Origin of the sequence: Pedobacter deserti, assembly GCF_024436415.1 — a bacterium.
Lineage (GTDB): Bacteria > Bacteroidota > Bacteroidia > Sphingobacteriales > Sphingobacteriaceae > Pedobacter > Pedobacter faecalis.
On record NZ_JAFMZQ010000002.1, the window covers coordinates 345,330 to 403,000 of the forward strand.

At 48.3% G+C, this 57,671-nt stretch carries 52 protein-coding genes and 1 tRNA gene (2 of these 53 cut by a window edge); 29 read left to right on the top strand and 24 right to left on the bottom strand.

Going from position 1 to position 57,671, the window contains the following annotated elements; translation table 11 throughout:
* The 4 genes from J3P40_RS16605 to J3P40_RS16620 form a co-directional block, all read right to left on the bottom strand.
* On the bottom strand, positions 1-359 hold the 5' portion of the coding sequence (locus J3P40_RS16605; protein WP_256007388.1) for a nucleotide exchange factor GrpE. 259 nt of this gene lie to the left of the window's left edge; 359 of the gene's 618 nt are visible here — the first part of the coding sequence; the start codon lies at positions 357-359; its stop codon lies beyond the left edge, outside the window.
* A gap of 65 nt (positions 360-424) precedes the next feature.
* Positions 425-1,105 carry a cell division ATP-binding protein FtsE gene (locus J3P40_RS16610; RefSeq protein ID WP_256007389.1) on the bottom strand — a complete coding sequence of 227 codons (681 nt, stop codon included), beginning with the start codon at positions 1,103-1,105 and terminating at the stop codon, positions 425-427.
* 1 nt (position 1,106) lies between these two features.
* Complete coding sequence (locus J3P40_RS16615) at positions 1,107-1,310, bottom strand: fructose-6-phosphate aldolase (RefSeq protein ID WP_256007390.1); 204 nt, start codon at positions 1,308-1,310, stop codon at positions 1,107-1,109.
* 16 nt (positions 1,311-1,326) lie between these two features.
* A complete protein-coding gene (locus tag J3P40_RS16620) occupies positions 1,327-2,295 on the bottom strand; it encodes an acyl-CoA reductase (protein ID WP_256007391.1) in 969 nt (322 codons plus the stop codon).
* A 132-nt stretch (positions 2,296-2,427) separates the two neighbouring features.
* Here J3P40_RS16620 and J3P40_RS16625 point away from each other — a divergent pair, with 132 nt between their 5' ends.
* Complete coding sequence (locus J3P40_RS16625) at positions 2,428-2,778, top strand: 4Fe-4S dicluster domain-containing protein (RefSeq protein WP_256007392.1); 351 nt, start codon at positions 2,428-2,430, stop codon at positions 2,776-2,778.
* Here the strand turns inward: J3P40_RS16625 and J3P40_RS16630 are convergent, their stop codons facing one another.
* Positions 2,779-3,237, bottom strand: a complete 459-nt coding sequence (locus J3P40_RS16630) for a universal stress protein (RefSeq protein WP_256007393.1) — start codon at positions 3,235-3,237, stop codon at positions 2,779-2,781.
* A 79-nt stretch (positions 3,238-3,316) separates the two neighbouring features.
* Between J3P40_RS16630 and J3P40_RS16635 the strand changes: the two genes are divergently transcribed.
* Positions 3,317-4,108 carry a C40 family peptidase gene (locus J3P40_RS16635; RefSeq protein ID WP_256007394.1) on the top strand — a complete coding sequence of 264 codons (792 nt, stop codon included), beginning with the start codon at positions 3,317-3,319 and terminating at the stop codon, positions 4,106-4,108.
* A 37-nt stretch (positions 4,109-4,145) separates the two neighbouring features.
* The gene (locus tag J3P40_RS16640; RefSeq protein WP_256007395.1) at positions 4,146-5,543 is read left to right on the top strand and encodes a hypothetical protein; all 1,398 of its coding nucleotides are present in this window, start codon (positions 4,146-4,148) and stop codon (positions 5,541-5,543) included.
* On the opposite strand, the gene J3P40_RS16645 is transcribed toward J3P40_RS16640, so the two are convergent.
* Genes J3P40_RS16645 through hisG form a run of 9 tightly spaced genes read right to left on the bottom strand, consistent with a single transcriptional unit; the run spans position 5,527 to position 13,584 of the window.
* Positions 5,527-6,432: a WD40 repeat domain-containing protein gene (locus J3P40_RS16645; RefSeq protein WP_256007396.1), complete on the bottom strand. Its 906-nt coding sequence runs from the start codon at positions 6,430-6,432 to the stop codon at positions 5,527-5,529. The genes J3P40_RS16640 and J3P40_RS16645 overlap by 17 nt on opposite strands.
* 2 nt (positions 6,433-6,434) lie before the next feature.
* The gene (gene hisIE, locus J3P40_RS16650) at positions 6,435-7,022 is read right to left on the bottom strand and encodes a bifunctional phosphoribosyl-AMP cyclohydrolase/phosphoribosyl-ATP diphosphatase HisIE (RefSeq protein WP_256007397.1); all 588 of its coding nucleotides are present in this window, start codon (positions 7,020-7,022) and stop codon (positions 6,435-6,437) included.
* Positions 7,022-7,777 (bottom strand): imidazole glycerol phosphate synthase subunit HisF, encoded by a 756-nt coding sequence (gene hisF / locus J3P40_RS16655; RefSeq protein ID WP_256007398.1) that lies wholly within the window; start codon positions 7,775-7,777, stop codon positions 7,022-7,024. Before hisF ends, hisIE begins: the two co-directional genes overlap by 1 nt.
* A 21-nt stretch (positions 7,778-7,798) precedes the next feature.
* Positions 7,799-8,548 carry a 1-(5-phosphoribosyl)-5-[(5-phosphoribosylamino)methylideneamino]imidazole-4-carboxamide isomerase gene (gene hisA / locus J3P40_RS16660; protein ID WP_256007399.1) on the bottom strand — a complete coding sequence of 250 codons (750 nt, stop codon included), beginning with the start codon at positions 8,546-8,548 and terminating at the stop codon, positions 7,799-7,801.
* Positions 8,549-8,588: 40 nt separating this feature from the next.
* Positions 8,589-9,176 carry an imidazole glycerol phosphate synthase subunit HisH gene (hisH, locus tag J3P40_RS16665; RefSeq protein ID WP_256007400.1) on the bottom strand — a complete coding sequence of 196 codons (588 nt, stop codon included), beginning with the start codon at positions 9,174-9,176 and terminating at the stop codon, positions 8,589-8,591.
* A 29-nt stretch (positions 9,177-9,205) separates the two neighbouring features.
* Positions 9,206-10,339 carry a bifunctional histidinol-phosphatase/imidazoleglycerol-phosphate dehydratase HisB gene (gene hisB / locus J3P40_RS16670; RefSeq protein ID WP_256007401.1) on the bottom strand — a complete coding sequence of 378 codons (1,134 nt, stop codon included), beginning with the start codon at positions 10,337-10,339 and terminating at the stop codon, positions 9,206-9,208.
* 1 nt (position 10,340) lies between these two features.
* Entirely contained in the window at positions 10,341-11,405 is a 1,065-nt protein-coding gene (gene hisC / locus J3P40_RS16675) for a histidinol-phosphate transaminase (protein WP_256007402.1), read from the bottom strand.
* Positions 11,406-11,407: 2 nt separating this feature from the next.
* Positions 11,408-12,697 (bottom strand): histidinol dehydrogenase, encoded by a 1,290-nt coding sequence (hisD, locus tag J3P40_RS16680; protein WP_256007403.1) that lies wholly within the window; start codon positions 12,695-12,697, stop codon positions 11,408-11,410.
* A 35-nt stretch (positions 12,698-12,732) separates the two neighbouring features.
* The gene (hisG, locus tag J3P40_RS16685) at positions 12,733-13,584 is read right to left on the bottom strand and encodes an ATP phosphoribosyltransferase (RefSeq protein WP_256007404.1); all 852 of its coding nucleotides are present in this window, start codon (positions 13,582-13,584) and stop codon (positions 12,733-12,735) included.
* A 317-nt stretch (positions 13,585-13,901) separates the two neighbouring features.
* On the opposite strand from hisG, the gene J3P40_RS16690 reads away from it, so the two are divergent.
* The 6 genes from J3P40_RS16690 to J3P40_RS16715 all read left to right on the top strand — a co-directional run bounded on the left by J3P40_RS16690 (position 13,902) and on the right by J3P40_RS16715 (position 20,873).
* The gene (locus J3P40_RS16690) at positions 13,902-14,684 is read left to right on the top strand and encodes a helix-turn-helix transcriptional regulator (protein WP_256007405.1); all 783 of its coding nucleotides are present in this window, start codon (positions 13,902-13,904) and stop codon (positions 14,682-14,684) included.
* A gap of 61 nt (positions 14,685-14,745) precedes the next feature.
* On the top strand, positions 14,746-16,248 hold the full coding sequence (locus tag J3P40_RS16695) for a serine hydrolase domain-containing protein (RefSeq protein WP_256007406.1): 1,503 nt from the start codon (positions 14,746-14,748) through the stop codon (positions 16,246-16,248).
* Between the two features lie 41 nt (positions 16,249-16,289).
* The gene (locus J3P40_RS16700) at positions 16,290-18,350 is read left to right on the top strand and encodes a BatA domain-containing protein (protein ID WP_256007407.1); all 2,061 of its coding nucleotides are present in this window, start codon (positions 16,290-16,292) and stop codon (positions 18,348-18,350) included.
* A gap of 4 nt (positions 18,351-18,354) precedes the next feature.
* Positions 18,355-19,626, top strand: a complete 1,272-nt coding sequence (locus tag J3P40_RS16705; protein WP_256007519.1) for a dihydroorotase — start codon at positions 18,355-18,357, stop codon at positions 19,624-19,626.
* Positions 19,619-20,287: a hypothetical protein gene (locus J3P40_RS16710; RefSeq protein WP_256007408.1), complete on the top strand. Its 669-nt coding sequence runs from the start codon at positions 19,619-19,621 to the stop codon at positions 20,285-20,287. The genes J3P40_RS16705 and J3P40_RS16710 overlap by 8 nt, the downstream gene beginning before the upstream one ends.
* Positions 20,288-20,300: 13 nt before the next feature.
* Entirely contained in the window at positions 20,301-20,873 is a 573-nt protein-coding gene (locus J3P40_RS16715; RefSeq protein WP_256007409.1) for a DUF4199 domain-containing protein, read from the top strand.
* 38 nt (positions 20,874-20,911) lie between these two features.
* On the opposite strand, the gene J3P40_RS16720 is transcribed toward J3P40_RS16715, so the two are convergent.
* Positions 20,912-21,802 (bottom strand): aldo/keto reductase, encoded by an 891-nt coding sequence (locus J3P40_RS16720; RefSeq protein WP_256007410.1) that lies wholly within the window; start codon positions 21,800-21,802, stop codon positions 20,912-20,914.
* A gap of 100 nt (positions 21,803-21,902) precedes the next feature.
* Here J3P40_RS16720 and J3P40_RS16725 point away from each other — a divergent pair, with 100 nt between their 5' ends.
* From J3P40_RS16725 to J3P40_RS16785, 13 genes are all read left to right on the top strand, one after another.
* The gene (locus J3P40_RS16725) at positions 21,903-23,345 is read left to right on the top strand and encodes a phytoene desaturase family protein (protein WP_256007411.1); all 1,443 of its coding nucleotides are present in this window, start codon (positions 21,903-21,905) and stop codon (positions 23,343-23,345) included.
* A 122-nt stretch (positions 23,346-23,467) separates the two neighbouring features.
* The gene (locus J3P40_RS16730) at positions 23,468-24,955 is read left to right on the top strand and encodes a PhoX family protein (protein WP_256007412.1); all 1,488 of its coding nucleotides are present in this window, start codon (positions 23,468-23,470) and stop codon (positions 24,953-24,955) included.
* A gap of 7 nt (positions 24,956-24,962) precedes the next feature.
* Positions 24,963-26,756, top strand: a complete 1,794-nt coding sequence (locus tag J3P40_RS16735; RefSeq protein ID WP_256007413.1) for a cytochrome c peroxidase — start codon at positions 24,963-24,965, stop codon at positions 26,754-26,756.
* Positions 26,740-27,921 (top strand): glycosyltransferase family 4 protein, encoded by a 1,182-nt coding sequence (locus tag J3P40_RS16740; protein ID WP_256007414.1) that lies wholly within the window; start codon positions 26,740-26,742, stop codon positions 27,919-27,921. Before J3P40_RS16735 ends, J3P40_RS16740 begins: the two co-directional genes overlap by 17 nt.
* Positions 27,918-28,865: a lysylphosphatidylglycerol synthase domain-containing protein gene (locus J3P40_RS16745; RefSeq protein WP_256007415.1), complete on the top strand. Its 948-nt coding sequence runs from the start codon at positions 27,918-27,920 to the stop codon at positions 28,863-28,865. The genes J3P40_RS16740 and J3P40_RS16745 overlap by 4 nt, the downstream gene beginning before the upstream one ends.
* A complete protein-coding gene (locus tag J3P40_RS16750) occupies positions 28,847-30,007 on the top strand; it encodes a glycosyltransferase family 4 protein (RefSeq protein ID WP_256007416.1) in 1,161 nt (386 codons plus the stop codon). The genes J3P40_RS16745 and J3P40_RS16750 overlap by 19 nt, the downstream gene beginning before the upstream one ends.
* A gap of 17 nt (positions 30,008-30,024) precedes the next feature.
* A complete protein-coding gene (locus J3P40_RS16755; protein ID WP_256007417.1) occupies positions 30,025-30,978 on the top strand; it encodes a glycosyltransferase family 2 protein in 954 nt (317 codons plus the stop codon).
* Between the two features lie 3 nt (positions 30,979-30,981).
* Entirely contained in the window at positions 30,982-31,947 is a 966-nt protein-coding gene (locus J3P40_RS16760) for a glycosyltransferase family 2 protein (RefSeq protein WP_256007418.1), read from the top strand.
* Positions 31,944-32,732 (top strand): hypothetical protein, encoded by a 789-nt coding sequence (locus J3P40_RS16765; RefSeq protein WP_256007419.1) that lies wholly within the window; start codon positions 31,944-31,946, stop codon positions 32,730-32,732. The genes J3P40_RS16760 and J3P40_RS16765 overlap by 4 nt, the downstream gene beginning before the upstream one ends.
* A gap of 10 nt (positions 32,733-32,742) precedes the next feature.
* Entirely contained in the window at positions 32,743-34,242 is a 1,500-nt protein-coding gene (locus J3P40_RS16770) for a GH3 auxin-responsive promoter family protein (protein ID WP_256007420.1), read from the top strand.
* Complete coding sequence (locus J3P40_RS16775; RefSeq protein WP_256007421.1) at positions 34,239-35,414, top strand: 1-deoxy-D-xylulose-5-phosphate reductoisomerase; 1,176 nt, start codon at positions 34,239-34,241, stop codon at positions 35,412-35,414. The genes J3P40_RS16770 and J3P40_RS16775 overlap by 4 nt, the downstream gene beginning before the upstream one ends.
* Before the next feature lie 8 nt (positions 35,415-35,422).
* Entirely contained in the window at positions 35,423-36,754 is a 1,332-nt protein-coding gene (gene rseP / locus J3P40_RS16780) for an RIP metalloprotease RseP (RefSeq protein ID WP_256007423.1), read from the top strand.
* A 2-nt stretch (positions 36,755-36,756) separates the two neighbouring features.
* The gene (locus tag J3P40_RS16785; RefSeq protein WP_256007424.1) at positions 36,757-37,287 is read left to right on the top strand and encodes an iron-sulfur cluster co-chaperone HscB C-terminal domain-containing protein; all 531 of its coding nucleotides are present in this window, start codon (positions 36,757-36,759) and stop codon (positions 37,285-37,287) included.
* Between the two features lie 63 nt (positions 37,288-37,350).
* Here the strand turns inward: J3P40_RS16785 and J3P40_RS16790 are convergent, their stop codons facing one another.
* The 5 genes from J3P40_RS16790 to J3P40_RS16810 form a co-directional block, all read right to left on the bottom strand.
* On the bottom strand, positions 37,351-39,846 hold the full coding sequence (locus J3P40_RS16790) for a glutaminase family protein (RefSeq protein ID WP_256007425.1): 2,496 nt from the start codon (positions 39,844-39,846) through the stop codon (positions 37,351-37,353).
* A gap of 176 nt (positions 39,847-40,022) precedes the next feature.
* Positions 40,023-40,901 (bottom strand): manganese catalase family protein, encoded by an 879-nt coding sequence (locus J3P40_RS16795; protein ID WP_256007426.1) that lies wholly within the window; start codon positions 40,899-40,901, stop codon positions 40,023-40,025.
* Between the two features lie 103 nt (positions 40,902-41,004).
* Positions 41,005-41,409, bottom strand: a complete 405-nt coding sequence (locus J3P40_RS16800) for a DUF983 domain-containing protein (RefSeq protein ID WP_256007427.1) — start codon at positions 41,407-41,409, stop codon at positions 41,005-41,007.
* A 4-nt stretch (positions 41,410-41,413) separates the two neighbouring features.
* Positions 41,414-42,289: a helix-turn-helix domain-containing protein gene (locus tag J3P40_RS16805; protein ID WP_256007428.1), complete on the bottom strand. Its 876-nt coding sequence runs from the start codon at positions 42,287-42,289 to the stop codon at positions 41,414-41,416.
* Positions 42,290-42,352: 63 nt separating this feature from the next.
* Positions 42,353-43,468, bottom strand: a complete 1,116-nt coding sequence (locus tag J3P40_RS16810) for an aldose epimerase family protein (protein ID WP_256007429.1) — start codon at positions 43,466-43,468, stop codon at positions 42,353-42,355.
* Between the two features lie 71 nt (positions 43,469-43,539).
* On the opposite strand from J3P40_RS16810, the gene J3P40_RS16815 reads away from it, so the two are divergent.
* The 4 genes from J3P40_RS16815 to glgB all read left to right on the top strand — a co-directional run bounded on the left by J3P40_RS16815 (position 43,540) and on the right by glgB (position 53,073).
* A complete protein-coding gene (locus J3P40_RS16815; protein WP_256007430.1) occupies positions 43,540-45,771 on the top strand; it encodes a GH92 family glycosyl hydrolase in 2,232 nt (743 codons plus the stop codon).
* Between the two features lie 76 nt (positions 45,772-45,847).
* Positions 45,848-47,797: an alpha-1,4-glucan--maltose-1-phosphate maltosyltransferase gene (locus tag J3P40_RS16820; RefSeq protein WP_256007431.1), complete on the top strand. Its 1,950-nt coding sequence runs from the start codon at positions 45,848-45,850 to the stop codon at positions 47,795-47,797.
* 12 nt (positions 47,798-47,809) lie between these two features.
* Positions 47,810-51,145 carry a maltose alpha-D-glucosyltransferase gene (treS, locus tag J3P40_RS16825; RefSeq protein ID WP_256007432.1) on the top strand — a complete coding sequence of 1,112 codons (3,336 nt, stop codon included), beginning with the start codon at positions 47,810-47,812 and terminating at the stop codon, positions 51,143-51,145.
* A complete protein-coding gene (gene glgB / locus J3P40_RS16830) occupies positions 51,145-53,073 on the top strand; it encodes a 1,4-alpha-glucan branching protein GlgB (protein WP_256007433.1) in 1,929 nt (642 codons plus the stop codon). The genes treS and glgB overlap by 1 nt, the downstream gene beginning before the upstream one ends.
* A gap of 320 nt (positions 53,074-53,393) precedes the next feature.
* On the opposite strand, the gene J3P40_RS16835 is transcribed toward glgB, so the two are convergent.
* The 3 genes from J3P40_RS16835 to J3P40_RS16845 all read right to left on the bottom strand — a co-directional run bounded on the left by J3P40_RS16835 (position 53,394) and on the right by J3P40_RS16845 (position 54,050).
* Positions 53,394-53,473: transfer RNA gene (locus J3P40_RS16835), tRNA-Leu, on the bottom strand.
* A 58-nt stretch (positions 53,474-53,531) separates the two neighbouring features.
* Positions 53,532-53,816: a DUF3817 domain-containing protein gene (locus J3P40_RS16840; protein ID WP_256007434.1), complete on the bottom strand. Its 285-nt coding sequence runs from the start codon at positions 53,814-53,816 to the stop codon at positions 53,532-53,534.
* An 81-nt stretch (positions 53,817-53,897) separates the two neighbouring features.
* Positions 53,898-54,050 carry a hypothetical protein gene (locus J3P40_RS16845; RefSeq protein WP_256007435.1) on the bottom strand — a complete coding sequence of 51 codons (153 nt, stop codon included), beginning with the start codon at positions 54,048-54,050 and terminating at the stop codon, positions 53,898-53,900.
* Positions 54,051-54,282: 232 nt separating this feature from the next.
* Here J3P40_RS16845 and J3P40_RS16850 point away from each other — a divergent pair, with 232 nt between their 5' ends.
* Both J3P40_RS16850 and J3P40_RS16855 read left to right on the top strand, forming a co-directional pair.
* On the top strand, positions 54,283-54,924 hold the full coding sequence (locus J3P40_RS16850) for a response regulator (protein WP_256007436.1): 642 nt from the start codon (positions 54,283-54,285) through the stop codon (positions 54,922-54,924).
* A 46-nt stretch (positions 54,925-54,970) separates the two neighbouring features.
* Entirely contained in the window at positions 54,971-56,503 is a 1,533-nt protein-coding gene (locus tag J3P40_RS16855; RefSeq protein WP_256007437.1) for an FAD-dependent oxidoreductase, read from the top strand.
* Here the strand turns inward: J3P40_RS16855 and J3P40_RS16860 are convergent, their stop codons facing one another.
* Positions 56,504-57,175, bottom strand: coding sequence for a DUF6766 family protein (locus J3P40_RS16860; protein ID WP_256007438.1), 672 nt, complete (start codon positions 57,173-57,175; stop codon positions 56,504-56,506). It abuts the gene before it with no gap.
* Between the two features lie 145 nt (positions 57,176-57,320).
* Between J3P40_RS16860 and J3P40_RS16865 the strand changes: the two genes are divergently transcribed.
* Positions 57,321-57,671 carry the 5' portion of a zinc-dependent alcohol dehydrogenase gene (locus J3P40_RS16865; RefSeq protein WP_256007439.1) on the top strand. Its footprint extends 792 nt past the window's final position, so only the first 351 of its 1,143 coding nucleotides appear in the window; the start codon lies at positions 57,321-57,323; its stop codon lies off the right edge, out of view.

The window sequence follows — 57,671 nt, forward strand, 5'->3', positions numbered from 1 at the left end:
ATGGCCTTATTTGCCCGGTCAAAATCGTCCAGCACCGGAAGCAAAGAAATAATCACATCCTTACCTGCTGTTTGAAGAAGTTCAATACGCTCCTTTTGAGTACGACGTTTAAAATTATCGAACTCAGCGAACAAGCGTAAATATTTATCATTAAGCGCAGCGTTTTCCTGTTTCAGTTTTTCCTCTGCAGAAAGGGCATCCCCGTCAGTCTGCTGCTCTGTCTGTCCTTCAGATTGCTCTGTCTGAATGTCAGACGTTATAGTTTCTTCACCCAACTGCTCCGTACCCACTTGCTGTTCCTCTTTATTGCTTTCCGTCATCGAATCGTCGTTATTATTTTTATTCTTCTTACCAAACATATTATCGTCGCATTTTCCCAGTGAAGTTCAAAAGTTTTGCCAATGGAAACATGTCAGTCATTTTGTCACGCAAGTTCAGCGTCCTCATGCACCAGGCCGCCCTCACACTTAATGATACGCGAAGGCATGGTACGTATAATGTGATAATCATGGGTGGCCATGATCACCGCAGTACCACTCTGACTGATCTGCTTTAACAAAAGAACAATCTCCTCAGAAGTATCTGGATCAAGGTTTCCCGTAGGCTCGTCCGCCAGAATAATTTCCGGATTGTTAAGCAAAGCCCTGGCAATAACCACACGCTGCTGTTCCCCTCCGGAAATCTCATGCGGCATTTTCCGAATTTTTGACCGTAGGCCTACCTTTTCCAAGACGTCTTTAATACGCTCGTCTATGAGCGCCTTATCCTTCCAGCCCGTCGCTTTCAGTACAAATTCCAGATTCTTTTCTATGGTGCGGTCGGTCAGCAACTGAAAATCCTGAAATACAATGCCCAGCTTCCGGCGCAGATACGGCACATCCTTAATGGCAAGATTCTTCAAGTCGAATCCTGCTACCAAACCATCGCCATTTCCTATGTGAAGGTCGCCGTAAATAATTTTAAGCAAACTACTTTTTCCCGAACCCGTTTGTCCGATCAGAAATACAAACTCGCCCTTGTCAATACTTAAGTTTACATTAGATAGAACCAGGTGCTTTTGCTGGAATACATCTACTTTCCTCAGATTTATAACTGTGTTCCCCATTTTAGATATCTATTTTAACAATCTGCCCGAACGGGAGATCATGTACTACACGCATTATATACTGCAACTTATCGCCCAAGCCAAGTTTGTCTAAAGACTTGTCAGGCCTGTCGACCCTGAAATATGCCAGCAAGGTAAACTTGTCATCTCTTAATTGCACATAATCAGGAATCTTCGCTATACCTTTTACTTTAATCACATACATCCGTTCAAAAATAGCATTATTTATCCAGCGTGCTTAAAAATTCAACGGTATTTATATTATCTGCATAGTCCCAAAGCTTTGGGCGCTGGCTCTGTCCAAACCCAGCCACGCCCGCTTCGAGCTCCATCGGCGCATGGGTCACCACGCATTGCAGGTTATCAGCCTGTTCATTCAATTTATTTCTTAGAACATCAAGATCGTTGTAGCGCTCAAAATACAGCACGCTTAGCGGTGAGGAGAAAGCCTCGTCTTCTTTCAGCAGCAAAAATCCATTATCCAGATGCTGAACTTGGTTCACCAGATATACCGACTTATTATAATCGTAATTGTTTTTGTATTTGTTGTGATCGGCAATGCTGGCAAAGCCCTCCAATGGTATAAAGAAATGGCTCACATCATAGTCCGACGGAATGTATATTTTCGAAACATTGCGGCAGCCCAAACCAAAATAGTCAAATATGTCGTGTCCCAAAGCGGCGATTTGCTCTTCCGTCTCATCTCCGGTAAGCACCGCTACGCTATTGCGGTTCTTTCTGATGATATGCGGCACGCGGCTGAAGTAATATTCAAAATATCTCGCACTGTTATTACTTCCCGTGGCAATTACGGCATCAAAGTCCTTAAGCCGCTCCGTAAATAAGATGCGTTCCGCAAGCAAAGGCTCAATGCGGGTTAGTTCAGAGAGCAGGGCCGGCAGCAATTTGCCGTCCGAAGAAGACAACTTGATGAGTGCAGTATTTCCGGTAGCCAGTACACATAACACATCATGAAAGCCTACAAGGGGAATGTTGCCTGCTAAAATCAGCCCCACCCGCTTTGGTGTTTCGCCGATGCTGATGCTCTCAAGCCAGTGGTGCAGGTCGGTCTCGTTCAGCATGTCAGAAAGCGATTGTAGGGAGCGCCTGACCTCGTCCTCAGTAAACCAATTGTTCACGTGCTTCACAGAGGCGATTAACGTCTCAAAACCCGCATCCGGCTGTAGCATAAACGCCCCAAGTTTTTTAAATGCAATAATTAACCTTTCAGCGTTCAGGATTGGCATAGTCTCAACAAAATTAAAGTTTAAGTGTTATATTTGCACTGCAAAGGTAAGCTTAGCAATAGATATAGAAGAACAATGGCTATTAAAATAACAGACGAGTGTATTAACTGCGGGGCTTGTGAGCCGGAATGCCCCAACAATGCGATTTATGATGCAGGTACAGCCTGGAGGTTTTCTGATGGTACCAATCTGAGCGGCATAATCGACTTTGGTGATACACAGGTAGATGCAGAAGCGCCACAGGAAGCCGGATCTGATGAAGTATATTATATCGTATCAGACAAGTGTACAGAATGCAAAGGTTTCCACGATGAGCCTCAATGTGCAGCCGTATGTCCGGTAGACTGCTGTGTTGATGACGAAGATATCCGTGAAACCGAAGAAGAACTTCTTGCCAAAAAAGCCTGGTTACACCAGGAAGGGTAACTAATCCTCTTTATCCTCGTATTTGTTCGGAACGATCAGGACAGGGCACGCAGATTTACGTGCAACGTGCTCTGCAACGCTGCCCATGAGGAAATGGTATAATCCGGTACGTCCGTAAGTTCCAATAACGATCAGGTCAGAACCATATTCATCCGACTGCTGAATAATACCGTGCGCAGCAGTATCAATCACACTTAAATAGGTTGTAGGTACGCCCTGGCCATACTTGTTTTCTATTTCCTTAAGCAGCAGATGGCTATTCTCTTCACTGTTGTCATAGGTCTCCAGAAATACCGGCGCAAGTGTCAGGTCAGGATTTACATTAGCCGGCACGGGTTCAATGATATTTACAAGAGCTACTTCCGCACCAAAAGTCCTGGCAGTTTCATAGCCCACCCTTGCAGCTTTTTCCGAACAAGTGCTGTTATCCACAGCAATCAGTATTTTTTTAATATTCATCGCGCTTCTAGATTAATTTTCAGTATAAATATAACATTTCTAAGCTTCAAAAGTTTAATTTTAACCACTTGTTAATCATATGGAACAGCACTTTGCAATATGTCGCGTTGCGGTAGCGCCGCTTCGCACCGAGCCGTCCGATAAGGCTGAGATCAGCACACAGCTATTGTTTGGCGACCATGTCGAAATCCTGCAGCAAACCGAAAAATGGTGGCAGGTACGTAATGCAGCCGACGAATACATCGGATGGTCAGACTTCAAACAATTCAGCAAGATTACCCTGGAACAATACCTGGCCAATCACAACAGCCGCTACCTGGCGCCTGCCTCCCTTCAAAACACCATTCAGGCAGAAGATGGAAGCCTCTATCACCTATCGCCCGGCAGCAGTCTCCCCTTGTACGATAGCGGTTGCTGTTACCTGGGTGATCAGAAGTTTCAGGTAATGTTTCAACCAAGAATACTTCAGGAAGACGGCACACCTGCCAAAGCTTCAGATATTATCAAAGATGCACAGTTCTTCCTCAACGCCTCTTATCTCTGGGGCGGTAAAAATCTTTTTGGCATAGACTGTTCCGGTCTGGTACAGATCGCATATAGACTTAACGGCATTCAATTGAAAAGAGATGCCTGGCAGCAGGCGGAACAAGGAACCGCGGTGGCGTCTCTCAGCGAAGCCCAGACGAGTGACGTCGCTTTCTTTACCAATGACGAAGGTAGGGTTATACACGTCGGTATCTTATTAGACCAGGATCGTATCATTCATGCCTCGGGCAAGGTTCGCACAGACCAGATTGATCAGGAGGGTATCTATAATCAGGAGTTAGGACGATACACACACAAACTCAGCGACATTAAAAGATACTTATAAATTCTTATATTCGGTATTTGACGCTAAGCCGAATATCATGAAACAACGACTCTTCCTCACCATTTTTCTCGCCGGCGTAATGTTGGGGGCCCTGGCTCAGCGTAAACTCTCGCAGAGCCCCAACCACAGTAAATACGCTTATATCTATCAGCTCAGCGCCGATGAAGCTACGCAACTAACCTTGCGGTCAAACCTGCTGGATCTCTCAAATGGCCATGGATCATATACTTACGACCTTGACGACGATGAGGAAGAGGACGATAGAGACCTGATCAATCCCGGTTTTCTGCATACAAAGATCGATTCGATCCGTTATGAAGATATTGAAAGTTACGAACCAAATCTTCCGCCTGGCTACTACCTGCTTGTAAGCGCTGCTAAGAACGGCCTCGACTTTGTTTATTGGCCTGTTCACAATCTACGACTTAACTTTATCAACCACGGCAATCTTTTAAAATTCGGCGTCACCGACCTTGTGGGACGGCTGATTGATCCTTTAAAACTTCAGTTCAAGGAAGGGCGGTCCGTTAAATACGATGCCCGGGCAAAAACTTTTACTGCCGGAAAGCCACGGGAAAAAAACCTTATCAAACTTCAGTATGAGGGTTTTACGAATATCTTCCTTGGCCAAACATCTGTACCGAAAAAGCCAGTTAAGACTCGACCACAAGCAAAAACCAAAGTTAAAAAGACGACACCTGTTGGGGAGACCAATATCTATAAGGGATATATGGTTTTTAACAAACCGAAATACAAGCCACTAGATACCGTAAAATTCAAAGCCTATTTGCTCAGTGGCAAAGGCAAAGACCTTAAAGGCAAACCGCTACGGGCTGAGCTTACCCAGGAATACTATGGCAAAGCCCCAGCCGGTAAGGTAATCGGCATGATTACGCCGTACCGCAATGGCGCTTATGAATATAGTTTTGTGCTGGCCGACAGCCTGCAGCCTCGTCTCGACAACCGCTACCATATCGTACTCCGGGAAGAAGTGAAAGGCAAATGGGTTAAAGCATATTCCGGAGCTTTCTATTATGAAGACTATGAACTTAAGTCAGTAAATTTCTCCGTATGCACAAACAAATCCGTTTATAGTCCCGGTAGCCCTGTAGTGGCTTACCTGAAGGCCGTCGACGAAAATGAACTAGCTGTGCCCGATGGACGGGTTAAAATTCAGGTCTTAAGCAGTTACGCCGAAAAGTATGGAGCCAGCCATGTATTTATTAAGGATACTTTGTGGACTACCGAGCTTGCGATGGATCCCGTTGGGGAAACCAAACTGGTGATTCCAGACAGCATATTTCCGAAGGCTAACCTGAGCGTTTTACACGCTCAACCCAGCAAAGGCCGAGATGATGTACTTTCCTGTCTTTTACGGAAGGGAAGGCATGAAGAAAGTGAGTATTCAATAAAGAAGTTTAGCGGCGACCGGTAAACGCCCAGGTCATCACCTGCCGGTCGTCGCCCGTTGAGATCAGAAATTTGCCATCCGGAGTCCACAGGAGCTTGTTCACAGAGTGCTTGTGGCCTTGTGTGTTCTTTTCCAGACTTAAGATCTTGTAAAGCCTGAAATCCTGGCCGCTCCACAATTTAATGCTCTTGTCCTGGCTGCAGGTCGCAAATACCGGAAGGTCCGGATGAAACACAATACTGTATACGGCGAACATATGTGCGGCGACCGTCTGTACCTCACGATACTCAGGAAGGCTCCAGATCTTTAAGCGGGCATCCCTGCTTCCCGAAATCAGGTAAGTTCCATCTGGGGCATATGAGAGGGCCGTGATGGCATATTCATGCGCCTTTATCTCCTGTTGAAGTCCGTAGTCGAAAGAATTGTATACCCTGATCACACCGTCTTTACAGCCCAGCGCCAGTTCCTTTTCATCTCTGCTCAGCGCAATCACGCGCACGGTATTGTCAAGCACCTTAAACTCGTAGACCAGGCTAAAGTCATTAATCGACCAAACCGCCACCGTGCCGTCTTCACCGGTGCTCAGCAATTCTTTTTTAGACCGGATTACCCGAAGATCAAAGACTGCTTTCTGATGATGCGCCAGACGCGCAATGATCTTTTCTTGCTCTAGATCCAACACCAGGATCAACCCATTTTTTTGAGCGATGAAGAGCGTATCCTCATGCCTGCACATGGCATATACCGAACTTTGCAGCGGAACCAGTACTTTAATGAAAGCCAGCTCGATGAGCGACCACTTTACGACACCTTTGTCGTTACCGGCGCTGTAAAACGTACCAGCTTCCACACCATCGGCCAGCGTGTATACCGGGTTCTGGTGGCCGCCGAAGGTATGATGGTGGGTTAGCATATTTATTTATGACGTCCTTCCAGGTTAAGCCCCAGGTCGGCCAAAGTTTTTCCTTTTTCCCGGAGCAGTACCAGCAGGTGAAAGATCAGGTCAGAACTCTCATTGATAAAGTCCGAGTCTGTTTCCGCAAGTGCAGCAATCACCGTTTCCACACCTTCTTCGCCCACTTTCTGGGCAATCTTATTTAAGCCTTTGTTGCGCAGCTTATTTACATAAGACTCAGCAGAAGGCTTTTCGTACCTGTCGGCAATGATTTGTTCCAGCTTAAAGATGAAGTTATGGTTATAGTCCGTTTTAAAACAGCTGCGTGAGCCCGTATGGCAGGTCGGGCCTACAGGGCTAACCTTAATCAGCAGGGTATCGTTATCGCAGTCTATATGCGTTTCTTTCACAAACAGGAAATTGCCGCTTTCCTCGCCTTTGGTCCACAACCGCTTCTTGCTGCGGGAAAAGAAAGTGACTTTACCCTCCGCCTGCGTCTTATCCCATGCTTCCTGGTTCATATAACCCAGCATGAGCACTTCAAGTGTCTTTTCATCCTGTATAATCACCGGAACCATGCCGCCGGTCTTTTCAAAATCTATCTTCATTACAGCCTTACAGGTATGTTGTGTTTCTTTAGTTCTTTCTTTAATTCCGGAATAGGTATCTCACCAAAATGAAATACAGATGCCGCAAGCGCAGCATCAACGCCAGTTTTCTGGAACACCTCTGTAAAATGTTCCATCTTGCCGGCTCCGCCCGAAGCAATAACCGGAATGTTTATTGAACGCGATATTTTATCGAGCAGCGGACAGTCAAATCCGTTCTTCGTGCCGTCATGATCCATCGAAGTCAGTAGAATCTCGCCCGCACCCAGGCTTTCCGCCTCAAGAATCCAGTCTTCCGTTTGCAGCTCCGTAATCAATCTGCCTCCGTTCAGGTGTACCATGTTCCGGCCGTCAACCAGCTTAGTGTCTACGGCAACCACCACAAACTGTACACCGAAAGCATTTGCCAGTTCTGCAATCAGCGAAGGATTCCTGACCGCCGCAGAATTAATGCTGATCTTGTCGGCCCCCGAATTCAGCAGGGCCTCAGCATCAGCAACGGAAGTAATCCCTCCGCCTATGGTAAACGGAATATTCAGTTGCCTGGCTACCGCCTTCACCATCTCAATGGTCGTACCCCGGCGTTCATGTGTAGCCGTAATGTCCAGGAATACCAGTTCATCAGCACCCTGTTGCGCGTATTGCCAGGCCAATTCCACAGGGTCACCGGCATCCTTCAGGTCAACAAAATTAACGCCTTTTACAGTACGGCCGTCCTTAACATCCAGGCAGGGAATAATGCGTTTGCTTAACATGCTTTCTACTAATGCCTGTCTCTACAAGGAGGTCATCTGTTTCAGGTTCCATTGCTTAATCTCCTCAATAGAGATGCGATTTTCGTAGATCGCTTTACCCACCACTACCGAGCGGATATCCAGCTTAGCCAGTTCTTCAATATCCGCCATGGAACTGATTCCGCCAGATGCGATCAGCTTGATAAAAGGGGAGTGGTCGAGCAGTTTTCTGTACAGATCTACCGCCGCACCGCCAAGCTTGCCGTCTTTATTGATGTCCGTGCACAAAAATCTGAAAAAGCCCAACTGCAGGCACTTGTCCACATAGTCCATCAGCTTAATTGGCGAGCTTTCCATCCAGCCGCTATACTTGATCACCTCATCAAGCACATCAATAGCGATCACGATGCGGTTTGCATAGTCATATTTCTTGCCCACTTCCGTGCTCAGTTCTTTCAGAAAGTTAGGATTGGTAATGGCCTGCGTACCCACGATCACCCGGTGTATTCCGGCATCAAGCAAGTCTGTCACCTGCTGTATAGTACGTATACCCCCCCCATACTGCACCCGCATGTCCGTTTTCTTAATGATATCAAATAAAGTCTTTTGATTGCTGAAATCGCCTTTGGCGCCATTCAGGTCAATGATGTGTATAAACTCGGTACCGTTAGAGCGGTACGTATTAATCATGTCTTCTATCGAAACATCATACACTGTTTTCTGATCGTAGTCGCCCTCTCTTAGCCGGACCACCTTTCCGTCCAGTATATCAATTGCAGGAATTATATACATTTTAGTGTTTTAAGTTTAAAATTTACAGCCGCTCCGGGCATTATAATTTTGAAAAGTTCTTCAATAAACGTTCGCCGGCTGCCCCGGATTTTTCAGGATGAAACTGCACCCCGTAAAAGTTATCTTTCTGCACCCCCGCAGAGAAAGGCAGGCCATACTCCGCAGTAGCGATGTCAAAAATAGGGTTATATTCAATAAAGTACGAATGCACAAAATAAAATTGTGCATCAGGCGCAATGCCCTCAAACAGCGAATTGTTATGGTGGGCAACGTTATTCCAGCCCATATGCGGAATCTTAATGCCTTTTTCACGGTCAAACAAACGCGTTCTTACCGGAACCACAGCCATCATATCAGCATCCCCCTCTTCAGAGTGGGCGGTGAGCAGTTGCATGCCAACGCAAATACCCAGAACAGGCTTTTTTAATGCCTTAAGCGGCTTAATCAGTCCCGTTTGCTCCAGCTTCTTCATTGCGGCGCCGGCATGGCCCACACCAGGAATAATAATGTGCGTATACTTTTCCAGATCAGCTTCCTCATTCACCATCCCGTAGGCAATCCCTTGTCGTTCCAGTGCCGAAGTCAGGGAAAAGATATTTCCCGCACCATAGTTTACAATCCCGATCATATCGTTAGTCAATACACAAAGATAAGCAATTATAATACCCCTTTTGTACTTGGCAGTATCAGCTTCTCAGGATCCCGCTTTATCGCCATTTTAATGGCTTTTGCAAAGGCCTTGAAAATCGCCTCTATCTTATGATGCTCATTCTCACCCTCAGCTTTAATATTCAGGTTGCACTTTGCCGCATCGGTAAACGATTTGAAGAAATGATAGAACATCTCCGTCGGCATATCGCCGACCTTTTCCCGTTTAAATTCCGCATCCCATACAATCCATGGACGCCCCCCGAAATCAATCGCCGCCTGGGCCAGACAATCGTCCATCGGCAAACAGAATCCGTATCTTTCCAGGCCGAGTTTATTGCCAATGGCTTTTGCAAAAGCCTCACCCAGTGCAATACCCGTGTCTTCTATCGTATGGTGCTCGTCGATGTGCAGGTCGCCCTCCGTTTTAATGCTCAGGTCTACACTGCCGTGACGGGCAATCTGATCCAGCATATGATCAAAGAAATGCAGACCTGTAGAAACTTCCGCTTTTCCGGTACCGTCAAGATCAATAGCGATGGCTATTTTCGTCTCATTGGTATTACGCTCATGCTTTACCCGTCGGCTTCCCGCTTTCAGCATCGTGTAAATATCTTCCCATTTTTGCGTCTCCAGGGAAATATGCGGGCCCAGGACCTCCGCTTTCTCCAGCATCTCGCCCGATCCTAGGGCGTCATTATTACGCAGCCATATCGCTTTTGCGCCAAGGTTCTTCGCCAGGATCACATCATTGAGCCTGTCGCCAATCACATAAGAATTCGGCAGGTCAAAACCCTCGCCCAGGAAATGCTGCAGCAAACCCGTATTCGGCTTGCGCGTAATTGCGTTCTCATGCGCAAAGGTCTTGTCAATAATCACCTCACTGAATACTACGCCTTCGCCCGCAAAGGTGTCCATGATGAAATTATGCACCGGCCAGAAATTCTCCTCCGGATGTGAATCCGTTCCTAAACCATCCTGATTGGTCACCATCACCAGCGTATAGTCAAGCTCTGCCGCAATCCTCGACAGGTAATACAAAGCCCGCGGATAAAATTCCAGCTTGGCAAATGAGTCAATCTGCTCATCTTCCGGTTCTTTGATCAGCGTGCCGTCACGGTCTATAAAGAGTACTTTTTTCATGTTAAATATCTTTTAGCGCTGCCAGCAGCGTTTTGTTCTCTTCCGGTGTCCCAATCGTAATCCTCAGGCAGCCCTCGCAAAGTATTACCTTAGAGCGATCGCGGATAATAATCCCCTGATCTACCAGCGCATTATATGTTCCGGTCGCATCCTTAACTTTAGCCAGTATAAAATTAGCATCTGAAGGATAAACATTAAGCACGCTGTCCAGCTCCTGCAAGTCCGCAATCAGTTGCTCCCGGTCGGCCACCGTAACCCTGATCCATTCATTCACCTGTTCAATGTTTTTCAGCGCATTTAAGGCAATGTCCTGAGTAGCTTGATTGATGTTGTACGGAGGCTTCACCTTGTTAAAAATATCGATCACCTGTCTCGATGCAAAAGCCATTCCCAGCCGCAAAGCCGCAAGTCCCCACGCCTTTGAGAAGGTCTGGAGCACAACCAGGTTCGAGTATTCCGTCAGCTCCTGGATAAAACTGCGCTGCTTGGCGTAATTGATATAAGCCTCGTCGATTACCACAAGACCCTTAAAATTAGGCAGTATGGTTTCGATATCTGTACGGATGATTGAATTACCCGTCGGATTGTTTGGTGAGCAGATAAAGATCACTTTCGTATGCTCATCGATCGCTTCTGCAATGCCGTCAAGGTCCAGTTGAAACTGGGGCGTAAGGTTCACCCGGCGCACCTCCACATTGTTGATGCCTGCCGAAACCTCATACATGCCGTAAGTTGGGGGGAGGATGATCACATTGTCCACCCCAGGCTCGCAAAAAGCCCGGTAAAGAAGGTCTATCGCCTCGTCACTTCCGTTGCCCAGGAAAGTATTCTCAATCGGCACCCCTTTAATCTTGCTGATCGCATCCTTCAAATCCAGTTGCAGGGGATCAGGATAACGGTTGTAGTCCTTTTGCAAAGCACTGCTCAGCTCACCGTTCAGCGGTGAACCAAAGCTGTTTTCATTGGCGTCCAGAAATACACTGGCCTGGCCCTTGTATTCGTCCCTCGCCGTAGAGTAAGGCTTCAGGTTCTTTATGTTTTCTCTCTGTAAACTCGTTATGTCCATGGTTAAATGTCTTTTAATCGTATGCTCACCGCGTTTCTGTGCGCCTGCAGGCCTTCAGCCTCCGCAAGTGTCTCTACGGTTTGCCCAATCTGCCCCAGTCCCTGCCGGTCGATATACTGAAAAGTGATTTTCTTAACGAAAGCGTCGAGTGATACCCCTGAGTATGCTTTTGCAAAGCCGCTTGTCGGAAGCGTATGGTTAGTTCCCGAAGCATAGTCGCCCGCGCTCTCCGGCGTCAGGTTGCCCAGAAATACCGAACCCGCATTGCGGATCAGCGGCAGCAGTTTCTCATACTTTTCTGAAGCCACAATGAGGTGTTCCGGCGCGTACACATTGCTGAATTCCATACCCTGTTCGAGGCTATCGACCAGTACGGCATACGAGTTGGCAATCGCTTTAGCGGTTACATCCCTCCTTGGTAAGACGGCCAGCTGCGCCTCCAGTTCCTTCATTGTCTCGTCTAGTATGGAACTTGAGGTAGCCACCAAAATTGACTGAGAATCAGTACCATGCTCTGCCTGTGCAAGCAGGTCGGATGCTAAGTATGACGGATTGGCAGTCTCATCCGCAAGTACCAAAACCTCCGATGGACCAGCAGGCATATCAATCGCAGTTCCAGCGGCCGACTGTACCAATTGTTTAGCCTGAGTCACATAGCGATTGCCCGGCCCGAAGATCTTGTAAACCTGGGGTACAGTGTCCGTACCGAAGGCCATCGCTGCTACAGCCTGCGCGCCGCCGATGAGGTATATTCGCTCAATACCGAGCTTCATCGCCACATAGGCCACATAGCAGTTCGTCTTGCCATCCTCTTGCGGAGGAGAACATACCACAATCTCCCGGCAGCCTGCCAGCGTTGCCGGAACGCCTAGCATCAGGAAAGTACTCGGCAGTACAGCCGATCCGCCCGGGACGTACAAACCAACACGATCTATCGCTCGGCTTTCCCTCCAGCAGGTTATCCCGGGCATCGTGTCAATCTTCTCCTCGCGGCAAGCCTGTGCAGCGTGAAATGCCCGGATGTTTTCGTAAGCGATATCGATAGCCCGTTTGCCCTCTGCGGGAATAGAAGCTGCTATCATTTCAAGCTCTTCAGGACCCAACCAAAGACGCTCCATTTCCACCCTGTCAAACTGTTTGGCATAGTCGAACAAGGCCGTGTCACCTTCCACTTTTACCCGCTTTACAATAGTTTCAACCTGTTGCTGTATACTGGCATCGTCTTCAAGCTGGCGTAGGCAAATCGATTCAATTTCCTCTTTAGATAAATCAGTATATCTGTAGATTTTCAATGATTTATATTTTAGTATTAATTAATAGTTAATGCTTATGCAATGATTTTTTCTATCGGCATCACCATTATTCCCTGTGCACCGGCTGCCTTTAAAAGGTTTATTTTCTCCCAGAAATCATGCTCTGCGATGACTGAGTGCACAGCCACCCAATCCTCGTCAAACAAAGGCACTACGGTCGGACTTTTCACGCCTGGCAGCAGGTCCACGATTTTTTGCAGGTTGCTTTTTGCCACGTTCAATACCACATATTTTGTCTCCTTGGCGCGTAGTACAGAACGTATCCTTTGCAGGAGTTCCTGAACTTCCGGCAGCAGGTCAGACCCCTCCTTGCCAATCAGCACGGCTTCCGATTTCATCACTTCCGAGAAAGGTTTCAGACCATTGCTTTTCAGTGTTCCGCCGGTCGACACAATATCGCAGATCGCATCGCTTAACCCCAGGCCCGGGCCGATCTCTACCGATCCGGATATGGTGCGCACTTCAGCATCCACATTATTTTCCTTAAGGTACTTCTCCAGGATAACCGGGTAGGAGGTTGCAATCGCCTTGCCCTTCAACTGGCTCACCTCGGTAATGCTGCTGTCGTTAGGCACGGCAATCTTCAGGGTGCATTTACCGAAGCCAAGCCGCTGCAGGTAGGTCACCTCAGCGCCCGCCTCTACAATCACATTTTCACCAACAATACCAAGATCGGCAATGCCGTCCTGCACATATTCCGGGATATCATCATCACGAAGGAAGAGTATCTCCAGCGGAAAATTGGTGACAGAGGATATTAACGAGCTCTTGTAGTTCTCGAAAGACAAACCACAATTTTTAAGGATCTCTACTGATTTTTCGTTTAATCTACCCGATTTCTGGATAGCTATTTTGAGTGTTTTCACTATATGCTTTTAGAATTATTGAATTAATGAACAAGAAATAAAGTCGAAACAAGTTTTGAAGTACAAAACATTACATATTACATCGCCGCCAGGCGATGATGAAAATGTAAGTGATGGTTCAAAATTGTATTCATAACTTATTTAAGTTCCTTATCAACAATGACTAGCATCTCCGAGGCGATGCAAATATAAAAAACGCTTTGTGAAATCAAAACAGCTTTTCACAATTAAATCGGCGGAATCTCTAATTCACCCAGGTACTGACTATTGCCGGTATGCTTGCCATATCCCGACGCAAAGTTCTTATCTTAGCGTCGATGGTCACACTAGGCAAAGGTGAATATCTTGGGGAGAACATAACGCGGTTTGAGTCAGACGGCCTTACGATTGTTGATACGAGCTACAGGCAGCCCGTATATTCAGGCTGGCATTCGCACCATTGTGCGCACCTCACGCTTGTTCTCAATGGCGGTAACCTCGAAAAGCGTCCACGGAGGGAGTTGCAACTCAGCAGCGGGCAAGTGGTTTTCTACCACCATGGGGAACTTCACCGAAATGATCATACGCTGTTTCCTTCGCGCAACATCAATCTTGAACTGAGTGAGGATTTTTTTTTAATGAGCGGACTAACGCCGATACAATTGGAAAAAGCTGTAGCAGGACGGGGGTTACAGGCGGCCGATATTATCAGAGTTTTACATGAACTTTTTTATCCCGGTGCCGATCTGCAGCAGACGGCTACAATGATCCTTGGGGCTGCGGCAAGTGCCCCCCTGGGAAGGTTGGAGCCAGATTGGGTTGCTGTGGTACGGACGTTTCTGGAGGATAACTGGTACAGATGGCCTGGCCTAGTTGAAATTGCGGAGGCTGCAGGCGTACACCCGATTACCATCTCAAAGTCATTCAGCCGATATTTTAGCGGAACGCTAAGTTCATATACCCGAAAATTGAAGGTTGGCCGGGCCGTTGCACTGATCAGGTCGGGCAAATATTCGCTCACTACTGTCGCCTTAATGTGTGGGTTTGCTGACCAAAGTCATTTTATCAGGGCGTTTAAAGCGAATACCGGCCTCCTGCCCAAGGCTTTTGAACGTTGGTAAGTTCCATGGGCAGGCAAATCCTGTTCTATTTTTAAAGTATGATCTGGCTTAGTTTTACGGCATGAAAAAAATTGTTCTGCTTTTATCGATGCTTGGTCTGTTTGGAAATGTCGCCGCGCAACATTTACCCGCTAGGCTTGATAGCTTCTATTCCAGCCTGGCGGCCGAGGGCCGCTTGAACGGGGGTGTACTGGTGGCGTCCAAAGGACAGGTGCTTTATGAGCGATATTTTGGTTGGGCCAGCATACAACATAAGCGACGTAATGAAGCGGCTACAGCATTTCAGCTGGCCTCTCTATCAAAACCTTTTACTGCTGTCGCCATTATGCAACTGGCTGAAACCGGAAAGCTGAATCTGAGTGAGCGCTTCTCCCATTACTTCCCTCAGTTTCCATACAAAGATATTACGATCGCGCAATTGCTTTCTCACAGTTCCGGGCTTTCAGATCAGGATTTGTCGGACGCCCAGGCAGCCTTTGAACGCAGGCTGGGGCGCCGACACTGCAACGCCGACCTCGTAGCTATGCTTGCTGAAGCGAAAGTGAAGTTAAAGCTAAAGCCTGGTGAAAAGTGGTGGTACAGCAATCTTGGCTTCGAATTGCTAGCTACTTTGGTCGAAAAGGTGTCTGGTCTCGGTTTTCCAGATTATCTGAATAGGTATATATGGAGCCCTGCGGGCATGGAGCATACCTATCTCCGCATGTCGCAAAAAGACGAGAGAATTTGGCAGGCACGCAATTATGACTACCCTAAAAGGTATGCGCCATACCGTGAAAGGGTAGACAATAGTGGGGGCGACTATACGGAACGCGCTTACGGGCATAGTAACATTGTCAGCACATGCCGGGATCTGCTCAGATTTAGCCAGGCATTTTTCGGCGGACGTTTGGTGTCCCCGGCTATGGTGACTCATGCGACGGCAGGCACCAGTTTACAGAACGGTCGGCCAAATGCCGTATGGATGAACATTGGAAGTATGGGCAGCACCGTAAACGGCTTGGGATGGTTTGTCTTCAACCAAGGCCCCAGAGCGGGAACGGTGTTCCATGCGGGCGGAATGTCGGGTGCGGTCACTATCCTTTTGTTTGATCCCAGCTCGGCGTCAACGGTGATCATTCTAGACAATATGGGCAGTGAAGGAATTTATAATAATGCCTTGAACGGTCTACGGCTGCTGAACGGGCGGCAGGTTGTACCCTCAAAAAAGAATCTTGCCCGCTTGTACGGTCGCTGGCTCATGACAATGAAGGCTGACGCTGCAGCGAAACTACTCATGAAGCTTCGCAATGACACGCTTAACTATACCCTGAACGAAAACGACATAAACAACCTGGGGTACGCCCTGCTGAGCGATAAGATCCAGCAAAAGGCTCTTGAGGTCTTCAAGATCAACTGTGTTTTATTCCCGGCAAGCGACAATGCCTTTAACAGTTATGCTGAGGCTTTGGAGCAAATCGGGCAGCAGGCCGATGCGCTTGATATGTACCGGAAGTCGGTACAACTTAACCCCGGCAACCAGCATTCGTTAAAGGCACTTCGGCGCCTTGAAAGTACCACGCAATAAATTTACCAAACTTAAGCCCGAATACTTACCTTTGATTTTTAATGAATTTCCTATATCCAGGTTTCCTTTTCGCACTGGGGGCAATAGTAATTCCTATTGTAATTCATCTTTTCAATTTCAGGAAGTTAAAGCGCGTTTATTTTAGTAATGTCCAGTTTCTGGTGTCGCTGCAGCAGGAGCAGGCAACGGGCAGGAAATTGAAACACCGGCTCGTGCTGTTGAGTCGGATCCTGGCCATCGTGTTTCTTGTACTTGCATTTGCCCGTCCTTACATATCAGCGGGTGACCAGGCGGTCAGTCCCGATGCGCGTACGGTGGTGAGTGTTTATGTCGACAATTCCTATAGTATGCAAACGCTGAACCCGGAGGGTACGCTACTCGACGAAGCTAAGCGAAAAGCTGCGGAGATTGCCAAGACGTACAGACTGAACGACCGGTTTCAACTCATTACCAATGATTTTGAGGGCAGGCACCAGCGGCTGGTCGACCGCCAGGAATTCATCGATCTGCTGGGAGAAGTGAATATCTCGCCTTCCTCCCGAAATTTGCAGCAGGTCATCTACCGTCAGCAAACTGACGCGGTTAAAGGACAAAACCAGGTGTTTTACCTCTTGTCCGATTTTCAAAAGAGCTTTTTAGGGAAGAAACCGGTTGCCGGATTCGTGCCGGCTGCCGGTTATCATTTTGTAAAGCTGGACGCCAACAGTCAGCCGAATATAGCTGTCGACACCCTCTGGAGCTTGTCGCCTGTACAGCGGTCCGGCCAGCCTGTGCAACTCGTTGTTCAACTTAAAAATTTCGGAATGGAGGACGCCGAGCAGGTACCCTTGAAACTTAGTATAGGCGGTCGGCAGAAAGCCGTACGAACGGTATCCGTTCCCGCCTTACGAACAGTAAAAGACACCTTATCGTTCAGCGGCCTCAATGCAGGCTGGCAAAAGGCAGAACTTCGCATCACGGATTATCCGCTTACCTTCGACGACGTACTGAACTTCAGTTTTCCGGTAAGCACAAAAATGCCTGTACTGCACATCAGCGGCGATTTGTCCAGTCCCGTGATCCGTTCCCTTTTCGGAGCAGATCCATACTTTGAGCTTAAGGAGATGCCGGAAGGCAACATCCAGTATTCTGCACTTAGCAATTATCACCTTATCGTGGTGTCCGGCCTAAAGCACCTTTCTGCCGGGATGGCCGCAGAGCTGAAAACACAGGTGCAGAGCGGGGCTTCCCTGATTATTTTTCCGGATACCGAGATAGAGCCCCCCGTGTACAATGCCTTTCTGGCGGGACTTTCATTGCCACAGGTAAAAGAACTTCACAAGGAAGCCTCACTGCGCAGTTCTGCCGATCTGAGCAGTGAGCTGTTTGATGATGTGTTTGAGCAGATACCTGCCCAAATGGATCTGCCGCAGGTCACGCGGTATTTCGAGTATGGTCCTGCAGGAAAGCTGGGCCGACAAAATATCCTGAGCCTGCCGCTGAACAGAGGTTTACTCTCAGGTTATCTTCTGGGGGACGGGCGTGTATACCTCTCCGCGGTATCGCTAAGTGAGGAGGATAGCAACCTGGCCCGGCATCCGATTTTTCTGCCACTGATGTTTAAGGCTGCGTTTAGCAGTTCCAGGCCGCAGCCACTGTTCTATATTGCGGGGCGCGACAATCTGCTCGAGACTAGAAGAATCAGTTTGCCCGACAAGCAGGTACCGAGATTGTCGACAGGCACTTTTGAGGTGATCCCGGAGGTACGGCAGAGCCCGGGTAAAACAACCTTGTACGTGGCCGACCAGATTCGCGAGGCGGGATTTTACGATCTGAAACTCGGCGATTCTACCTTGGCAGTAATGGCTTTTAACGACAACCGGCTGGAGTCGGACATGACTTATGCGTCCGATAGTGAGCTGCGCACGCTGGCGGGTAAGGCACATGGGCGTCTTTTGAATGCGAAAACCGATACCGGCTCCATCAGCATACATACCAGGGGCGAAGCTACAGAGTTCTGGAAACTTTGTGCTATTTTCGCGATACTTTGCCTGATCGCAGAGGTATTGCTGATCCGATTTTATGATGCAAGCAACAAACAAGTAAATAAAACGATAATTTAGTATGATGAACCTTCTCTTAAAGAGCGTAACGATAGCCGATCCGAACAGCAAATATAACGGGCAGCAATGTGATGTGCGTATAGAGGCCGGCAGGATTACGGCAGTGTCCGCGGCGGGTACTGCCGCAGATGTCACAAACGATGTTGAGGTGATAGAAGGCAAAGGTCTGGTGCTCTCTCCCGGGTTCTTTGATCTCAACTGTTCCGTAGGCGATCCGGGTTATGAAACGCGTGAAGACATCACTACGGCCACTGCGGCGGCGGCGGCAGGGGGCTTCACGGGTATTGCTGTACTGCCCGATACGGCGCCGGTCGTGCAATCGAAAGCTCAGGTAGAATATATAAAGAACCGCGCCAGTGGTGGTTTGGTGAGCGTGTACCCGCTTGGTGCAGTGAGCCAGAACCGCGAAGGCAAGGAACTCGCAGAGATGTACGATATGAAGCTTGCAGGGGCGGTTGCTTTTACGGATGGCGATAAGCCGATTGCTGATGATGGTTTCATGAGCAGGGCCATGCAGTATGCCAAAGGTTTTGGTAGTCTTATTATGACCTACCCGGAGAATAAGTCGATAGCCGGTAAATCTCAGGTGAATGAGAGCGGCACAAGTGTGCTGCTGGGCATGAAAGGCATTCCGGCCCTGGCCGAGGAAATGCACGTTAGCCGCGACCTGTTCCTTGCCGAACACTACGAGGCGCCGGTACACATCAGCACCATATCAACCGCAGGTGTTGTGGAACTGATGCGGAGCGCTAAAGCTAAGGGCCTGAAGGTCTCCTGCGATGTAGCTGCACATCATTTGGTGTGGACAGAGGAACTGCTGAACGATTTTGACAGCAATTATAAAGTAAAGCCACCGCTGCGGGGCCAGGCAGATGTAGAGGCTTTGCGGCGTGGATTGAAAGACGGAACGATAGACGCGGTGGTATCGCAGCATCGTCCGCATGAGATCGAATTTAAGGCAGTAGAGTTTGAAATTGCCTCTTATGGGGTTACGGGATTGCAAACTACGCTCTCTTTATTACTTCAGGCCGGACTAGAAGGAGAGGAGATTGCACGTGTGCTTGCCCTGAATCCAAGGAACCTCCTTAAGCTGGAAGTCCCGGTCATCACCGAGGATACCGCCGCTAATGTGGTACTTTACGATCCTGTCGGGGAGTGGACCTATACAGAAGAGAATAACCGTTCAAAATCCGCCAACACGCCGCTGATGAACAAAACGCTTACCGGTAAGGTGAGGTTGGTATGCAACAATAATCAAATAGAAACCTATGGATAATCATGTAAAGGCCGCTCTGACGGCATCATTGGAATGCTTTACGCGGGTAAGCGGTCAGGAATCTGCTAGCCTAATGGATAAACTGGTCGGCGTGTTCGACATGGAAGCAGGCTTTATGGAAAAGGTAGATGCCTTTGATGCGGCTATGGACGATTACCCGGCTTTTGAAGAGCTTCGGGAAACCTATTTTGATTTGCTGATGATCAATTTTTTTGCAAGCGATGTAAAGAAACTGGAGGAAGATTACCTCGATTCACCAGAGTGGGAAGCTATTGAGGAACAGACGCTCGACCGGGGTACTGAACTGCTTAACCTGCTGCTGTACATCAATGAATGTCACGATGAGGATATAGAGCCGGAACTTGGCGACTTCCTGAAGGAGTTTTTGCTGGTGGAAGAGGACGAGTTTCAGGATGAGTTCCACATTTACGAGGAGCTGATCAGCAATCAGCAGCTTGCAGAAAGCAGCGTACAGGACATCTGCAGGCATGCATCGCAAATCCCGGAGACGGAGGAGATCAAGGAACTGTTTGTTTCGTTCATGAGCTTCTTCTTAGAGCCGGGAGGTGATCTGAAACTGGAAAGCGAGATCGAAAAGTACAGTGAAAATAAAATTTTTGATGTGGCGGTTTACGCATTGATTGCTAACTTTAATAAGTAATCTGAAAGAAATTATGGAAACAACTGCGACGAACGTCAATATCAAACAGGAATCTATTAAAAACGGGCTTATTATGGCTGCGGTAAGTATTGTCCTGTTTCTTTTCACCAACTATGTCCTTCCCGATATGATGGGATCGACGATCATGTTTATAGGCCAGATGATCGTGGGTCTGCTTATTGCCATAGCGCTGATCCTGGACATGCGTAAAAAGATCGGAGGATATTGGACCTTCGGGCAGGCGCTTACACACATTTTTGTGATGTTTATGATTTCAGCGGTAGTGGTCTACTTCTTTACCATAGCCTTTGGGAAATATATTGATACTACATACCCGGAACGTATGAAGGCAATTATCTATGAAAAGACTGAGGGAATGCTCAAGTCGATGAACATGGATCAGGACGACATCGATGAAGCTATGCGCAAGCAGAGTGCCGATATGGAAAAGCAGTTCGACCCAAGTTTTTCACAGATGGTGGTAGGCCTGGGTATACAACTGGTGATGTACTTTATAGGAGCATTGATCTTTGCAGCTATCTTTAAAAAGAGTCCTCCGCCGCATCTGCAGTTCGACGAGGAATAAAATTTATTTAAAAAAAGCCGGTCCCAAGACCGGCTTTTTTATGCTCCTTCGGTAGATACATTATACAGATCGTACCAGTCCTGATGGTCCAGATCGATCGAAAATGCATTGGCAATATTCCTGATGCGCTGTTCGTTGCGTGTTCCGATCAGTGGCAGGGCACCCAGCTTGTTAAGCCAGGCAATGGCTAGTGATTCGATGTCTGCGTTGTATTTGCTGCTCAGTTCCTCAAGTTTCTTCCTTACCGCTACGGCCTGAGGATCTTTGCCCTCAGCGATCCGTCCTTCAGCAAGGGGGGCATAAGCCAGAGGACGCATGTAGCGCTGTTTGATATAGTCGATCTGCCCGTTTTCCAGAGCTTTCGTGTTGAGCAGGTTAAGTTCAATGTGATTGGTTACGATCGGCTTGTTGAGGTATGAAGCCAGCAACTGGTGCTGGAATACCGTAAAATTAGCAACGCCGATGTTCTTTATTTTTCCGGAGTCTTTAAGCTTTTCCAGTGTCAGGGCGGTCTCCTCCAGGTTAGAGATCGGGTCGAGCTTGTCGAGCAGCAGGATATCCAGGTAATCTGTCTTAAGCTTCTTCAGGGAACGCTCTACGCTGCTGGTAATCTGGCTGGCGGAGGTGTTATAATGCCTGATGCGCACGCCAGGATTTTCGGCATGCGGAACGTTTAATCCGCATTTGGTAAACAACACAACTTCCGAGCGTTTTACTACGCCCTCCTGTATAAGGTTGCCGAACAACTCTTCGCAGGTAAAATTCCCGTAATGGTCGCTGTGCTCAAAGGTGTTGATGCCGAGCTCCAGGCAGAGTTCCACAATCCTGCGCAACGTTTTTGATGTGTCGGCCACGTCATCCCATCTGTAAAAACCATAAACGGCAGGCGAAACTTTCGGGCCTGCGTCTCCCATGTATATCTTTTGCATAACATCTCAAATCTATTGAAAAAAATCAACTCATAAACCGGGCCAGAAGAGATTTTGGTTATCTTCACCAGGCACTAAGCAATCACCCAGATATTGAGCCATGAGCAAAACCGCGTACGATGCCATTGTTGTAGGATCCGGGCCGAATGGTCTGGCTGCCGCCATCACCCTTCAGCAGGAAGGGCTCTCGGTGCTGCTTATTGAAGGAAAGGAAAAGACAGGCGGCGGATTGCGGTCGGCCGAACTCACCCTTCCGGGTTTTATGCATGACGTATGTTCGGCGATACACCCACTTGCTGTGGGTTCACCTTTCTTTCAGACACTGCCACTGTCCGACCATGGGTTAACTTACCTGTACCCGGAGCTGGCCGCCGCCCATCCGTTCGACGACGGGACGGCGGCCGTGTTGAGCAGTTCGCTGACAGATACAGCCCGCTGCCTGGGCGCCGACGAGCGCAGGTATTTAAAACTGATGGGACCTGTTGTGGAAGACTGGCCCGATCTGGCGGCTGATGTACTCGGGCCGCTTCGTTTTCCGAAGCATCCATTGAAGCTGGCCTCATTTGGCTTAAAGGCACTCACATCTGCCACTTATCTGTCGCGGCGTTTCAAAACGGCAAAGGCGCGGGGCTTGTGGGCCGGTATGGCCGCGCATTCCATACAACCACTCAGTAATCTTAGTACCTCGGCGATTGGCCTGGTACTTATGGCTGCGGCACACCTCAAAGGCTGGCCCGTGCCTGCTGGGGGCTCGGACGAAATAGCCGCTGCGCTTTCTTCTTACTTCCTCAGTCTGGGCGGACGCATCGAAACCAACTGGTATGTACGCAGTTTGGATGAACTTCCAACCGCCAAGACGGTTCTTTTTGATGTTACCCCCCGGCAAATGCTGCAGATTGCCGGACACAGGTTTTCGACCATCTACAAATGGCAGCTCGAGCGTTACCGTTACGGTATGGGGGTATTTAAAATAGATTGGGCACTGGATGGCCCTGTTCCTTTTACAGCAGCAGAAGCGAGACGTGCAGGAACCGTTCATATAGGCAATACCATGGAGGAAATTGAGTTGTCGGAGCGGGAATGCTGGCAGGGCAAGCATGCAGATAAGCCTTTTGTACTCCTTGCCCAGCAAAGTCTGTTCGACGACTCGCGTGCACCTTCAGGTAAGCACACCGCCTGGGCCTATTGCCACGCACCTTATGGTTCGACCAAAGACATGACTACAGCTATAGAAGGCCAGGTGGAGCGGTTCGCCCCAGGTTTTCGCGACCGGATCCTGGGCCGCCATACGATGAATACGGCGCAGATGCAGGAATACAACCCGAATTATATCGGCGGTGATATCAACGGGGGGGTGATCGACCTGGGTCAGCTATTTACCAGACCGGCGCTGCGCTGGTCTCCATACCGCAGTTCGGCCAAAGGCCTTTACATCTGTTCTTCCTCTACGCCGCCGGGAGGAGGCGTTCATGGCATGTGTGGCTATCATGCCGCAAAGCGGGCACTTAAGGATGTTTTTTCCATTCATCTGAGCGACCTTTAACAGGAGGCGGACTTTGGCCTGCGCTGACGCTCCTCGTTTGCCCTAAACGGAGTTATTTTTAACATCATTTTTAAATTGAGGTTATACCGGTACCCTAGGTTTGTCTGCATATAACATCAGACATGACAAAAAACCTACTTAACCGACACACGCTTCACGCAGCGGTGTTTGCTTTTACTGCAACAATCATGCTTAGTGCCTGTAAAAAGGACAAGGAAAAGAACGATGATACCAACCCTATCGTCCCGGTTGAACTGAAAGACTATTCTGTCAACCCCTCGCTACTCAAAACCATGCCCGGTTTTGAAAGCCTGAAGATCACGACGCTGATCAGCAGTGACGACGTACTTCCTGAATCGCCCAACTTCATTTTCGGTGCACAGCCCGATGGGGCCGGTATCCTTAAAGACCCCGCAGGAAATGGATTTATCATGATCAACAATCATGAGATACTGCAATCGGTTTCACGCGTATACCTGGATAAAAACTTCAAGCCTGTGAAGGGTGAGTATATTGTTGATTCCGATGGTGGTATGACGCGCCTTTGCTCAGCTACCATGGCAACACCGGAGGAGCATGGTTTCGCCAAGCCAGTCTTTCTTACCGCTGGAGAAAGTGGTGCAGAATCGATGATCCACGCCATAGATCCTCTGGCGCCGGCCGACAAAAAGAATAATCAGCGTACCCTGCAGGCGCTGGGTCGCTGGAGCGCTGAAAATGCCGTGCCTCTACCCAAAGGTAGCTTTCCTGGCAAATCTGTTATTCTTATTGGTGAAGATGAGAGTGATGGTCAGCTGGCCATGTACGTCTCCGCGCAAGGCGACCTGAACAATGGCAAGCTTTACGTGATGAAGCGGGATAACAACGATCCCGTGGAGACCAATATGGTGAAAGGTCAGAGCTATAATGTAGAGTTTGTGGAACTTGACAATGTGAAAACAAATACCGGTGCACAATTGCAGCAACAAACCATCGACAAAAAGGCGTTGATGCTGGCAAGGGTAGAGGATATCGACTACCGTAAAGGAAGCGCAGCAAATGGACGGGAGGTTTATTTCACGGCAACAGGTGTTAGCCAGGCCGATAAGATTACCCCGGTAACAGGCAAAACAATGTGGGGCCGCGTGTATAAGCTTGTGCTCGACGCTAACGATCCGCTGAAAGGTAAACTAGAGGTAGCGGTAGACGGAAATGACAACCCGGGCAGCAGCATTGTAAACCCTGATAATGTTTGTGTAACCGAGAATTACGTCTACATTCAGGAGGACGGTGATTCATTTTACAAGAACAACAATCACGATGGAACGATCTGGCAGTTTTCCATCGGTAACAAAGCCTTGAAGGCGATGTTGCAGATGGACCACAGAAGAACTGATGCAACGTTTAACGCCAAGTATAACCCTGCGAACAACTTGCAGTTGAGCACCTGGGAATACGGTGCGATGTACGACGTGTCAGATCTTACCGGCATTCCCGGAACTTTTGCGGTGAACCTGCACCCGCACACCTGGACAGACAATAAGTATCGCAATGCCGACGGCGGAACGACCCGTCTGACAAACAACAGCGAAGGTGGCCAAGTGGTTATTGTACGTGGCATAGCTAGATAACATATTGATGATCAATAGATTTTTCAACGCAGGCCTGGCCTGCGTTGTTTTGCTTTTTGGCTTACAAGCCTGTGAAAGGGCCCAACAAGATCCAGCTGAAAGCGTTAAGGCGATTTTTGAGCAGGAGCTGAAGCGTTTGCGGGAGTTGGTAGATGGAGACTTGCTGCCCGCTGCCGAAGGGGGCGACAGCCAAAAAATGAAATTATCTCTTGCCAGGGCCAGGGAACAATACAAGCGGATCGAATACTATTTCGAGTATTTTTTCCCGAAGACCGCAGTGCTCGTGAACGGGCCACCCATTGATGAAATTGAACTGGGGGAGAATCTGGTAGAGCCGCCAACGGGCTTTCAGGTCATGGAAGAACTTATTTTTGACGAGCAAACGGCAGAAAGCAGGGCAGAGCTGATCAATGAGATCAAAAAAATGCAGGTCGACCTGAAGCGGGCGGTGCGGTACAATGCGGAATACCAGATCACAGATGCACAATTATTTGATGCCATGCGGCTGGAGGTATTTCGTATTATAAGTCTCGGAATTACAGGCTTTGACAGTCCGGCCGCGCTCACCTCGCTTCCCGAGGCTTCAGCGGCATTGTCCGGAATAATGCAGGCCATAGAGCTTTACCCCGGTCACGGGCCGTTGAAGACCAATCTTGAAGCGGCCATTGCTGAATTGGGGAAAGCTGAAGATTTTAATACATTCGACAGGCTGGCATTTACTGCGGTACACCTGCAAGAAGTGAGCGAAAGCCTGGCAAAGCTTCGTAAACAATTGAACATCGAGACTGCCGCAAGCGGTTCGGCCTTGCAAGATTCGGCTGTAACGATGTTTCAGAAGCAGGCGTTCGACGTAAACCGCTTTACAAGTAACCACACAGAGTTTATTTCTGATGCCAAGGTTAGCCTGGGTAAAACGTTGTTTAACAGTGCGCTGCTCTCTAAGAAAAATGACCGGAGCTGCGCTAGTTGCCACCGCGAGTCTATGGCTTTCACTGACGGACTGAAGACTGCCGAGGGAATTAACGGCAGGCAATCTCTTTTGCGTAATACGCCTAGCTTGCTGTATGCCGGTATGCAACGCGCGTTCTTTTACGACCTGAAGGCCGCTTCTTTAGAAGATCAAGCGCTGGATGTGGTTCATCATAAAAACGAAATGGACGGGTCACTGGACGACGCTGCCCGGGAGATCAACCGCACGGGTGTTTATTTACGCTCCTTCAAAGCCGCTTATGGCGAGACCGCTCAGAAGGCGAGCCCGTGGAAGATACAGCATGCTATTGCGTCCTACATTCGCTCACTTGCACCCTTTTCGTCCCGGACGGATCAGTATCTGCGGGGCGACCGGTCTAAATTAAGTGCGGCAGAGAAGCGGGGGTATAATTTGTTTATGGGTAAGGCAAAATGTGGCAGTTGCCATTTTGCACCTTTATATAATGGTACACCGGCACCCTTGTTTCACAAAAGCGAAGGTGAAGTTCTGGGTGTGCCGTCGAGGGCCGACACCGTGCGTGCTTTGGTCGATCAGGACGGCGGCCGATATGCGCTGAACCCGTATCCGCAGTACCGGTTTGCATTTAAGACACCTACGCTACGAAATGTAGCGCGCACGGCGCCATACATGCACAATGGCGTGTATCAAACTTTGGAAGAGGTTCTTGATTTCTATAATCGCGGAGGCGGGGCGGGGATTGGAATTGCTCTGGATAACCAGAGCTTGTCGGCCGATCCTTTGAACCTTTCCAAACAGGAAATAAAAGACATCGTCGAATTCTTAAAGGCCTTAAATGATGAAAAAGATTAAGGTTGCTTTTTTTGCTGAAATTCTGGTGGAGGACTTTGACGGGGCTGCCCGCACGATGTTTCAACTGATCAAGAGAATTGATCCCTCCCGCTTTGAGTTTCTCTTCGTTTGCGGGGTAGGGCCTGACAAGCTTGTGGAGTTTGAATGCATTAAACTTCCAATAGTTACACTGCCCATCAACGCTACATATACCATGGCCTTACCGGGCCTGATGAAAAAACAGCTAAAAAAGAGGCTCCGGGAGTTTATGCCCGACCTGGTTCATATTGCCACTCCCTCGCTGCTCGGAGGATTCGCCCTGAAATATGCCAACCGCCAGGGGCTCCCGGTAATGACCATTTATCATACGCACTTCGTGTCGTATATAGATTACTACTTAAAATATGCGCCTTTTTTGATTGAAAAGGTGAAGCAGATGCTGGCGGATAACCAAAAGCTTTTTTATAACAGATGCGATACCATTTATGTGCCGTCAACCAGTATCATGACTGAGCTGACGAGGTATGGGGTAGACTCGAACCGCATGAAACTTTGGAAACGGGGAATTAATGCCAGGCTCTTTTCACCGGATAAGCGGGACGCTCGCATTATAGAGCGGTTGACTGGCAACAACCGACCGGCCATTCTTTTTGCCAGTCGCCTGGTATGGGAAAAGAACCTCGAGACGCTGTTCAAAATATATGATGGCGTGCAAGGGGCCGGACTTGATGTCAATTTTATTGTTGCGGGCGATGGTATTGCAAAGCGTGCATGCCAGAGTCGTATGAAACGTGCAGTCTTTGTAGGTAAGCTTGGACACGATGCACTGTCGGCCTTGTATGCCAGCTCAAGTATTTTTCTGTTTCCTTCTGTATCAGAAACCTATGGAAACGTTGTGCTGGAGGCGATGGCTTCCGGCCTGCCCTGTATTATTGCGGATGGTGGCGGTTCGGCCGACTTTGTTAAGGATGGTGTGAATGGATTCAAGTGTGCGCCGTATGATGCCGACCATTATGTAATGCGCATTCGCAGGTTGTTGAGTGACCGCCAGTTGGCCAGGCAGTTTTCTGCCGCCGGCCTTGCACAGTGTTTCGGTCTCGACTGGGATCAGTTAGCTACGGCTTACTTTGATGAAGTGAGCTTACTTGCAGCTCGGAGGGAGAAAGATAGTTACCGCGTTTCGTGAGGCGCCGGCTAACGATACTGCTGATGCTGATCACCCTGACTTCTTTGGTGATGTACATCCGCGCGGCCGACTTGACGCTGGCCTTGGCTGCTGTACGTAATATCGGTCCCAGGTTTTTGTTGCTCCTCGGCATTACCCTGTGCGCTTATGTTCTGGGTACCATGAGCTGGCAATACTGTCTTGGCAGTTCTGCAAAAACGCTGTCCCTTTTCCGGCTGTTTATCATTCGCCATACTGGCGAAACCTTCGGTGTGTTTAACCCGGTAAGTGTGGTTGGGGGCGACTGGCTAAAAGTTCAACTTCTTAAACAAGCGGGCATAGCGGGCGCTGCTGCCGGTAGTTCTGTCATCTTATCAAGGGCTGTTATGGTCATCAGTCAGCTGATGCTGTTCACAGCAGTGATTTTGCTGGCCTTAAGAGACAAGCAGTTGGAACTGCCCCCGGGGCTCGACTTAAAGTATCTGATCGTAGGAGTCATATTGATTGGCGTTGTAGCAATGGTGCTATATGTTGTCGGAAAAAAATCGGGCAATGGACAACTGCGTGAAACGTTCGAAACGATGAAAATACAGTTCCGCTTGCATAAAACCTTGCTCTTAGGGTCACTCCTGTTAGCCACCCTTCACTGGATTGTTGGCGCCATGGAGTTTTGGCTGATCCTTCATATGCTTAATATAAACATCAGCATGCTGCAGGCGATGATGGTAGACATGGGTGTCATTTTATTTAAGTCGGCGGGCGCATTTATTCCCGGTCAGCTGGGTGTAGAAGAATACGGCAACAAAGTGATGCTGCTTATTATAGGCGTGCCGGGTGCAGGTATCTGGATTACAGCCTCCATTTTACGAAGGGCCCGGCAACTGTTCTGGGTACTTTTCGGGCTGGTCATATACATCGTTTTTTTCAAGAAAACAGAGCGCATAGGATGGAAATATTGTTTGTAACCCATAAATATCCACCCTCAATAGGAGGCATGGAAAAACAGAGCTATGAACTCATACAGGGCATGTCGCGCTATGCCCGGGTACATACGATAGTTTACGAGGGTGGGGGGCGATTAAAATTCTTCGCAAGCTTAAACAGGCGTATCTTGGCTGCATTAAAGGAGAATCCGGGAATATCCGTAGTACACTTTAATGACGGATTGATTGCCGCAGTGAGTTTGATGCATACGGGATATGCGCATCTCAAGCGTTGTGTCACAATGCATGGGCTCGACGTGGTGTTCCCGGGATGGATTTACCAGCGTCTGATTTTACCTCGATTCAATCGTTTCGACCTGATCATTGCTGTGAGCTGTGCTACTGCCGAGGCTTGTGCATTGAGGGGAATCAGTAAGGAGAAGGTCGTAGTGATCAACAATGGCGTAGAGACCAGCGAAAAACAGCGAGTGCAGCGGCCGGAAATGGAAGCATGGTTATCGAGCAAATATGCCATTGATGCAAGGGGAAAGCAAGTGTTTCTGGCTATGGGCCGCGCGGTAAAACGTAAAGGATTTTCCTGGTTCCTGCAGAATGTAGTGCCAGGTCTGGATAAAGACGTATTGGTGTTGCTGATTTCCCCGGGAACTGGGAAGACGGCGACCGACCGGCTTATGGCCGTATTGCCTGGATTTATAAGAACGCGGTTGGAGTTGTTTTTAGGATATCCGGGCGACGACCGTGTGATAGAGAAACTTCTGAAGGGTAGCGCGCTGTCGAAGAAAGTTTACCGCCTGCAGAGCCTGCCGGGGGCAGACATTGATACGATTTTTGCGGGTGCAGACGCGTTTGTGATGCCGAATATAGAGGTTGAAGGCGATATGGAGGGCTTTGGCCTTGTTTGTCTGGAGGCCTGCATGTATGGCCTTCCGGTTTTTGCCGCTGCAAGCGGGGGGATCACGGATGCGATTATACCAGGAAAGAATGGCGTTTTGGTGCCGCCCGGAAACGCGGAGATATGGATGGAGGAACTAAACAACTTTGCGCTTGGTCCGGCCGACAAAACAGCGCTCGCCGGGTCGATCGTTTCATTTACCCGCGAACGTTTCAGCTGGGAAGTAATGGTGCATAATTATTTTGTTTTTTTGTCTAAGTTTGCACGTTGACAAAGTGCAATGCGCAAATGGATATATCTGTTGTAATTCCCTTATATAATGAAGATGAGTCGCTCCCTGAACTAACCGCCTGGATAGCCAGGGTGATGCAGGAGCACCGCTTTACTTATGAAGTTGTTTTTGTAGACGATGGGAGCACAGACAATTCCTGGGCAGTAATAGAAGATCTTAAAAAACAATATCCGGCCATCAGGGCCATTAAATTCAGAAGGAATTATGGTAAATCGGCTGCGCTCAATGTCGCCTTTGAGGCTGCGCAGGGTGATGTGGTGATTACCATGGATGCAGACCTGCAGGACAGTCCGGACGAGATACCGGAACTTTACCGCAGAATAAAGGAAGAAAAGTTTGACCTGATCTCCGGATGGAAAAAGAAACGCTATGATCCGGTCACCAAGACAATTCCTACCAAACTGTTCAATGCGGCTACCAGGCGCATGTCGGGCATCAAATTGAATGATTTTAACTGTGGTTTAAAGGCGTATCGCAAAGATGTGATTAAGACCATAGAGGTTTACGGCGAAATGCACAGGTATATACCCGTAATTGCCAAATGGGCGGGATTTAAAAAGATTGGGGAGCAGGTGGTAGAGCACAGGGCGCGCAAATACGGGGTAACCAAATTTGGTCTGAGCCGCTTTATTAATGGTTTCCTGGATCTGCTGTCCATTTTCTTTGTGGGTAAGTTTGGTAAACGACCCATGCACTTTTTTGGTTCACTTGGCGTACTGAGTTTTCTGATGGGTACTTTTATGGCGCTCTGGCTTATCGGCGAGAAGCTATATCACCTTTCTGCCGGAATACCTTACCGCAGGGATGTAACCGACCAACCTTTATTCTATATCGCACTTGTAGCCATTATTGTAGGTTCACAACTGTTTTTAACTGGTTTTGTCGCAGAACTTGTTACCCGTAACGCACCGGAACGGAACCAGTATCTCATTGAAAGGGAACTTCATTAACACATGTTTTTTTCCATCATAATTCCGCTTTACAATCGCCCGCAGGAGATCGACGAGCTGTTGCATACGCTTACCAAGCAGAGCTATATGCAGTTTGAAGTGCTGGTCATAGAAGACGGATCGGTGAACGACGCGGCGCGTATCGTACAGAAATACAGTAATGTGCTGGATATCAAATACTATGTGAAGGCGAACTCCGGACAGGGTTTCAGCCGTAATTTCGGTTTTGAGCGTGCCTCGGGAGATTACTTTGTTATTTTCGATTCAGACTGCCTGATTCCTTCCACTTATCTGGAAACCGTGCGTGACTATTTGTATGAACACAAATTGGACGCTTATGGTGGCCCCGACGCGGCGCATGGTAGCTTTACACCGGTCCAGAAAGCCATCAGTTATTCGATGACTTCACCCTTTACTACTGGCGGTATCCGTGGAAACCGGAAGCATATCGGACAATTTCATCCGCGCAGTTTCAATATGGGGGTATCGCGCCAGGTTTGGGAGAAGGTAGGCGGATTTATCCTGACCAGGCTGGGGGAAGACATTGAATACAGCATCAGAATCCATGGGGCAGGCTTTAAGATAGGTTTGATACCTGACGCCTATGTGTATCATAAGCGCCGCACCAGTTTCATGCAGTTTTACAAACAACTCCACTTTTTCGGTCGCGCACGCATCAATGTGTATAAGCATTTCCCGGCCGAACTAAAACTCGTACATTTCTTTCCCGCGGCCTTCACCTGTTTTGCAGGCCTTGCTATACTCTTCAATGTGTTTCGTCTGCCGCTGGCATTTACTGCTAACATTTTGATACTGGTATACTTTATGTTGATATTTTTTCACGCTTGGGTTGTCAACAAGTCGTTAAAAGTTGCAATTTTGAGTGTTGTTGCTTCGTTTATACAGCTCACGGCGTATGGACTTGGTTTTATGCAGGATTTTATAAAGAGAGTAGTATTTAAACAATGATTGATTTTTTAAAGGAAAGTACCTTTGCTGTTAATGAGGTGATCGGCAGGGCATGGACGGTGACTAAACGGAACTATTTTTCGATAGCGACAATGTGTTTCCTAATGTTCATTACTTCGAATGCGTCCGGACTAATGGCTTTTTTCCTTAAAGACGTGAGTAATGTCCTGAGTATCTTAATGGCATTCATCTTTGCTATGTTTTATTTTACCATCAATTTGTCGCTGTTCAGGTATATCTTCCATCTTCTGGACGATGAGGAGCATGACGTAAGCATCGTAAGTACTATCCCTACCCGCAGGCAGATCATTCGGTTTTTAGTTGCGACGGTGTACTTTATGCTTTGTATTGTGGGGGTATATATCTTGGTTATTTTAATCGCCTTTCCTTTTATTTACACAAGCATCCGGTTTGAAGTCATTAAGAATGTCGCTATTTCGGTCGGGATTGTGGCCATATTCATTACCTGGATCAGGATATCGTTCTTTCCGTTCTTTATCCTGGACAAGAACCTGCCGCCCTTCGCCTCTATCAAGTATAGTCTGGCTACCACAAGGGGCAACTTTACCAAGATTCTGCTCTTGCTGCTCATTTTGCTGAGTTTTCATTTGCTTTACCTGTTCTTCAGTTACATACACTGGCCTTTTGTGGCCTTTTTCGTCAATATCCTTAGTTCGTTCATTGTTGTTCCGCTTTCCAGTGTGGCCCTCACTGTGGCCTACCGCAAAATGATGAGCGAGTATCAGGACAATGGAGAACCGGATATTATTCATAATATCGTTTAACATATTTTTTATGGGCTGGAAAGCGGCATTGAGCAAACCATTTGCCGCCCTGGTAATGCGGGGTATCGACAAATGGAAGAAGGACGCTGTTAAGGCGCAGCAGGAAACGCTACGTATGCTGATACATAAGGGGCAGCATACGGCTTTTGGGCGCGACCATCAGTTTTCCTCTATCAAGGATTATAATGATTTTAAGCGCCTGGTACCTGTTCGCGACTATGAGGAGCTTCGTCCGTATGTTGACCGCGTGGTAGCTGGCGAAGCCGATGTATTGTGGAAGGGAAAGCCTGCCTACCTGGCCAAGACTTCAGGTACAACCTCGGGTGTTAAGTATATCCCGATCTCCAAAGAATCTATGCCGGAACATATCAAAGCCGCCAGGAACGCTTTGTTGACCTATATCCATGAAACCGGCAAAGCCGATTTTGTGAACGGAAAGATGATTTTTCTGCAGGGCAGTCCCCTGCTTAGCGAAAAGCATGGCATTAAAGTGGGCAGGCTCTCGGGCATTGTGGCCAACCTGGTACCTGCCTATCTGCAAAAAAACAGGTTGCCTTCGTTTGCCACCAACTGTATCGAAGATTGGGAGCAGAAGGTAGATGCCATTGTTTCTGAAACGGTGAAGGAAGACATGAGACTCATATCGGGCATACCGCCCTGGGTACAAATGTATTTTGACCGTCTGATACAGCACTCGGGCGGCAAACCTGTAAAGGACATATTCCCGAATTTTAGTTTATATGTCTATGGAGGGGTCAACTTTGAGCCTTATCGCACAAAGATCGAGGCCAGTATTGGCAAACGCATCGATGCGATAGAGACTTATCCTGCTTCTGAAGGCTTTATTGCCTATCAGGATTCTCAGACCGATAAGGGTTTGCTGCTCCTGGCTGATGCAGGGATATTTTATGAGTTTGTGCCGGCCGAAGAGTACTACAATGACAATCCACAGCGGATTAGTCTGAAGGATGTAGAACTTGATAAGAATTATGCGCTGATTCTGAATACCAATGCCGGGCTATGGGGTTACAGTATTGGCGATACGGTTAAGTTTGTGTCCCTAAATCCGTATAAGATTGTGGTCACAGGACGTATTAAGCATTTTATATCGGCTTTTGGCGAACATGTGATCGGTGAAGAAGTGGAGCACGCACTGCTTAGCGTGGCCAACGAAGAAGGGGTTGGTATCACAGAATTTACGGTAGCGCCCCGGATAGCGGTTGAGCCTGGTGAACTCCCTTATCACGAATGGTTTATTGAGTTTTCCAGGCCGCCGGTCGACCTTCCCGCTTTCAGCAAACGGGTAGATCAGGCTTTACAAAAGAAGAATATTTACTATTTTGACCTGATTGAAGGGAAAATTCTGCAGCCGTTAATTATAAGACCTTTGAGAAAAGATGCTTTTGTCAATTATATGCGCTCGCAGGGTAAACTGGGCGGGCAGAACAAGGTGCCGCGACTGGCTAATGACAGGAAGATTGCGGATGATTTAATCGCGTTTATACATTGAAGAATATATCTATACTAGGTGCAACGGGCTCTATCGGGACCCAGGCCTTGGAGGTTGTTGAAGCCCACGCAGATTTGTACCGCGTCTGCGCGCTTACCGCGCATTCGAACGCCAAACTTCTGATCAGTCAGGCGCAAAAGTTTAAGCCGGACCTGGTGGTGATTGGTGACGACCAGTACTACGCCGAAGTAAAAGCAGCCTTGCCGGGCATCAAAGTGCTGACCGGTCAGCAGGCGCTGTGCGAAGCAGCGGCATTGCCTCAGGCCGAGCTGGTGCTTACCGCGCTGGTGGGCGCTGCGGGCTTACAGCCTACCATTTCTGCCATTGAAGCGGGGAAGGATATTGCGCTGGCCAACAAAGAAACGCTGGTTGTTGCAGGCGATATCGTGACACAGCTTGCGGAGCAGCATGGCGTAAAGATCATTCCGGTTGATTCCGAGCATTCGGCCATCTACCAGTGCCTGGTAGGTGAGGAAGTTAATCCGGTAGAAAAGATTTACCTGACTGCATCGGGTGGCCCGTTCAGGGGGAAGGATCGCGAAGCACTGGCGGGGGTGACTAAAGCTGCGGCTTTAAAGCATCCAAACTGGACCATGGGCGCAAAGATCACCATCGATTCTGCTTCGTTGATGAATAAAGGACTGGAGGTGATCGAAGCACGCTGGCTGTTTGGTCTTGACCCGGATCAGATCGACGTTATTGTTCATCCGCAATCTATCGTACATTCACTGGTGCAGTTTACCGACGGTTCTATAAAAGCCCAGATGGGTTTGCCCGATATGAAGCTGCCAATCCACTATGCTTTAGCCTATCCAGGCAGAATAACGAGTAGCTACGAACGTTTTAACTTTATGGATTATCCGGAGTTCACGTTCTCCAAACCTGACATGCATACCTTCCGCAATCTGCAGCTGGCATACCATGCGCTCAGGAAGGGCGGCAATATGCCCTGCATCATCAATGCGGCCAACGAAGTGGTCGTCAATGCCTTTTTAAACGACCAGATCGGCTTTCTGCAAATGAGCGACGTGATTGAGCGTTGTATGGAAGATATCCCTTTTATAGAAAAGCCAAGCCTCGATAATTATTTAGAAACCGACAGCTATACCCGTATATTTGCCGGCGACTTGGTAACAAAACAAGCTTTTTTAACTCAAAACATAAAATATTAGACTAAGATATGAGCGGACTGATTATGGCGGCCCAGTTACTCCTGGGATTATCGATACTGGTTATTTTGCACGAGCTGGGGCACTTCCTTGCGGCACGGGCATTCGGAATTAAGGTAGAAAAGTTCTACCTTTTCTTTGATGCCTGGGGCGTGAAATTGTTCAGCATAAAGAGGGGCGACTGCGAGTACGGAATCGGCTGGCTGCCCTTGGGCGGCTATGTGAAAATCGCTGGGATGATCGACGAATCTATGGATACCGAGCAGATGAAGCAACCCGCACAGCCCTGGGAGTTCCGTTCAAAACCTGCATGGCAGCGGCTCATCGTGATGCTCGGCGGTGTAATTGTGAATATTGTGGTAGGTATCCTGATCTTCTGGATGCTGACGTTCAAATACGGCGAAAGTTTTATCCCGAATTCGACGGTTGCGGGTATTAATCCTGGTGTTATCGGCAAGGAGATCGGTTTAAAGCAGGGCGATAAGGTTGTGGCCGTTAACGGAAAGAAGGTGATCCGTTTTGATGAATTGATCAGTTCTCAAGTGCTGCTCGGCAATACGAACCTTACGGTGATCCGCGAGGGCAAGGCACTGGACATTAAAGTGCCCGACAATATATTAAACAAGGTTTCTGACCTTGGTATTGAAGAATTCATCAGCAGGATGCCCCTGGTATCTACAACGCTCGACAGTATTCCTGAAACAATGCCTGCCTATAAAGCCGGAGTGCGTAAGGGGGATAAGGTACTTGCAGTTAATGGTCAGCCCGTAAAATATGACGTTGATGTTAAAAGGATCGTCAAGCAGAATAAAGCCAAGCCGGTTACGTTTGACATCATGCGCGGCGGCGAGCAGCTTAGCTTAACCGTCCCCGTAGATACAGCCGGTACCATCGGCGTCTATTTCAATCATGTAAACGAACTTCGCGAGCAAACCATTCACTACGGATTATTTGAGTCGCTGCCGATCGGAATAAATCAGGCCTGGAAGGTGTTCAGCGACAATGGCAAGGGCATCTGGAAGGTGCTTACCGGAAAGATACATGCCAACAAGGCATTTTCAGGCCCTGTAGAGATAGCGCGTAAGGTTTACGGAGGTGAATGGATATGGGCCAGGTTCTGGGCCTCAACCGGTTTTATCTCTATTGCACTGGCCTTCATGAACCTGCTTCCTATTCCGGCGCTAGACGGTGGTCACGTCGTATTTCTAATCATTGAGATGATCAAAGGCAAGCCCCTGGGCGATAAGTTTATGGAGCGGGCGCAGATTGTGGGCTTTGTATTGTTGCTGTCGCTCATGGTATTTGTGCTGGGCAACGATATATTTAAAGCGATAATGCAGTAGCGATGACAGATTATTTTGCTTTTTACGGGCTGCCGCTGAGCTTCAATCCCGATCAGGAACTCGTTAAGCAGCAGTATTATGCGCTGAGCAAGCGTTATCACCCCGACTTTTACATCAATGAAAGTGAGGAGAAGCAGGCGGAGGTTTTAGAGCTAAGTACACTGAACAACAAAGCTTACCAGGTGCTGAGCAACAGGGAGCGCCTGATTCAGTATGTGCTTGAACTGGAAGGTGTGATCAGTGAGGGCGAAAACTACGCTCTACCTAAGGATTTCCTGATGGATATGATGGATATCAACGAATCGCTCATGGATCTAAGTATGGAACCCGACGCAGAGCGTCTTGCAGTGCTCGACCAGGAAGTGGCGGCAATCGAACAAGGGCTGTCGGCCCACCTCGACGAGCGCTTTAAGGAGTTCGCGCAGCAGAAAGGGAAAGAGCGTGGGGTAACGCTGCAAAAGATCAAAGACTTGTATTACCGCGGGAAATATTTGCAAAGGCTGAGAGGTAACATCAGCAAAGCCGTGGTATAAAACCCGAAGTAACAAAAAAGCCCTTGTCTTAGACAAGGGCTTTTTAATTGCATAGCCAGGTGGTTATTTGCCTGGAAGACTGCCATTAACGCGGTTCAGTTTGTCGGAGAACAGCTTCATATAAAAGCCGCCCACCACACTTCTCGCTTTAAAGTTATCACGAATGCCCGTGTTGGTATCGTAGAAGTCGTTTAGAGGTACTCTCGACTCGGTTTCTACCGCGTGCTTGTAAACCGGTGCAACCAGGGCTTTGAAGTCCTTCTCATTGCTCGTAAAGGTGGCTGTCCACAAGATCCAGTCGTTCTTGGTGTAGGCCTTTCTGCTGTCTAAAGGCAGTCCGTACCGGTTTTGCTTGTTCAGGTAGTATTTGATCTCGGTGTCGTACACCTTTTGAGGGAACAGGTTTAAGTTCAATACTTTATCCCAAACCAGGTTATACTTCTGACTCCAGGTATTCTTATTATCGAAAGTAAGCGCATAGTGATCGCCCGCATCTGCCATTTGCATCCACTGAGGTACCATGGCCTGAGCGATGTCCCGGTATTTTTTTGCGGTCTCGCTGTAACCTAGCGACTCTGCCAATTGCGCATAGCAGGCAATACCTACAATAGCTTTTACAGAAAGGTTCGCGTTTCTGGCCAGGTGGCCCGCGAAGTCGTCAGTACACAATTGTGTTTTCGGATCCAGTCCCTCCCTGGTCAGATAGTCTGCCCAGGTAGTCAGAGTTTTCCAGTGCTTTTTAGCATAGTTGGCATTTCCCTGTGCTTTTGCGATGGCTGCGGTAAGGATAATCATGTTGCCCGACTCCTCCACCGGCATAGGCTCGCCGTAGGTTTGTCCGTTGGCCAGAGGGTACGTGCCAAGGTCGTGCGCAGCCCATGGATGCGGATATTTACCGCTTTCGCTGAAATAGAAAATACCGTTGAGCATGCCTTGCAGCAGCTGAGGATTGTAGATCAGGTATAGCGGAGCCGATGGGTAGGTCACGTCTACAGTATTGATAAAGCCGCCACTGTTGTTTTCCTTAGACAACCAAAGGATTTCCCGTTCCGGACTTTTCACGAGGGTATGAGCGGCAATACTCTGACGGTATGCCAGGTTACATAATTCCGCGTAATCCTTGCCGCCAGATTTCAGGGCATCCGCATAAACAGTTTTGTTGAATGCCTCGCACTTTGCCAAAACAGCTTTGTAAGCGTTCGAAGCATCCGTCATTTGTCCCTCAATGGTTTCCTTACCCGATGTATTCCACCATGGTCTGAGATTTCTCTTAAAGTACTGAATGGAATAGATCTCATCGTAAGCTAGCTGGATATATTTCTCAACCGGCGTACTGCTCACGCTTCCAAAGGGAATGATGGTATTCAGTGCCAGCGAACGACCTTTTTGAGCCGTGGTGGTTACAATGCCTTTTCTGAATGCATCTGCTGCATTCTTTTGCGGGGTAATAAATTGTATGGCTCCCGCAGTTTTAGGCGCGGCTACATAAAAATAGCCCCAGTCGATACGCATATCATCGGCGGCCTTTTGTAACACGGGCTGCTCAACGGTTCCTGTTTTCAGAATATTTAGTTTGGCGGTGCTGTATTTTTGCGCTGTTACTTCCTGCGACGGGCGGTACACGGCAATATCAGAAGAAGCGCTCATAAATACTTTCACCTGATGCGTTTTATTGTCGTTGGCTTTAACCTGATAGGTTACATAAGATACCGGACGGGCAAGCACACCAAGGTCATCCATCAAAAGAGGAGACGTAAAGGTCAGTTTCAAATCAACCTTTCCGCAGGTAAAATCGTAAACGGTTTGGGTTGCCTTAAACTCCACGTTCGTCTGCCTGGCAAGTTGTACGGCGCCCGACTCGTCTTTCAGTTTATTGGAAAGTCCGAAATCCAGATAGCGGCCTCCCGCCGTGTTTACCAGGTGTATCGCGATCACGTTTTTGCCTTTTTTCAGGGCACGCTTATCGCTGTCGCTAAGCGCTATGTACTGAAAGTTCGATGTCCAGCCCACCTTGGTATAGATCTTCTTCCCGTTCAGGTACAGGTTGATGTTATCATCATGGTTCAGCTTTAGATAAAGCTCGTTTACAGACTCCGGGTTTGTTACGTCAAAAGTTCTTCTCACCCAGATGTCGTGCGACTTCCACATGGTTTTTGCCGTTTTTGCGTCATCCCCGATTGGAGCCGCACCTGTACGCCAGCTCGATGCGTCGTAATCGGCCGACTGCCAGTCGCCCTCAGGCTCCTTCTCGGTATATTTTACCTGGTATGGCGCGTCATCAGAAGCAGCAACCACCGTTTGGTAGTTGGGCGCCTCTTTACCCATAAAGCGGTATATCGTACCGTCTACGTTGATCATACCTAAAAGCGAATGATCTGCGCCGGTCCAGTGCTGCGTGGCCGACTCGTTCAGCTTGTCGGTGCTCGACCAGATACTAAAGTTTGGATTGTGGGTAATGAGGGGGTAGGCTGGGGCCTTTCGCTCCTGCGCGCCGGCCGGATTGGCAAGCGAACCGCAGGCCACTATGGTAAGCAGCCCGAAAAGTTTGGTTTTGTTCATCATTTGTGTGTTAACTATAGGTTCCGCGTTTTACATCGCATAAAACGGTTCCCTAAAATAGGAAAATTATTTCAAGTAAGGGGAAGCCGCCCAGGCGATCTCCTCGAAAACGATTTAAAAAAGAAAGAGGCTGGTCTAAACAAAGACCAGCCTCTTTCGGCCATTAAAGAACCTTTCTAGGGCAGAATCGTATCTTTAATATTTTCCATAATACCCTTATCCGGGGCAATCATCTGTTGCTCCTGGGCGTAGCCCTTTACATCAGGCATGCCAAGATCTGGCCTCGGTACGCCCTGTTGGGCCGTCATCACGCTGAATTCGCCCTTGCCGTCTATCGAGGGGCCGCTTGTCCACCTGCCATCAGCTGCCGGAGGGGTCTCAATGTTTGTCGACACAAATTTGTAATCGAAGTCTTTCACATGCGCCGACATCGGGAAGGTGTTTGGAATCGGCAGGTTCGTGCCTACTCCACCAAGGTCTTCCAGAACGGCCAGCCATTGGTTCTGGTGCATGGCGTCCCTGGTGATCAGGAACGACAGCATATCTTTCATGCCCGGATCATCAGTCAGCTCGAACAAGCGGGTAGCCAGTACCCTGCCGGTCGATTCGGCCATAACGTTCGCATACATGTCGGCCGCTATGTTCCCGCTGCCAACCACCCATGAGCCATTGAACGGTACCCCGTTGCTGTCGACAGCCATTGCCGAAAGACCAGACGAAATCACATGGCGCGGATCCATACCCCCAAGGATGTTGCTTACGATTGGGTTTTCACCGGCTATCTTATCTTTCAATTCGTTGGTAGCGCCATCCAGGTTTAAGGCCACAGCCGTACATAGCATCTCAATATGCGAAATCTCTTCCGTTCCGGTGTCAAGCAGCATGTCGCGGTATTTGTTGGGACCCCGATTGCCCCAGGCTTGAAACAGATATTGGAGACACACACGGATTTCTCCCTCAATGCCGCCGATGGCTTGCTGCAATAGCTTTGCAAACGCTGGATTTGGCTTGTCTACACGTACGGTGTACTGCAGATTGTTGTCGTGATAAAACATAGTATAAGAATTAGTTAAACAATAGGTTACACCCATCACAACCAATCCCGAAGCCTAATGGTTCATCCAATAAACACGTATTCGGCCGGTAGAAACACGCGAATTAATCCCTGCTCATTTCCGGATTATAATGCAGTCCGGGTGTAAGCCAGTAGAGCAGTATTACCCGCGAAAAGCGGTAGTTGAACGGCGAAAGGATGAGTACTGCCGGAAAGATGGTCGCAATATACAGCCACATGTTTTCCAGGTTGCCCGTTAAAACGTAGGTCGCTACGGCAATCGAGATGATCTCCGCAACGTTCATGGCGTAGCTGATAAACATCGAAACGTAGAAGTACCCCGGCTCGCGTTCAAATCTTAGTCCGCAATGCGGGCATGTCACATGCATTTTCTGAAGCTTAAAACCATACATTGGTCCGTCGAACATGTTTCCTCTTCTGCATCTTGGACATTTGGCGTGCATCGCTGCCGAAAATTCTGAGCTTGTGTCAATTTTTAAAGGCTTCATCGTCTTATTTTTTTAAAGTGTGTTTTCTGAACTCCTCGGGTGTCTGGCCTACGTACTTCTTGAAGAACTTCGTAAAGTAGGAGTTGTCGTTAAAGTTCAGTTGGAGGGAGATTTCGCTGATCGGGAGATCGAGATTTACGAGTAGTCTTTTAGCTTCAAGCACCACCCTGTTCCGGATCACTTCTCCGGCTGGCATGCCTAACAGATCGTTACATAAGGCATTCAGATGATTAGGCGTAATGTACAATAGTTCCGCATAGGCCTTTGGTAGTCTGAGTTCGGCAAAGTTCCGTTCAATCAGTTGCTGAAAATTCTTGAGCAGGGTATAGTTGTACGATGTTACGTATGCGCCCGGCTTTTCGGTCACCAGGTCAGACAGCATGATAAACATTTTTAGCAGCAGGATCCTGATGTAGTCGTCGCTAAAGCGTTTGCTTTGATTTCCTGCGATAAGCAGTTCCTCGAATATCCCGCCTATGGCCTGGCGACAATCCTCAGGGACTTCCAAAACGGAATCCCTGACAACGCCTGAGAAGAAACTGAATTTTTGCAGATAATCGGTAAGCAGTAAAAAGGACTGAAAGTAATTACTGGAAAAGTTAATCACGTAGCCGTCGACCGCCCCGGTAAAGCTCCAGCTGTGTACCTGCCCGGGAATCATAAAATAGATTTGCCAGGGCTTAACCTCAAAGTTCTCGAAATCAATAGAATGATGTCCGGCCCCTTCGGTAAACAGCACGATATGATAAAAACTATGCCGGTGTGCGTAATGTAAATGCTGATGCGTTTTTGAATACGGCCCGAACCTGCTTACAATGATGTCTTCCTTACGAAAGCCTGTGAAGCTGCTGATGTCGTATATAGGAATCTCATTTTTCATATGTCAAAGTTACCTGATATTGATCGGTAATAATGGTATTGCTTACCTGAGTTATGGTGTTTTTTACGGATTAACAAATTCAAAAACCGTCTGCGAACGATAAACTTCACCCGGCTTTAGCAATGTGCTGGGGAATTTTGGCTGATTGGGAGCGTCCGGATAATGCTGAAATTCCAGGCAAAAGCCCCCGTATCTCGTCATGGGCTTTTGCTGTCTGCCCATTAAACCCCGGTTTAGGTGGTTTCCTGTATAGAACACCAATCCCGGCTCGGTAGAGTATGCTTTCAATACACGGCCAGAATGCGGGTCGTAAGCCTGTGCAGCGAGTCTTAACTTCCCGGACTGATTTTTCAACACATAAGTAAGATCATAGCCGTTACCTATTTTCAATGCTGGGTGCTCGTCCTTTATCCGCTCGCCAATCGCTTGTGCCCTGGAGAAATCCAATGCTGTCCCATTTACAGGCAGGATTTTCCCCGATGGGATATTGTTTCTATCGGCCTCCAGGTATTTGTCAGACCAGATGCGCAACTCCGTATCCAAAACAGTCGCCGAACCTCCGCCTGAGAGATTGAAATAAGTGTGATTGGTGAGGTTTACATGCGTAGGCCTGTCGGTAGTGGCCGTATAGTCAATCCTGAGTTCATTTTTGTTTGTCAGCGTATAACTTACACTTACTTCAAGATTTCCAGGGTAGCCTTCTTCTCCGTCCCGGCTTAGGTAACTCATTCTTATGCCAGGCCCGTCGCCCTTCCTGATCTCTTCTACATTCCAGATCCTTTTATCAAAGCCAAGTTTACCGCCGTGAATATTCGAGCTCAGGATATACTCCTGGGCCCCGATGGTAAATCGCCCTTTAGCAATGCGGTTGGCCACACGACCTACGATGGCGCCCATTAAGGGGTTGCGAGGGGATGTGTACGCATGTAGCGAATCGAACCCTAACACAACGCTACCCAAAACTCCGTTTCTGTCGGGAACACGGATATCCGTAATTGTAGCTCCATAACTTATCAACTTCACCTGCATGCCTTGTGCGTTGGTTAATACGTATTCGTAAATCTCCTGCCCGTCGATTTTTCCAAAAAGGTGTTTCGTAAGATATTGCTCCTGCGCAGTCGCGCAGACCTGATGTAATAATAGTAAGACAAAGACTATCAAATTTTTAAGCATTTTCATTTTTACCTATTTTTAATCATCCCACAACGATTAATATACGATATTGGGGTGTATACACAAAAAAACCAGATATGAACCTTACTTACCTGCGATCGCTCTTTTCCGCTGCGAGGAATATTTTTGTCATGGCGTTGCTCTTTTTTCCAATGCTGAGTGTCGGACAAAAGCAAGTCCGCTTAACAAGTTACGTAAACCCTTTACTGGGTACAACCGTGCTGACAGATTCATCACTGCTGGGGTACAATCCGCCATGGCGTACCTGGAACGGTCTTACGGGTCCCGGAGCTACAGTGCCCCACGGCATGGTGCAGGTCGTTCCCGTTACCACCTATGGCAGCGGCAGCGGTTATGAATACGAGATAAATACGATAAAGGCAATTGCGCAAACCAGCGGAAATCATTGGGGCGACCTCAATATACCGGTGATGCCTTTGGAAGGAGCGGATTTTACGGCGGATGATTTTGCTTCTGCCTATAGTCACTCCACTGAGGTAGCACGCCCCGGCTATTATGAGGTTATGTTAGAACGCTATAAAATAAAGGCTCAACTTACGGCCACAAAAAGAGCCGCATACCATAAATATACGTATACAGGTGGTCAGGCTAAGAAACTGGCATTCGATCTCGTCCGTGCGGGTGGGGGAAGTAGCACCTGGGAACTCAGCCAGGCAGGGGATTACGCGCTAACCGGAAGGCAGGGCAACCTTTACTTCTATGCAGTGGTGAACCATAAGATAAAAAGCATAGATGCATACAAACGAAATCCGAATCAGCCAGAAGTTCCGCGCAGCGGGCAGGGCGCCGGGGGACAAAGAAAACTTACCGGAAACCTGGACGTTATGGTAATTAGCCTTGAAAACTCCAATCGGCCGCTCGAGCTAAAAATTGCCCTCTCACGAGTCAGCCCCGAGGGTGCAAAAGCCAACTATGACGCGGAGATTGCTAACAAGGACTTTGATCAGGTGTATAGCGAAGCGGATAAAACCTGGGAACAACTCCTCGGTAAAATCAAGGTTACCGGCGGAACAGAGAAGCAAAAATCCATGTTCTATTCATGCCTGTACAGACAGTTCTGCTACCCTAGTGTAACAAGCGATGCCGATGGTAAAACAGGCGGGCGAATTCAAAGCAATCCGGGCTTCGAAACTTATGCAAGTCCCGCACTCTGGGATGTTTTTCGTACGCAGCTGCCAGTCCTGGATCTGATTGAGCCGGATGTAAGCAATAACGTCATCAAATCGATGATTCTCAATGGTGAGCGTTCCGGATTTCTGCCCACGTCATTCCATGGTGATTTCGCGTCGACCTATATCGCGGGTGCATACGCCCGGGGAATAAGGGATTACGACGTTAAAGAGGCTTACCGGCTTATGCTTAATAACGCCAATACCCCAACGGGCGAAGGGGTAAAGGGGCCAAGACCGCATAACGGCCAATACCTGAAATTAGGCTATCTGCCAGAGGCGGATATCAAGAACCCTACCACCGAAACGGTGTCTACCGCGGGTACTACCAAGACACTTGAGTTTGCGTACTCCGACTACTCCATAGCACAGCTGGGCAAAGCCTTGGGCGACAATGATACTTATAACATCATGATGAAACGGAGCCAGAATTACCGGAATGTGTTTGATGCACAGACCGGGTTTATGAGGGGGCGTCTTGCCGATGGAAAATGGGTTAGCCCGTTTGATCCGGGCTACCCTTACTACGAATTTATGTATCGGGAAGCAAATGCCTGGCAGGCCTCCTTCTTCGTGCCACAGGACACCAAAGGGCTTATATCCTTATATCAAAGTCCCCGCGATTTTGAACTTAAAATAGACTCACTTTTTTCCGTTCCCTGGGGCGGCTATGCTAAAGATAACCTCTCGGTATTTCTCGGACAATTCTGTATGGGAAACCAACCCGACTTCAGTTATCCTTACCTCTACTATTTTGTGAATAAACCCGAGAAGTCACAGGCCATACTTAACAAACTCATGTCAGATTGTTTCGGCATGGGGGCTGAAGGACTTGCGCTGGCTGGGATGGATGATTATGGATCACTTACAGGCTGGTACGTACTAAATGCCATGGGCATATATCCTTATTCTCCTGCAGATCCTGAATACATCGTATCTGTACCCATTTTTGACAAAGTTGAAATGCAACTTGGCAACGGCAAAGTCTTTACCATCAACAAAAGAGAAAAAGGGAAGCATATCTCAAAGATCACTATAGCTGGTGCTCCTTTAAATGGCTGGTTTGTTAGCTATGCAGACATTGCCAAAGGCAAGCAATTGGATGTTTTTACGAAATGACCGTATTTATACTGGTTTCCGCGCTGCTTTAAACCTTTTGTAAGCTCTGGCAATTACATATACAAAGTTTTTGTACATGTTAAGTTCCAAAGGGCACAAAAGAGTCATAATCACCAATATTTCGCCGTCGGTCGAGGAAGGTAAGTTCCCGGCCAAGGCAGTTTTAGACGAGGAGATAACGATTTCTGCCGATGTTTTCGGCGACGGCCACGATGCGGTGTCCGCAAGCTTGTTCATTAAACACATTGATGAGGATAAGGCACTCGAGGTACCGCTGAAGCTATTGTATAACGATTGCTGGCAGACGAGATATACATTTAACCGCCTGGGTTTTTATGAGTTCTGGATTGAGGCCTGGGAGGATCATTTTGCCAACTGGCGAAATGGTTTGCTCAAAAAGCACGCTGCCGGGCAGAACCTTGATGTAGAATGGCTCATCGGCACTAAGCTGATTGATGATGCGGCTGAATATCTCGCTGATCGTCGGGATTTGCTACTGGACTGGGTTCAGCGGATACACGATGCCGATAGTGACGACGAGAAGGTAGCGTTGGTGACGAACGCCGAATTGAGCAGGCTGATGTACCAATACCGGCTGGAAGATAAAACCACCCGGTACCCCTTTGTATTTAGGATTGAAGTCGAGCGAAAAAAGGCTGCCTACAGTACCTGGTATGAATTGTTTCCGCGGTCGGCTGCCGCGGAACCGGGTAAGCATGGCACATTTAAGGATGTGATCAGGTTGCTGCCACGGATTGCCGAGATGGGATTTGATGTGTTGTATTTTCCGCCGATCCATCCGATCGGGGAGGTCAACCGAAAGGGTAAGAACAATTCACTTACAGCCGGACCAGATGATCCCGGATCGCCATGGGCTATTGGAAACAGGAAAGGCGGACATAAAGCGATCCATCCGCAACTGGGCACAATGACCGACTTTAAACGACTGGTCAAAGCCGCCAAAGCTCAAAACATAGAGATTGCGCTCGATATCGCGTATCAGTGCGCACCAGATCATCCTTACGTGAAAGCACATCCGGAATGGTTTGTGTGGCGGCCTGATGGTACCGTGCAGTTTGCTGAGAACCCGCCAAAAAAATACGAGGACATCTTACCTTTCAACTTTGAGAGTGCCGACTGGGAAGGTCTGTGGAAAGAGCTTAAGAGTGTAATCGATCACTGGGTGGCAGCGGGCATCCGGGTATTCCGGATCGACAATCCGCATACCAAGGCCTTTGCGTTCTGGGAGTGGATGATCAATGAGGTGCGGACTGCTTATCCTGAGGTGATCTTCCTTGCGGAGGCATTTACGCGTCCGCGGATCATGGAGCGGCTGGCTAAGGTCGGTTTTAATCAGTCCTATACCTATTTCACCTGGCGAAATACGCCTGAGGAGATTAAGGAGTATATGACGGAGCTGACCAAAACCGAGCTTCGGTATTATTTCCGGCCAAACTTCTGGCCAAACACACCCGATATTTTACCTCCGGTTTTGGTCGAGGGCGGAGAAAACGCGCACATTATGCGTTTGATCCTGGCCGCGACATTGTCATCGAACTACGGTCTATACGGACCGGTTTATGAGTTCGGCATTAATGCGCCCCACGGGCAGAAGGAGGAGTATATCGATAACGAGAAATACGAGATCAAGCACTGGGACTGGGATAAGGAAACGCGCATCCGGGAGATCATTACGCTCGTGAATCAGATCAGACGCGAGAACCCGGCACTACAGTCGACCTGGAATATTGAGTTTGCGAAAGCAACCAATGAGCAGTTATTATGCTTTGTAAAGGTAGACGAGCGCAGCGGTAACCGCCTGATCATAGCGGTTAACATGGACGTTTGGAATAGACAATCGGGCATGGTGACGCTGCCGATGAAGCACCTGGGTATCGACTACGACACACCGTTCGAGGTGCACGACCTGCTGAGCAAGGAGCGGTATTCCTGGAAGGGCGACAAACAATATATTGAGCTAAATCCGTACCTGATGCCGGCTCATATTTTTAAAGTAATTATTTAAGCACGTATCGACATGGCTGAAAAGAACACTGTACTGGACGACAAGCTGCACTGGTATAAAGACGCGATTATTTATGAGCTGCACATCAAGGCTTTTCGAGACGGCGATTGCGATGGGATAGGCGACTTTAAGGGGCTGATGGAGAAACTGCCATACCTGGAAGACCTGGGAGTTACAGCCATCTGGCTGCTTCCGTTTTATCCATCCCCACTTAGAGACGATGGTTATGATATTGCCGATTATTACCAGATCAATCCCTCGTATGGCGACATTAAGCAGTTTAAAGGATTTTTAAAAGAGGCGCATAAAAGGGGACTGAAGGTGATTACCGAGCTGGTCATTAACCATACCTCAGATCAGCATCCATGGTTTCAACGTGCCAGACGGGCGCCAAAAGGTTCTCCGGAAAGGGGATATTATGTGTGGACGGACGATCCAAAGCAGTTTAAAGATGCAAGGATCATTTTTCAGGATTACGAAACGTCTAACTGGACCTGGGATCCGGTTGCCCAGCAATACTTCTGGCATCGTTTCTTCCACCATCAGCCCGACCTGAACTATGATAATCCGCTAGTCAGACAGGAGGTTTTTAAGATCATCGACTACTGGTGCAAAATGGGTGTCGACGGTTTCCGGCTGGATGCGGTTCCTTATTTATTTGAAAGAGACGGCACCAACTGTGAGAACCTACCCGAAACGCATCAGTATTTGAAAGATCTGCGGAGTTATGTCGACAAGAAATACCCGGGAACGTTGTTGCTTGCTGAAGCTAATATGTGGCCTGAAGATTCGGCGGCTTACTTTGGTGACGGCGACGAGTGCCACATGAACTACCATTTCCCGCTTATGCCGCGGATGTTTATGTCACTGCAGATGGAAGACCGCTATCCGATTACGGATATCTACGACCAGACGCCCGGAATCCCGGAAAATTCGCAATGGGCCATATTTTTGCGAAACCACGATGAACTGACACTTGAAATGGTGACGGATGAGGAGCGGGATTATATGTACAAGGTGTACGTGAAGGATCCAAAAGCGCGGATCAACCTGGGTATACGGCACCGGCTGGCTCCCTTGCTGGAAAATAACCGGAAAAAGATCGAGCTGATGAATGCCCTGCTGTTTAGTTTGCCGGGAACGCCCGTTCTTTACTACGGCGACGAGATCGGTATGGGCGACAACTTCTATTTGGGCGACAGGGATGGTGTGCGCACACCGATGCAATGGGATTCTGAGCGGAACGCAGGCTTTTCGGAGGCCAATCCTCAGCGCTTGTATCTGCCCTTGATACTGGACCCGCAGTTTCATTACGAATCAATCAACGTTGAACTGCAGTCGAGAGACACCTCTTCCCTGCTGTGGTGGATGAAACGCATGATCAGCACGCGCAAACGGTACAAAGCTTTTAGTCGCGGCGACCTGAAATTCATCAACAGCGAAAATGCAAAGGTGCTGGCCTTTACGCGAACTTACGAAGACCAGACGATGCTTGTGGTGGCCAACCTGTCGAGGTTTGTACAACCTGCTGAACTCGATCTGGAGGAATACAAAGGTTATGTACCTGTCGAGATACTTAGCCGGAACCGCTTCCCTGCGGTAAAGGAGGGAACCACCTATTTCATAAATCTTGGAGCGTATGCGGCACAGACATTCCTGCTGGAAAAAGTGCATCCTGATCTGGTCAGCGAAGAGCGATTGCCAGACTTGAGTCTGGAGCGCTGGAAAGATCTGCTGACGCGCGATGTGCTGGAGAAAATGGGACAAAATATTTTACCTAATTATATCTCGCGGCTCCGGTGGTTTGGTGGAAAAGCCCGCGGTATGGAAAGCCTGAGGGTGACTAATGCGGCGACGATCTCAACAGCCGGTGATCCGGTGTATGTGCTGCTGCTTGAAGTGACCTATCGCGACGGATTGCCCGATCTGTATCAGCTTCCGGTGGCCTGGGCGAGGGGAGAATCGGCATATAAGCTACAGGGCAACTGTCCGCAGTCGGTAATTGCCTCACTAACGATAAATGGGGAGGAAGGGATCCTGTATGATGCAATATATGGGCTTGATTTTCAGTCGGCCATTATCAATATGATGGCCTCCTCACGTGGCGTCTCGCAAGGCTCGTCTGAGGTGATTTTCTCAGGTAATAAGAAGCTGAGGAAATATATCTCCGAAAACCCCAAGCCGAAACCGAAAGTTATGTCGGCCGAACAAAGCAACACATCGCTGACGTACGATAATTGCTATTACCTGAAGATTTACAGGAAAGTAGACCGTGCGGTGAACCCGGACCTAGAGATGAATAAGTACCTGAGTAGTAAGGCGGGCTTTAAATACATCCCCGAGTTTGTAGGAACAATGGAATGGAGCTTCGGCAAGGAAACGATGGTGCTCGGCATGATGCAGGAGATGGTACAAAGTACCAGTGATGGCTGGGCTTATATGCTCGACCGGTTGGATACTTTCAATGACAAACTACTGGCTGCGACAGACCTTTCCGTGCTGCCAAAGGATGTGGCGGGAACATTGACCGTGCCGGTTGCCTTTGAAGACGTGCCTGCGGGCATTAAAGAACTTTTAGATGCACCCGTGGCTGAAATGGTACGCCTGCTGGGCGTACGGACGGCTGAAATGCACCTGGCGCTGGCGTCGGCAACCAACGAGCCCGCATTTGCTCCGGAAGACTTTTCACTGCATTATCAGCGTTCGTTGTTTTCTTCCTTTCAGTCACTGGTACGCGTCGCGTTCAGCAGTCTGAGCAAAAATATGAAGAACCTCTCGCGTGAAGTGTACGCAGAGGCAGAAGAACTGCTGAAGTCGAAAGCCAGGGTGCTGTCGGTATTAAAGAACATCTACAGCAAGAAAATAGACGTGACCAAGATCCGTATTCATGGCGACTATCACCTGGGCCAGGTATTGTTTACAGGCAAGGACTTTCTGATACTCGACTTTGAAGGCGAGCCTGCAAGGAGCTACAGCGAAAGGCGCCTCAAATATTCACCCCTGCGGGATGTGGCCGGTATGATCCGATCTTTCCATTATGCAGCCTATGGCAGTTTGTTCCTGGATAACCAGATCAGGAAAGAGGACATTAATGTGCTGTTGCCCTACGTTGAGCAATGGTATCACTATATGAGCGGATTTTTTATGAAGGCGTACCTCGAGGTAGCTTCAGAGACTGCTTTTGTTCCTGCTGAACGAAGCGACCTCGCCATATTGATGCAAACGTACTTGCTGCAGAAAGCGATCTACGAGTTGAATTATGAATTGAATAACCGGCCCGACTGGGTGATCGTGCCGATAAGGGGTATACAGGCCATACTGGCAATGAACGACAAAAACCTATCCTAATGGACTCTACTTTAGTAAATTATACGAGCTATTCTTTGTTTTCGGAATATGATATCCACTTGTTTAAGGCGGGTAAACATTACCACCTGTTCAATAAGCTGGGTGCGCATCAGATCGAGAACGCAGGCGTTAGGGGAGTGTATTTCGCGGTTTGGGCACCTAATGCGCGCTATGTTAGCGTAGTAGGCAATTTCAATGGCTGGGACAGGGACTCGCACCGGATGAATGTCCGCTGGGACGGCTCGGGGATATGGGAATGCTTTATCCCGGAGCTTCCGCTAAACGAGCTGTACAAATACTATATTGAAGGAAACAATGGTTATCAGGTAGAGAAAACCGATCCGTATGCCAGCTACTACGAGGTCTCGCCCGGCACAGCCAGCATCACCTGGTCGCTCGACTACCAGTGGAACGATACAGACTGGATGGCAAAGCGCGCCGCGGGAAACGCACTTGAGCGCACAATGTCGATCTATGAACTTCATCTCGGCTCCTGGCGTCGCCCTGCAGAAGGTAACCGGTACTTAACTTATCGCGAGTTGGCTGCCGAGTTGCCCGGCTATTGTAAGTATATGAACTTTACTCATGTGGAGTTTATGCCTGTAATGGAACATCCTTTTTACGGATCCTGGGGTTATCAGATTACCGGTTTTTTTGCGCCGACGAGCAGGTACGGCACGCCACAGGATTTCATGTATCTGATCGATTGTCTGCATCAGGAGGGAATAGGGGTTATACTGGATTGGGTGCCATCGCATTTTCCGACAGATGAGAACGGCCTCGGGTATTTTGATGGTACGCATTTATTTGAATACGAGGATACGCGGAAAGGTTTTCATCCCGACTGGAAGAGTCTGATCTTTGATTTGACCCGGTTTGAAGTCAGGGCCTTCCTGTTGTCCAATGCTTTGTACTGGCTGGAAAAATTTCATATAGATGGCCTTCGCGTGGATGCTGTCGCTTCTATGCTTTATCTGGATTACTCCCGTCGCGATGGAGAATGGGTGCCTAACATACATGGCGGCCGCGAAAATCTGGAGGCAATCGACTTTTTGAAGGAGTTCAATACAGCCGTGCATAACCATCATCCGGATGTGATAACGATAGCGGAAGAATCGACCTCCTGGCCAGGTGTAACACACTCCGCTGAGCATGGTGGTCTGGGTTTCGACCTGAAGTGGATGATGGGCTGGATGCACGACACGCTCGACTATCTGCAACGCAATCCGTTTTACCGGAAGCACCACCAGGGGCAGCTGACCTTTAGCATGATGTATGCGTTTTCTGAACGGTTTGTACTGCCGCTGTCGCACGATGAGATCGTTTACGGCAAGCACTCACTGATCAGCAAAATGCCCGGTGACGAATGGCAGCAGTTTGCGAACCTGCGATTGCTGTTTGCTTACATGTACGGTCACCCCGGAGCCAAACTGATCTTTATGGGCGGTGAGTTTGCACAAAGGCATGAGTGGCGTCATGACTTCAGTCTGGATTGGGATGAGAACCTGAGACCGGCGAATCAGGGGATTCAAAAGCTAGTTAAAGACTTGAACGGCCTCTATCAGTCATTGCCTGCGCTTTATCAGCATAATTACGGTCCACAAGGTTTTGAATGGATTAATCCGGACGATGCTGAACGGAGTATTATATCCTGGGTTAGAAAGGCTGAGGGAGCGGGCAATTACCTCATATTCGTCGCCAACTTTACGCCTGAGGTCCGCAGGAATTTCAGGATAGGCGTGCCTGCGAAAGGATTCTTCGAGGAAGTGTTGAATACAGATGATTCGCGTTACGGCGGGAGCGGCGTTGTTAACGACGGCCTCATTGGCACCTCCCCAATTCCATATAACATGCAGACGCATTCGATACTGTTGACCTTGCCGCCGCTGGGTGTTACTATTATTCGTTGTTCGGACGGAGTTTCATAGATGAGTCGAAGGTCCACCTATACGTCACTATAGGGATACGACGCTACATCGTTGCTAATAACTTCGACTTTACTAGATTATATGTGGATAATGATAGCATAAATAGCGTATGGTTAACCTATCCTTGACATATCGTTGGGATATCTAAAGGATATATCAACGATATCCCAACCATATATCAAGGATATACCAACGATATACCAACCCCCTATTTATTATGTAATTATTATCTGAATATATCCTAGTTATTACGAACGAGGTTGCCGGATTACGCACATGTCGTTAAAACAAAAAGCCTGACACTTTCGTATCAGGCTTTGTACCTTGGGCCGGAGTCGAACCGGCACGGTTTCCCACAGGTGTTTGAGACCAGCGCGTCTACCAATTCCGCCACCAAGGCATTTGCTGTTTAGCGGGACGCAAATGTATACATTGCTTCGCTATTATCAAAGAATATTTTAATTATCTTCTTTCAATTGCTTGTCTACCCAAAACGGAGCAAAGGGCAGAAGTGATGCAAATCCAAAGAGCGCAACCCTTTTAAAGTTCCATTTATATTCCTGCCATGCCATAATAAGCACTACAACATAGAGCATGAATAGTACGCCATGTGCCCAGCCCGTGTATTTCACCGCTTCAGGCATATCAAGCCAGTACTTGAGGGGCATGGCGATGAATATAAGCAGGATGTATGAAATCCCTTCAGCAACGGCAACTTTTCTGAAAATCGATAACGTATTCATAGTGTGTTTTCAGCAAAGGTATTGAAACCCCACTATGAAGTAGGGAGTTGGCGTATTTTTGACAATCCGCCAACATGCTGACTAAAGCAAACGCAGTTTATAATCGGGCCGAGATGGCTTTTTGAAGGCTTTAGATTTAACTTCTTTCTCGATTTTGCTTTCCTGTTTAAGCTCTTCCTGAGCTAAAGGCTTTGAGAATGCGCCAGCGTCGATGGCTTTTTGAACGGTTTTCATAAGTAAATGATTATTGCTGCTAAAACACTTTCTTCAGATTATTGTTTTTATAATAATCAAATAATGAGTGATAAAAATCCTGTTTGCGGTTTGTACTTGTTTTTGATGTGTAAAGACGGTAAAAAACACGTATAACATCGAAAAATCTGAAGCGCTAAAAAGACTAATATTGCAGAAGAATATTCCGAAAACTATTAACAATTCTAACTCAATATAAAAAGGATCATCAATAATGATTAATATCATCCTCGCTGAAGACCATCAAATCGTTCGTGCCGGTATCAAATTGCTGTTGAGCGACGACCCGGATCTCCATATTGTCGCCGAAGCCAGAAACGGACAATCCGTACTGGAACTGTTGGGCGACAATCCTACCGCTGATGTGATCTTGTCTGACATCACAATGCCGGTAATGGATGGTTTCGAAATGCTTCAGCACGTCAAAGCAAAGTATCCAGATGTCAGGGTAATTTTCCTGTCGATGATAGACGATGAAAAGCAGATTGCTGCTGCTATTGCCGGTGGCGCATCCGGCTATCTTTTTAAAAATGCGGATGCGCAGGAACTGACCTTTGCGATAAAATTTGTGGCAGGCGGCCAACGCTACATCTGCTCTGAACTTGCCTTTAAGCTCCTTGAAAGGTTGCCAGCGGTAAGACGGACCGATGAGACTTACGATGCCGAGGAATTCACGGATCGTGAGATGGAGGTGTTAAAGCTGATTGCCGACGGACTCACCAACGCTGAAATAGCCGATAAAATATTTCTAAGCAAGCGTACGGTAGAGGGACACCGGCAGGCGCTTTTAAAGAAAACAGGTGCACGCAATTCTGCAAGCCTGATCCGCGCTGCGATGCAAAAAAACATGATTTAAACAAATGATCGCTTTTCAGGGTTTCTAAAGAACTATGAAAAGCGATATGAAAAAGAATGTATTCAGGGATAGCGTTACTGCGAGTCCCTGGCAAACCATCGGAAAGCCAGAGGTCGGCACTGCGACCAATCTCACTGAAATATTCGATACCGTCATCATTGGCGCCGGGATAACGGGAATAACGACTGCCTTAATGCTTCAACAGGCAGGTCAGAAATGTATCGTACTTGAAGCAGGTAACGTTGGCTATGGTACAACAGGAGGGACGACGGCACACCTGAACACCTTTTTCGATACGACTTATCCTCAGATTGAGAGCGACTTCAGTAAAGAAGCGGCCAAGCTTGTGGCTCAAACCGGTAAAGATGCTATTGCTATCATTAAAGGCTATATCGACAGGTATCAGGCCGATTGCGATTTCGAGTATAAAGACGGGTATCTGTACTCAGAAAATGAGCGTGAAACTAAGGAATTGAAAGAGATCCTGGAGTCTTCCGCTGAAGCTGGGGTGGAAGTGGAGGAAGCCAGTGAAAACGGGGTGAAGGTTCCTTTCGAAAGCGTGATCAGGTTTGGCAATCAGGCACAGTTTCACCCGATGAAATATTTGTCAACCCTCGTCAAGGCATTTACCGATATGGGCGGCATCGTACTGGAGAATGCTTTTGTGACCGATCGTAAAAGTAAAGACGGGCTGAGTGAGGTGATTACGGATAAAGCTCAGATAAAAGGCCGTAACGTGGTTTACGCCACACATCTGCCTCCGGGAATTACTGCTTTTAGTTTGCGCTGCGCGCCATACCGAAGTTATGTGATCGGCGCAAGACTTAAAAATGAACAGTATCCGCATGGGCTGACCTACGATATGCAGGAGCCCTATCATTACTTCCGTACACACGAGATAGAGGGGCAGAAGTATCTTATTGTTGGTGGAGAAGACCATAAAACGGGTCACGACAACCCGGAAGAAGCCTTCGCGAACCTGGAGTCTTATCTTCGGCAGTATTATGAGGTGGAAAGTATCGACTATCGCTGGTCGTCGCAATATTATGTGCCGGTAGACGGCCTCCCGTATATTGGCCCCATGGCGGCAGCCGATGAGCAAGTTTATATCGCCACAGGTTTTAACGGAAACGGGATGATCTTCGGAACGATCTCAGGAAAGATCATCAGCGACCAGATCCTGGGTATAGAAAATCCATATTCGCAGCTTTATAGTCCTTCGCGGCTTAAGCCTATCGCAGGTTTCTCTGAATTCGTAAAGGAGAACGCCGATGTAGCCTGGCGCTTTGTGGCCGACCGGTTCGGAACTGAGGAACTGAAGGCGGTGGCCGATCTGAAACCAGGCGAAGGAAAGGTGGTAGAGTTTGATGGCGACCGCCTGGCGGTTTACAAAGACGCAGGCGGCAAGGTTACTGCGCTAAGTCCCGTATGTACGCACGCAGGATGTATTGTTAATTTCAATGCAGCCGAGCAGAGCTGGGATTGCCCATGCCATGGAGGCAGGTTTGATACCTCGGGTAAGGTGTTATGCGGCCCGCCTCAGAAAGACCTGGAACAGATAGCGCTCCCGCAGAAGTAGTTATTTGCCGGTCTCCATATGCGGTGCATCTACCGGTTTGGATTCCGGCGAACCTTTTTGGCGCAGGTAAATGGTCAGGAATACAATGGCGAATACCGAAAGGAATTCGCTTTGCCAGTTTTGGAAGGTCTCAAACCAAAACTCTGACTGCTTAAGATACTCTGCCACCGACTCACGTGGGAGGTGTTTTATGGCTTGCTCGACGTTGTGGCTTTGCCAACTCCCGTACAGGTGAAGCGCCCAGCTTGCTAAGAATAGCAGTCCGAAACATATGGACAGTGAGTTGCTGTACAGTTTTAATATCCAGCCGCCTTTTCTTACTGCCCAGGGTGCGTCTTCCGAAGGTACCGGTTCCCGGTCCACCTCCTCTGCTTCGTCCAGTTTTTTAGATTCAGCAGAGCCCATCTGCCTCAAAGAAACGGTTAGCAAAACATACAGGGCCATTTGCAGAAACTCGCTTTCGAAGTTCTCGAATGTGGCCGATATAAAATGACCGCTTTGCAGGTAGGTGCCCAGATCAATTTCGCTGGCATGCTGTTCTTTTAAATCTTCATTGTGATTTTGCCAGCCGGTCAGCGCCTGCGCCCCCAGGGTAATGATGAAGAGCGACAAAAAAAGAATTGACAACCCGTTTCTGTAAAGGAAACTGTATTTGCCCGATTTGGTTTTCATATAGGATGGTATAGATTAACTCAACAACACGGCAAACAGCCGTTTGTTTAATTTACAATAGTGAAAACTTTTTTGGATGCTAATCCTTCTATATATCAGTGTATTTACTTGATTTATTCACTATAAACCTTATTGTATGTTAGCAATGAATTACAGAGGCCCCTACAGGGTCAGGGCAGAACAAAGACCGATGCCGGAGATACTTCATCCCGAAGATGCGATCGTTCGGGTAACGCGTACTTGCATCTGCGGTTCCGATCTGCATCTTTATCACGGTATGGTGCCCGACACCAGGGTGGGGCAGACCTTTGGTCATGAGTTTACCGGTGTGGTTGAAGAAGTTGGTCCGCTGGTTAAGAATCTGAAAGTGGGCGATCAGGTACTGGTGCCGTTTAATATTGCCTGCGGGAAATGTAATTTCTGCAAGCAGGGCTTATATGGTAACTGCCATGAATCGAACCCGATGGCCACGGCAGTTGGCGGTATTTTCGGGTAT

Coding starts and splice junctions, on each gene's coding strand:
- J3P40_RS16810 (WP_256007429.1), bottom strand. CDS start 43,468: ATGAAAATGCTTAAAAATTTGATAGTCTTTGTCTTACTATTATTACAT.
- hisA (WP_256007399.1), bottom strand. CDS start 8,548: ATGTATATAATTCCTGCAATTGATATACTGGACGGAAAGGTGGTCCGG.
- J3P40_RS16695 (WP_256007406.1), top strand. CDS start 14,746: ATGAAAAAAATTGTTCTGCTTTTATCGATGCTTGGTCTGTTTGGAAAT.
- J3P40_RS16610 (WP_256007389.1), bottom strand. CDS start 1,105: ATGGGGAACACAGTTATAAATCTGAGGAAAGTAGATGTATTCCAGCAA.
- J3P40_RS16850 (WP_256007436.1), top strand. CDS start 54,283: ATGATTAATATCATCCTCGCTGAAGACCATCAAATCGTTCGTGCCGGT.
- J3P40_RS16790 (WP_256007425.1), bottom strand. CDS start 39,846: ATGAACAAAACCAAACTTTTCGGGCTGCTTACCATAGTGGCCTGCGGT.
- J3P40_RS16720 (WP_256007410.1), bottom strand. CDS start 21,802: ATGCAAAAGATATACATGGGAGACGCAGGCCCGAAAGTTTCGCCTGCC.
- hisB (WP_256007401.1), bottom strand. CDS start 10,339: ATGAAAAAAGTACTCTTTATAGACCGTGACGGCACGCTGATCAAAGAA.
- J3P40_RS16805 (WP_256007428.1), bottom strand. CDS start 42,289: ATGAAAAATGAGATTCCTATATACGACATCAGCAGCTTCACAGGCTTT.
- J3P40_RS16730 (WP_256007412.1), top strand. CDS start 23,468: ATGACAAAAAACCTACTTAACCGACACACGCTTCACGCAGCGGTGTTT.
- J3P40_RS16715 (WP_256007409.1), top strand. CDS start 20,301: ATGGAAACAACTGCGACGAACGTCAATATCAAACAGGAATCTATTAAA.
- treS (WP_256007432.1), top strand. CDS start 47,810: ATGGCTGAAAAGAACACTGTACTGGACGACAAGCTGCACTGGTATAAA.
- J3P40_RS16735 (WP_256007413.1), top strand. CDS start 24,963: ATGATCAATAGATTTTTCAACGCAGGCCTGGCCTGCGTTGTTTTGCTT.
- J3P40_RS16640 (WP_256007395.1), top strand. CDS start 4,146: ATGAAACAACGACTCTTCCTCACCATTTTTCTCGCCGGCGTAATGTTG.
- J3P40_RS16635 (WP_256007394.1), top strand. CDS start 3,317: ATGGAACAGCACTTTGCAATATGTCGCGTTGCGGTAGCGCCGCTTCGC.
- J3P40_RS16765 (WP_256007419.1), top strand. CDS start 31,944: ATGATTGATTTTTTAAAGGAAAGTACCTTTGCTGTTAATGAGGTGATC.
- J3P40_RS16820 (WP_256007431.1), top strand. CDS start 45,848: ATGTTAAGTTCCAAAGGGCACAAAAGAGTCATAATCACCAATATTTCG.
- rseP (WP_256007423.1), top strand. CDS start 35,423: ATGAGCGGACTGATTATGGCGGCCCAGTTACTCCTGGGATTATCGATA.
- J3P40_RS16710 (WP_256007408.1), top strand. CDS start 19,619: ATGGATAATCATGTAAAGGCCGCTCTGACGGCATCATTGGAATGCTTT.
- J3P40_RS16740 (WP_256007414.1), top strand. CDS start 26,740: ATGATGAAAAAGATTAAGGTTGCTTTTTTTGCTGAAATTCTGGTGGAG.
- J3P40_RS16795 (WP_256007426.1), bottom strand. CDS start 40,901: ATGTTTTATCACGACAACAATCTGCAGTACACCGTACGTGTAGACAAG.
- J3P40_RS16845 (WP_256007435.1), bottom strand. CDS start 54,050: ATGAAAACCGTTCAAAAAGCCATCGACGCTGGCGCATTCTCAAAGCCT.
- J3P40_RS16750 (WP_256007416.1), top strand. CDS start 28,847: ATGGAAATATTGTTTGTAACCCATAAATATCCACCCTCAATAGGAGGC.
- J3P40_RS16800 (WP_256007427.1), bottom strand. CDS start 41,409: ATGAAGCCTTTAAAAATTGACACAAGCTCAGAATTTTCGGCAGCGATG.
- J3P40_RS16855 (WP_256007437.1), top strand. CDS start 54,971: ATGAAAAAGAATGTATTCAGGGATAGCGTTACTGCGAGTCCCTGGCAA.
- J3P40_RS16630 (WP_256007393.1), bottom strand. CDS start 3,237: ATGAATATTAAAAAAATACTGATTGCTGTGGATAACAGCACTTGTTCG.
- hisF (WP_256007398.1), bottom strand. CDS start 7,777: ATGTTAAGCAAACGCATTATTCCCTGCCTGGATGTTAAGGACGGCCGT.
- J3P40_RS16770 (WP_256007420.1), top strand. CDS start 32,743: ATGGGCTGGAAAGCGGCATTGAGCAAACCATTTGCCGCCCTGGTAATG.
- hisH (WP_256007400.1), bottom strand. CDS start 9,176: ATGATCGGGATTGTAAACTATGGTGCGGGAAATATCTTTTCCCTGACT.
- J3P40_RS16615 (WP_256007390.1), bottom strand. CDS start 1,310: ATGTATGTGATTAAAGTAAAAGGTATAGCGAAGATTCCTGATTATGTG.
- J3P40_RS16760 (WP_256007418.1), top strand. CDS start 30,982: ATGTTTTTTTCCATCATAATTCCGCTTTACAATCGCCCGCAGGAGATC.
- J3P40_RS16840 (WP_256007434.1), bottom strand. CDS start 53,816: ATGAATACGTTATCGATTTTCAGAAAAGTTGCCGTTGCTGAAGGGATT.
- hisIE (WP_256007397.1), bottom strand. CDS start 7,022: ATGAAGATAGATTTTGAAAAGACCGGCGGCATGGTTCCGGTGATTATA.
- J3P40_RS16755 (WP_256007417.1), top strand. CDS start 30,025: ATGGATATATCTGTTGTAATTCCCTTATATAATGAAGATGAGTCGCTC.
- J3P40_RS16815 (WP_256007430.1), top strand. CDS start 43,540: ATGAACCTTACTTACCTGCGATCGCTCTTTTCCGCTGCGAGGAATATT.
- J3P40_RS16625 (WP_256007392.1), top strand. CDS start 2,428: ATGGCTATTAAAATAACAGACGAGTGTATTAACTGCGGGGCTTGTGAG.
- J3P40_RS16690 (WP_256007405.1), top strand. CDS start 13,902: ATGGTCACACTAGGCAAAGGTGAATATCTTGGGGAGAACATAACGCGG.
- J3P40_RS16725 (WP_256007411.1), top strand. CDS start 21,903: ATGAGCAAAACCGCGTACGATGCCATTGTTGTAGGATCCGGGCCGAAT.
- J3P40_RS16785 (WP_256007424.1), top strand. CDS start 36,757: ATGACAGATTATTTTGCTTTTTACGGGCTGCCGCTGAGCTTCAATCCC.
- J3P40_RS16860 (WP_256007438.1), bottom strand. CDS start 57,175: ATGAAAACCAAATCGGGCAAATACAGTTTCCTTTACAGAAACGGGTTG.
- J3P40_RS16700 (WP_256007407.1), top strand. CDS start 16,290: ATGAATTTCCTATATCCAGGTTTCCTTTTCGCACTGGGGGCAATAGTA.
- J3P40_RS16620 (WP_256007391.1), bottom strand. CDS start 2,295: ATGCTACAGCCGGATGCGGGTTTTGAGACGTTAATCGCCTCTGTGAAG.
- J3P40_RS16645 (WP_256007396.1), bottom strand. CDS start 6,432: ATGCTAACCCACCATCATACCTTCGGCGGCCACCAGAACCCGGTATAC.
- glgB (WP_256007433.1), top strand. CDS start 51,145: ATGGACTCTACTTTAGTAAATTATACGAGCTATTCTTTGTTTTCGGAA.
- hisC (WP_256007402.1), bottom strand. CDS start 11,405: ATGGACATAACGAGTTTACAGAGAGAAAACATAAAGAACCTGAAGCCT.
- J3P40_RS16705 (WP_256007519.1), top strand. CDS start 18,355: ATGAACCTTCTCTTAAAGAGCGTAACGATAGCCGATCCGAACAGCAAA.